The sequence below is a fragment of the Mycolicibacterium sediminis genome (assembly GCF_010731735.1).
Classification (GTDB): Bacteria; Actinomycetota; Actinomycetes; order Mycobacteriales; family Mycobacteriaceae; genus Mycobacterium; species Mycobacterium sediminis.
This window is the reverse complement of record NZ_AP022588.1, coordinates 3,760,623-3,816,223: the sequence shown is the minus strand read 5'-3', so window position 1 is coordinate 3,816,223 and position 55,601 is coordinate 3,760,623. Positions and strand designations below refer to the sequence as shown.

The 55,601-nt window shown below is 70.7% G+C and carries 57 protein-coding genes and 1 pseudogene (2 of these 58 cut by a window edge); 19 read left to right on the top strand and 39 right to left on the bottom strand.

The features are described 5' to 3' along the window. A protein-coding gene (locus G6N64_RS18310; RefSeq protein WP_163798490.1) for a helix-turn-helix domain-containing protein crosses the window boundary here: on the top strand, window positions 1–196 show its end. The gene continues 647 nt to the left of window position 1, outside the view; 196 of the gene's 843 nt are visible here — the last part of the coding sequence; its start codon lies beyond the left edge, outside the window; it ends in the stop codon at window positions 194–196. Here G6N64_RS18310 and G6N64_RS18305 read toward each other — a convergent pair. Together G6N64_RS18305 and G6N64_RS18300 are read right to left on the bottom strand one after the other, a co-directional pair. Further along, the gene (locus G6N64_RS18305) at window positions 176–1,198 is read right to left on the bottom strand and encodes an Rv2578c family radical SAM protein (RefSeq protein ID WP_163798488.1); all 1,023 of its coding nucleotides are present in this window, start codon (window positions 1,196–1,198) and stop codon (window positions 176–178) included. The two genes, G6N64_RS18310 and G6N64_RS18305, sit on opposite strands and share 21 nt — an antisense overlap. 31 nt (window positions 1,199–1,229) lie before the next feature. After that, complete coding sequence (locus G6N64_RS18300; RefSeq protein ID WP_163798486.1) at window positions 1,230–1,805, bottom strand: TetR/AcrR family transcriptional regulator; 576 nt, start codon at window positions 1,803–1,805, stop codon at window positions 1,230–1,232. A 69-nt stretch (window positions 1,806–1,874) separates the two neighbouring features. Between G6N64_RS18300 and G6N64_RS18295 the strand changes: the two genes are divergently transcribed. Further along, on the top strand, window positions 1,875–3,002 hold the full coding sequence (locus tag G6N64_RS18295; RefSeq protein WP_246230702.1) for an MFS transporter: 1,128 nt from the start codon (window positions 1,875–1,877) through the stop codon (window positions 3,000–3,002). A gap of 4 nt (window positions 3,003–3,006) precedes the next feature. On the opposite strand, the gene G6N64_RS18290 is transcribed toward G6N64_RS18295, so the two are convergent. Both G6N64_RS18290 and dtd read right to left on the bottom strand, forming a co-directional pair. Next, complete coding sequence (locus tag G6N64_RS18290) at window positions 3,007–3,438, bottom strand: Rv2576c family protein (RefSeq protein ID WP_174266841.1); 432 nt, start codon at window positions 3,436–3,438, stop codon at window positions 3,007–3,009. Window positions 3,439–3,507: 69 nt separating this feature from the next. Beyond that, complete coding sequence (gene dtd, locus G6N64_RS18285; RefSeq protein WP_163798482.1) at window positions 3,508–3,939, bottom strand: D-aminoacyl-tRNA deacylase; 432 nt, start codon at window positions 3,937–3,939, stop codon at window positions 3,508–3,510. A gap of 86 nt (window positions 3,940–4,025) precedes the next feature. Here dtd and G6N64_RS18280 point away from each other — a divergent pair, with 86 nt between their 5' ends. Genes G6N64_RS18280 through G6N64_RS30280 form a run of 3 tightly spaced genes read left to right on the top strand, consistent with a single transcriptional unit; the run spans window position 4,026 to window position 6,201 of the window. Next, a complete protein-coding gene (locus G6N64_RS18280; protein ID WP_163801924.1) occupies window positions 4,026–5,093 on the top strand; it encodes a catalase family peroxidase in 1,068 nt (355 codons plus the stop codon). After that, window positions 5,090–5,626 carry a cytochrome b gene (locus G6N64_RS18275; protein WP_163798480.1) on the top strand — a complete coding sequence of 179 codons (537 nt, stop codon included), beginning with the start codon at window positions 5,090–5,092 and terminating at the stop codon, window positions 5,624–5,626. The genes G6N64_RS18280 and G6N64_RS18275 overlap by 4 nt, the downstream gene beginning before the upstream one ends. A 23-nt stretch (window positions 5,627–5,649) precedes the next feature. Further along, on the top strand, window positions 5,650–6,201 hold the full coding sequence (locus tag G6N64_RS30280; RefSeq protein ID WP_246230701.1) for a hypothetical protein: 552 nt from the start codon (window positions 5,650–5,652) through the stop codon (window positions 6,199–6,201). On the opposite strand, the gene hisS is transcribed toward G6N64_RS30280, so the two are convergent. After that, window positions 6,198–7,472: a histidine--tRNA ligase gene (gene hisS, locus G6N64_RS18265; RefSeq protein WP_163798478.1), complete on the bottom strand. Its 1,275-nt coding sequence runs from the start codon at window positions 7,470–7,472 to the stop codon at window positions 6,198–6,200. The two genes, G6N64_RS30280 and hisS, sit on opposite strands and share 4 nt — an antisense overlap. After that, window positions 7,473–8,132: an MBL fold metallo-hydrolase gene (locus G6N64_RS18260; protein WP_163798475.1), complete on the bottom strand. Its 660-nt coding sequence runs from the start codon at window positions 8,130–8,132 to the stop codon at window positions 7,473–7,475. Window positions 8,133–8,276: 144 nt separating this feature from the next. Between G6N64_RS18260 and G6N64_RS18255 the strand changes: the two genes are divergently transcribed. Beyond that, the gene (locus G6N64_RS18255) at window positions 8,277–9,158 is read left to right on the top strand and encodes a peptidylprolyl isomerase (RefSeq protein WP_163798473.1); all 882 of its coding nucleotides are present in this window, start codon (window positions 8,277–8,279) and stop codon (window positions 9,156–9,158) included. A gap of 12 nt (window positions 9,159–9,170) precedes the next feature. Beyond that, the gene (locus G6N64_RS18250) at window positions 9,171–10,145 is read left to right on the top strand and encodes a peptidylprolyl isomerase (RefSeq protein WP_246230700.1); all 975 of its coding nucleotides are present in this window, start codon (window positions 9,171–9,173) and stop codon (window positions 10,143–10,145) included. On the opposite strand, the gene G6N64_RS18245 is transcribed toward G6N64_RS18250, so the two are convergent. Continuing rightward, entirely contained in the window at window positions 10,142–10,483 is a 342-nt protein-coding gene (locus G6N64_RS18245; RefSeq protein WP_163798471.1) for an ArsR/SmtB family transcription factor, read from the bottom strand. The two genes, G6N64_RS18250 and G6N64_RS18245, sit on opposite strands and share 4 nt — an antisense overlap. Window positions 10,484–10,507: 24 nt before the next feature. Here G6N64_RS18245 and G6N64_RS18240 point away from each other — a divergent pair, with 24 nt between their 5' ends. Beyond that, complete coding sequence (locus G6N64_RS18240; RefSeq protein ID WP_246230699.1) at window positions 10,508–11,719, top strand: MFS transporter; 1,212 nt, start codon at window positions 10,508–10,510, stop codon at window positions 11,717–11,719. 4 nt (window positions 11,720–11,723) lie between these two features. Here the strand turns inward: G6N64_RS18240 and G6N64_RS18235 are convergent, their stop codons facing one another. The 6 genes from G6N64_RS18235 to yajC all read right to left on the bottom strand — a co-directional run bounded on the left by G6N64_RS18235 (window position 11,724) and on the right by yajC (window position 19,859). Further along, window positions 11,724–14,030 carry a RelA/SpoT family protein gene (locus G6N64_RS18235; RefSeq protein WP_246231279.1) on the bottom strand — a complete coding sequence of 769 codons (2,307 nt, stop codon included), beginning with the start codon at window positions 14,028–14,030 and terminating at the stop codon, window positions 11,724–11,726. 82 nt (window positions 14,031–14,112) lie between these two features. Continuing rightward, window positions 14,113–14,655, bottom strand: coding sequence for an adenine phosphoribosyltransferase (locus tag G6N64_RS18230; protein ID WP_163798469.1), 543 nt, complete (start codon window positions 14,653–14,655; stop codon window positions 14,113–14,115). Further along, the gene (locus tag G6N64_RS18225) at window positions 14,652–16,304 is read right to left on the bottom strand and encodes an ABC transporter substrate-binding protein (protein WP_163798467.1); all 1,653 of its coding nucleotides are present in this window, start codon (window positions 16,302–16,304) and stop codon (window positions 14,652–14,654) included. The genes G6N64_RS18230 and G6N64_RS18225 overlap by 4 nt, the downstream gene beginning before the upstream one ends. Before the next feature lie 6 nt (window positions 16,305–16,310). Further along, window positions 16,311–17,564 (bottom strand): protein translocase subunit SecF, encoded by a 1,254-nt coding sequence (gene secF, locus G6N64_RS18220; RefSeq protein ID WP_163798465.1) that lies wholly within the window; start codon window positions 17,562–17,564, stop codon window positions 16,311–16,313. A gap of 4 nt (window positions 17,565–17,568) precedes the next feature. Continuing rightward, entirely contained in the window at window positions 17,569–19,386 is a 1,818-nt protein-coding gene (gene secD, locus G6N64_RS18215) for a protein translocase subunit SecD (protein WP_163798463.1), read from the bottom strand. Window positions 19,387–19,469: 83 nt separating this feature from the next. Then, window positions 19,470–19,859: a preprotein translocase subunit YajC gene (gene yajC, locus G6N64_RS18210; RefSeq protein ID WP_163798461.1), complete on the bottom strand. Its 390-nt coding sequence runs from the start codon at window positions 19,857–19,859 to the stop codon at window positions 19,470–19,472. Window positions 19,860–20,144: 285 nt separating this feature from the next. Between yajC and gabT the strand changes: the two genes are divergently transcribed. Beyond that, a complete protein-coding gene (gene gabT, locus G6N64_RS18205) occupies window positions 20,145–21,488 on the top strand; it encodes a 4-aminobutyrate--2-oxoglutarate transaminase (protein WP_163798459.1) in 1,344 nt (447 codons plus the stop codon). 4 nt (window positions 21,489–21,492) lie between these two features. Here gabT and G6N64_RS18200 read toward each other — a convergent pair whose 3' ends face one another. Both G6N64_RS18200 and G6N64_RS18195 read right to left on the bottom strand, forming a co-directional pair. After that, window positions 21,493–21,879 carry a cytochrome P450 family protein gene (locus G6N64_RS18200; RefSeq protein WP_246230698.1) on the bottom strand — a complete coding sequence of 129 codons (387 nt, stop codon included), beginning with the start codon at window positions 21,877–21,879 and terminating at the stop codon, window positions 21,493–21,495. Window positions 21,880–21,986: 107 nt separating this feature from the next. After that, window positions 21,987–22,604: a hypothetical protein gene (locus tag G6N64_RS18195; RefSeq protein WP_163801918.1), complete on the bottom strand. Its 618-nt coding sequence runs from the start codon at window positions 22,602–22,604 to the stop codon at window positions 21,987–21,989. Between the two features lie 371 nt (window positions 22,605–22,975). Here G6N64_RS18195 and G6N64_RS30510 point away from each other — a divergent pair. Then, window positions 22,976–23,932 (top strand): annotated as a pseudogene (locus G6N64_RS30510) (GGDEF domain-containing protein); the annotation flags it as partial. Window positions 23,933–23,997: 65 nt separating this feature from the next. On the opposite strand, the gene G6N64_RS18185 reads toward G6N64_RS30510, so the two are convergent. From G6N64_RS18185 to ruvC, 4 genes are read right to left on the bottom strand one after another with little or no spacing between them, the layout of a single operon-like run. After that, window positions 23,998–24,396 carry a DUF1304 domain-containing protein gene (locus G6N64_RS18185; protein ID WP_163798457.1) on the bottom strand — a complete coding sequence of 133 codons (399 nt, stop codon included), beginning with the start codon at window positions 24,394–24,396 and terminating at the stop codon, window positions 23,998–24,000. A gap of 9 nt (window positions 24,397–24,405) precedes the next feature. Then, window positions 24,406–25,482, bottom strand: coding sequence for a Holliday junction branch migration DNA helicase RuvB (ruvB, locus tag G6N64_RS18180; protein ID WP_163798456.1), 1,077 nt, complete (start codon window positions 25,480–25,482; stop codon window positions 24,406–24,408). Continuing rightward, window positions 25,482–26,069: a Holliday junction branch migration protein RuvA gene (ruvA, locus tag G6N64_RS18175; RefSeq protein ID WP_163798454.1), complete on the bottom strand. Its 588-nt coding sequence runs from the start codon at window positions 26,067–26,069 to the stop codon at window positions 25,482–25,484. Before ruvA ends, ruvB begins: the two co-directional genes overlap by 1 nt. Further along, window positions 26,066–26,620: a crossover junction endodeoxyribonuclease RuvC gene (ruvC, locus tag G6N64_RS18170; RefSeq protein WP_174266839.1), complete on the bottom strand. Its 555-nt coding sequence runs from the start codon at window positions 26,618–26,620 to the stop codon at window positions 26,066–26,068. The genes ruvA and ruvC overlap by 4 nt, the downstream gene beginning before the upstream one ends. A gap of 207 nt (window positions 26,621–26,827) precedes the next feature. Between ruvC and G6N64_RS18165 the strand changes: the two genes are divergently transcribed. Next, window positions 26,828–28,066: a mechanosensitive ion channel family protein gene (locus G6N64_RS18165; RefSeq protein ID WP_163798452.1), complete on the top strand. Its 1,239-nt coding sequence runs from the start codon at window positions 26,828–26,830 to the stop codon at window positions 28,064–28,066. 3 nt (window positions 28,067–28,069) lie between these two features. Here G6N64_RS18165 and G6N64_RS18160 read toward each other — a convergent pair whose 3' ends face one another. Continuing rightward, on the bottom strand, window positions 28,070–28,666 hold the full coding sequence (locus G6N64_RS18160) for a TetR/AcrR family transcriptional regulator (protein WP_163798450.1): 597 nt from the start codon (window positions 28,664–28,666) through the stop codon (window positions 28,070–28,072). A 62-nt stretch (window positions 28,667–28,728) separates the two neighbouring features. Between G6N64_RS18160 and G6N64_RS18155 the strand changes: the two genes are divergently transcribed. After that, entirely contained in the window at window positions 28,729–29,580 is an 852-nt protein-coding gene (locus G6N64_RS18155) for an alpha/beta fold hydrolase (protein WP_163798448.1), read from the top strand. Here G6N64_RS18155 and G6N64_RS18150 read toward each other — a convergent pair. The 12 genes from G6N64_RS18150 to G6N64_RS18095 form a co-directional block, all read right to left on the bottom strand. Next, a complete protein-coding gene (locus tag G6N64_RS18150) occupies window positions 29,562–30,317 on the bottom strand; it encodes a YebC/PmpR family DNA-binding transcriptional regulator (RefSeq protein WP_163798446.1) in 756 nt (251 codons plus the stop codon). The genes G6N64_RS18155 and G6N64_RS18150 overlap by 19 nt on opposite strands. 106 nt (window positions 30,318–30,423) lie before the next feature. Then, window positions 30,424–31,014 carry a pyridoxal 5'-phosphate synthase glutaminase subunit PdxT gene (gene pdxT, locus G6N64_RS18145; protein WP_163798443.1) on the bottom strand — a complete coding sequence of 197 codons (591 nt, stop codon included), beginning with the start codon at window positions 31,012–31,014 and terminating at the stop codon, window positions 30,424–30,426. Next, window positions 31,011–31,859 (bottom strand): acyl-CoA thioesterase II, encoded by an 849-nt coding sequence (tesB, locus tag G6N64_RS18140; RefSeq protein WP_163798441.1) that lies wholly within the window; start codon window positions 31,857–31,859, stop codon window positions 31,011–31,013. The genes pdxT and tesB overlap by 4 nt, the downstream gene beginning before the upstream one ends. Before the next feature lie 6 nt (window positions 31,860–31,865). Further along, complete coding sequence (gene pdxS / locus G6N64_RS18135; protein WP_246231277.1) at window positions 31,866–32,714, bottom strand: pyridoxal 5'-phosphate synthase lyase subunit PdxS; 849 nt, start codon at window positions 32,712–32,714, stop codon at window positions 31,866–31,868. Between the two features lie 160 nt (window positions 32,715–32,874). Beyond that, a complete protein-coding gene (locus tag G6N64_RS18130; protein WP_163798439.1) occupies window positions 32,875–33,909 on the bottom strand; it encodes an NUDIX hydrolase in 1,035 nt (344 codons plus the stop codon). Then, complete coding sequence (locus G6N64_RS18125; RefSeq protein WP_163798437.1) at window positions 33,906–35,066, bottom strand: glycosyltransferase family 4 protein; 1,161 nt, start codon at window positions 35,064–35,066, stop codon at window positions 33,906–33,908. The genes G6N64_RS18130 and G6N64_RS18125 overlap by 4 nt, the downstream gene beginning before the upstream one ends. Beyond that, window positions 35,066–35,980 (bottom strand): phosphatidylinositol mannoside acyltransferase, encoded by a 915-nt coding sequence (locus tag G6N64_RS18120; RefSeq protein ID WP_163798435.1) that lies wholly within the window; start codon window positions 35,978–35,980, stop codon window positions 35,066–35,068. Before G6N64_RS18120 ends, G6N64_RS18125 begins: the two co-directional genes overlap by 1 nt. After that, on the bottom strand, window positions 35,977–36,648 hold the full coding sequence (gene pgsA, locus G6N64_RS18115; RefSeq protein WP_163798433.1) for a phosphatidylinositol phosphate synthase: 672 nt from the start codon (window positions 36,646–36,648) through the stop codon (window positions 35,977–35,979). The genes G6N64_RS18120 and pgsA overlap by 4 nt, the downstream gene beginning before the upstream one ends. After that, on the bottom strand, window positions 36,645–37,211 hold the full coding sequence (locus G6N64_RS18110) for an ATP adenylyltransferase (protein WP_174266837.1): 567 nt from the start codon (window positions 37,209–37,211) through the stop codon (window positions 36,645–36,647). Before G6N64_RS18110 ends, pgsA begins: the two co-directional genes overlap by 4 nt. Beyond that, entirely contained in the window at window positions 37,208–39,262 is a 2,055-nt protein-coding gene (gene thrS, locus G6N64_RS18105; RefSeq protein ID WP_163798430.1) for a threonine--tRNA ligase, read from the bottom strand. Before thrS ends, G6N64_RS18110 begins: the two co-directional genes overlap by 4 nt. Window positions 39,263–39,356: 94 nt before the next feature. Then, entirely contained in the window at window positions 39,357–39,824 is a 468-nt protein-coding gene (locus tag G6N64_RS18100) for a TIGR02611 family protein (protein ID WP_163798428.1), read from the bottom strand. Continuing rightward, window positions 39,821–40,465, bottom strand: coding sequence for a PaaI family thioesterase (locus tag G6N64_RS18095; RefSeq protein WP_163798426.1), 645 nt, complete (start codon window positions 40,463–40,465; stop codon window positions 39,821–39,823). The genes G6N64_RS18100 and G6N64_RS18095 overlap by 4 nt, the downstream gene beginning before the upstream one ends. Window positions 40,466–40,515: 50 nt before the next feature. Between G6N64_RS18095 and G6N64_RS18090 the strand changes: the two genes are divergently transcribed. Then, window positions 40,516–41,013, top strand: a complete 498-nt coding sequence (locus G6N64_RS18090; RefSeq protein ID WP_163798424.1) for a DUF1990 domain-containing protein — start codon at window positions 40,516–40,518, stop codon at window positions 41,011–41,013. Here the strand turns inward: G6N64_RS18090 and G6N64_RS18085 are convergent. Continuing rightward, window positions 40,970–42,037, bottom strand: coding sequence for a hypothetical protein (locus G6N64_RS18085; protein WP_163801914.1), 1,068 nt, complete (start codon window positions 42,035–42,037; stop codon window positions 40,970–40,972). The two genes, G6N64_RS18090 and G6N64_RS18085, sit on opposite strands and share 44 nt — an antisense overlap. A 155-nt stretch (window positions 42,038–42,192) precedes the next feature. On the opposite strand from G6N64_RS18085, the gene G6N64_RS18080 reads away from it, so the two are divergent. After that, window positions 42,193–42,975 carry an MBL fold metallo-hydrolase gene (locus tag G6N64_RS18080; protein ID WP_163798422.1) on the top strand — a complete coding sequence of 261 codons (783 nt, stop codon included), beginning with the start codon at window positions 42,193–42,195 and terminating at the stop codon, window positions 42,973–42,975. Here G6N64_RS18080 and G6N64_RS18075 read toward each other — a convergent pair. The 4 genes from G6N64_RS18075 to G6N64_RS18060 form a co-directional block, all read right to left on the bottom strand. Further along, entirely contained in the window at window positions 42,958–43,848 is an 891-nt protein-coding gene (locus G6N64_RS18075; RefSeq protein WP_163798420.1) for an SDR family NAD(P)-dependent oxidoreductase, read from the bottom strand. The genes G6N64_RS18080 and G6N64_RS18075 overlap by 18 nt on opposite strands. 30 nt (window positions 43,849–43,878) lie before the next feature. Beyond that, window positions 43,879–45,093, bottom strand: a complete 1,215-nt coding sequence (locus G6N64_RS18070) for a CaiB/BaiF CoA transferase family protein (protein WP_163801913.1) — start codon at window positions 45,091–45,093, stop codon at window positions 43,879–43,881. Between the two features lie 66 nt (window positions 45,094–45,159). Further along, complete coding sequence (locus G6N64_RS18065) at window positions 45,160–45,633, bottom strand: GAF domain-containing protein (protein ID WP_163798417.1); 474 nt, start codon at window positions 45,631–45,633, stop codon at window positions 45,160–45,162. A gap of 4 nt (window positions 45,634–45,637) precedes the next feature. Then, window positions 45,638–47,251: a PucR family transcriptional regulator gene (locus G6N64_RS18060; protein ID WP_163798415.1), complete on the bottom strand. Its 1,614-nt coding sequence runs from the start codon at window positions 47,249–47,251 to the stop codon at window positions 45,638–45,640. Between the two features lie 136 nt (window positions 47,252–47,387). Here G6N64_RS18060 and G6N64_RS18055 point away from each other — a divergent pair, with 136 nt between their 5' ends. Together G6N64_RS18055 and G6N64_RS18050 are read left to right on the top strand one after the other, a co-directional pair. Continuing rightward, window positions 47,388–48,878: a CoA-acylating methylmalonate-semialdehyde dehydrogenase gene (locus G6N64_RS18055; protein WP_163798413.1), complete on the top strand. Its 1,491-nt coding sequence runs from the start codon at window positions 47,388–47,390 to the stop codon at window positions 48,876–48,878. Between the two features lie 135 nt (window positions 48,879–49,013). Beyond that, a complete protein-coding gene (locus G6N64_RS18050; RefSeq protein WP_163798411.1) occupies window positions 49,014–50,399 on the top strand; it encodes an aspartate aminotransferase family protein in 1,386 nt (461 codons plus the stop codon). 21 nt (window positions 50,400–50,420) lie between these two features. On the opposite strand, the gene G6N64_RS18045 is transcribed toward G6N64_RS18050, so the two are convergent. Further along, window positions 50,421–52,016 carry an HNH endonuclease signature motif containing protein gene (locus tag G6N64_RS18045; protein ID WP_163798409.1) on the bottom strand — a complete coding sequence of 532 codons (1,596 nt, stop codon included), beginning with the start codon at window positions 52,014–52,016 and terminating at the stop codon, window positions 50,421–50,423. A 93-nt stretch (window positions 52,017–52,109) separates the two neighbouring features. Beyond that, window positions 52,110–52,397 (bottom strand): WhiB family transcriptional regulator, encoded by a 288-nt coding sequence (locus G6N64_RS18040; RefSeq protein ID WP_163798408.1) that lies wholly within the window; start codon window positions 52,395–52,397, stop codon window positions 52,110–52,112. Between the two features lie 295 nt (window positions 52,398–52,692). Between G6N64_RS18040 and G6N64_RS18035 the strand changes: the two genes are divergently transcribed. The 3 genes in view from G6N64_RS18035 to G6N64_RS18025 are tightly spaced (at most 16 nt apart) and all read left to right on the top strand, a layout consistent with a single transcriptional unit that may run on beyond the window. Further along, window positions 52,693–53,868 (top strand): LLM class flavin-dependent oxidoreductase, encoded by a 1,176-nt coding sequence (locus tag G6N64_RS18035; RefSeq protein WP_163798406.1) that lies wholly within the window; start codon window positions 52,693–52,695, stop codon window positions 53,866–53,868. Window positions 53,869–53,884: 16 nt separating this feature from the next. Next, a complete protein-coding gene (locus G6N64_RS18030; protein ID WP_163798404.1) occupies window positions 53,885–55,249 on the top strand; it encodes an NtaA/DmoA family FMN-dependent monooxygenase in 1,365 nt (454 codons plus the stop codon). Further along, window positions 55,246–55,601: the 5' portion of a VOC family protein gene (locus tag G6N64_RS18025; RefSeq protein ID WP_163798402.1), read on the top strand. Its footprint extends 25 nt past the window's final position; 356 of the gene's 381 nt are visible here — the first part of the coding sequence; the start codon lies at window positions 55,246–55,248; the stop codon falls past the right edge of the window. Before G6N64_RS18030 ends, G6N64_RS18025 begins: the two co-directional genes overlap by 4 nt.

Here is a 55,601-nt window from a genome sequence, read left to right as displayed (position 1 = left end):
GTTGCAGCGAAAGCACTTCCTGCATCCCGACGTCGGACCGATCGAGCTGACCATGCAGGCGTTCGAGGTGCGGGCCAGCCCGGGCCGCGAACTGGTCGTCTACCACGCCGCGGCGGGGTCGGCCAGCGCCGAGGCACTCGCGCTGCTGGGCTCCCTGGCCGCCTCCGCGGACGCCTCAGAACAGCGTCGGCTGTAGCTCCGCCGCGGCCACCGGCGGGGGTGGCGGCGCGCTGACGTAGCGGAACGGCCGGTCGCCGCCGGTGAGCCCGTGTCGCCTCAGCAGTGGCGCGGCCTTCTCCCTCAGCCCGTCGCGATACTCCTGCGGGAGGTACGCGCTGCGCCGGTAGAGGTCGCGATAGCTCGGGACGAGGTCCGGTCGGGTCCGCTCCAGCCACGACATGAACCACCCCCGCGTCGACCCCCGCAGGTGCAGCCCAAACACCGTCGCCCCCGTGGCACCCGCCGCGGCGATGTCGGTCAGCAGCGCATCGAGCTGCTCCACGCCGTCGGTCAGGTGCGGCAGCACGGGGGCCACCATCACGTGACAGGGCAGGCCCGCGTCCCGGATGGCGCGGATCATGGCGAGCCGGGCCCGCGGCGTGGGCGTCCCCGGCTCGAGTGCGAGATGGAGTTCGGGTTCTGCGACGGCGAGCGAGACGGCGATGCCGACCTCGACGGACCGTGCGGCGTCGGCGATGAGCGGCAGATCGCGCTGCAGCAGCGTGCCCTTGGTGAGGATCGACATCGGCGTGCCGGATTCGGCGAGTGCGGTCAGGATGCCCGGCATGAGCTCGTAGCGCCCCTCGGCGCGCTGATACGGGTCGGTGTTGGTGCCGAGAGCGACGGTCTCCCGCAGCCACGACGGTCGGCGCAACTCGCGCCGCAGCACCTCGGCGACGTTGGTCTTGACCACCAGCTGGGTGTCGAAGTCCTCGCCCGGGTCGAAGTCGAGGTACTCGTGGGTGGGCCGGGCGAAGCAGTACCGGCACGCGTGACTACACCCGCGATAGCCGTTGACGGTGAACCGGAACGGGAGATTCGTGGAGTCCGGCACCTTGTTTAGCGCCGATTTGCAGAGCACCTCGTGGAAGGTGATGCCCTCGAACTGCGGCGTCCGCACCGAGCGGACCAGCCCCAGCCGGGCGAGCCCGGGCAGCGCGCCGTCGTCGACCTCGATCCCCTGCCCGTCCCATCGCACGACCCCATTCGAACGCACGTTCGACGGGTTGTCAATGCCCGGCCACCGCCGCGTCGACGAGGGTGCCCGCGATCCGCCGTCCGGTCGTCGACCGTCGAGGGCGTGCATCCCGCAGCCGCATCGCGAGTTCGCCGGAGAACACCAGCAGCACCGCCTCGGCGAGGTCGTCGGGGTCGTCGCACGGCAGTCGCGCCGCGAGGTCCCGCAGCGTCCGGCGCATGTGCTCGGTGTCGCGCACCAGGGCATCGGCGATCTCGGCGGGCGGGTCGGCGAGTTCGGCGGCGGCACCGAGGAACGCGCACCACCGCGCGCCGTCGGGGCGGCCCGCGAAGTCGTCGAGGGCGTCGAACACCGCCAGCAGGCGCAGGCGGTCGTCGGCGGCCCTGTCGACGGCGTCGTCCCACACCTGCCGCCACCGCCCGTGGCGGCGCTCGAGGGCCGCGCCGATCAAGGCCTCCTTGCTGCGGAAGCCCCGGTACAGCGTCGCTGCGGACACCCCTGCGCGCGCGAGCACCGCGTCCACCGGCGTCGTCTCGATGCCGCGCGTGAAGACGAGCTCGTCGACGGCGTCGAGCAGCTTGTCCTCCGAACTCTTGCGCAACGGCATGGCGGACACCCTAGACTCGGCGAAGTGAAACGATCGTTTTCGTTCGAGAGTTTACGTCCGTCCTCCGTCGTGGTGGCCGGAACGGCGTTCATCGCCGCCATGTACGGCCTGGTGCGGCTTACGTACGGGCTGTTCCTGCCGGACATCCAGCGCGATCTCGGTCTCGACTCGACGGTCGCCGGCGCCATCTCGTCGGGGTCGTCGCTGATGTACTGCCTTGCAGCGGGCACCGGATTCGTCCTCGGTCGCCGGTTGCCACGCACCCTCGTCCTGGCCGCCACGGCCGCGGCATGCCTCGGCGTGTGGGGAATGGCGGCCGCCGGGGACGTCGCCGTGTTCGGCATCTGCGCGGTGGTCGGCTCGGCCGGGGCCGGGTTCGCCTCGCCCGCGCTGGTGACGATCGTCGCGCGCAACGTCGAGGCGCGCCGGGTCGACAGCGCCCAGGCGATGGTCAACGGGGGCACCGGACCGGGACTGGTCGTCGCCGGACTGCTCGCACTCCTGCTGCTCCCCGAGTGGCGGACGGCGTGGATCCTGGTCGGGGTGCTGACGATCGCCCTGGCCGCAGCCGTACTGGCCGTGGACCGCGGACCGACGGCGGAACGCGACGAGCGGTCCGCGGCGGCGTCGGCGGCGTGGGTCCGCGCGCACGCGCGGCCACTCGCGGCCGCCCTGGTCATGGGCGCCGGGTCGAGTGCCGTCTGGATCTACGGACGCAGCCTGCTCGTCGAGGTCGGCACCGGCTCCGAGCGCTCCACCGTCGTCACGTGGATCGTGCTCGGCATCGGGGCCACCGCGGTGATCGCCACCGCCCGGCCCGTGTCGACGCTGACCCCACCCCGGGCCTGGGCGCTCACCTGCTCGCTGATGACCGGTGGCACGGCGCTTCTCGCGATCGCACCGCAGATCCCGGGCGTCACCCTCGTCGCCTGCCTGGTCTTCGGCTGGGGATTCACGGCGGGCACGTCGGCGCTGATCGCCTGGACGTCCGCGATCGACCCGGCTCGGTCGCCGGCCGGTACCGCGATGCTGTTCGTCGCGCTGACCTTCGGGCAGGCAGTCGGTGCGGGACTGCTCGGATTCCTCATCGGCGCAGCGGGTTTCGCCGCCGCGTTCGGCGTGGCCGCGGTGCTCTCCGCGGCGGCGGTCGCGATCGGTGCGACGCGGGTGTCTAGCGACCCCGTGCGGGCCTGCTAGCGGATCAGTTCCAGGACCGCAGCTGGCACTGCGTGGTGAACGGCCCGGTCTGGTCCGCGACCACCTGACCGTCGACGGCGATCTCGCAGCGCACGTTCGGGTCGGCCTGCCCCGCATGGGCGGCGCCGCTCGCGGAGAGGAACGCCCACTGGGAATCGGCCAGTGTGGTCTGGAACACCCATGGCGTCCCGGGCGACAGATCGACCTTCTCGCTCTTCACGAACGCGTCCGGATCCGCGTGGTACGCCTCGAGACTGGGCGGGGCCGCGAACGCGTAGTAGAGGTTGAAGTCACCGGGGCCCTGCGAGGTGAGCGTGTACGTGATCTGGTGTGCGGGTTCGGCATTGGCAGTCCCCTGACCGGCGGCCAGCGCGCCGCCCGCCAGCATCGCGATCGAACCGCAGGCCGCCAGGATCTTGGTAGTCGCTGTACGCATGTTCGTCACATCGGCGGACGTTAGCCGATCGTTACAGCCCGCACCACCGCTAGGTCCCCGGTGATTCCGTCACAGTTCCAACAGCACCGTGACCGGACCGTCGTTGACGAGTTCCACCTGCATGTCCGCGCCGAACCGACCGGTCGCCACCTCGGCGCCGAGCGCGCGCAGCGCCGTGGCGAACGCGTCGACCAGCGGTTCTGCCGTCGCACCGGGGGCTGCGGCGTTCCAGGATGGCCTGCGCCCCTTGGCCGTGTCGGCATACAGCGTGAACTGGCTCACCACGAGGATCGGTGCGTTCTCGTCGGCGGCGCTGCGCTCGCCGTCGAGAATGCGCAACCGCCAGAGCTTCTCGGCCATCCGCGCCGCGAGCGCCGCATCGTCGGTGTGTGTGACCCCGACCAGCGCCACCAGACCCTGCCCCGTGGGGGTGATCTCGCCCACCACCGCGCCGTCCACCCGCACGCGCGCCGACGTCACCCGCTGCACCAATACCCGCACGCCGCCGATGCTGCCACGAGCGCTCACAGGCAACCGGGAGGCAGGCGTGTTACAAAACGAACGTGGACCAGCCCCCACCCGCCGGCATGCACTGGCGCGGTACACCCGTCTCTCGACGCTCCCTGCTGGTCGGCCTCGGCGCGGTCGGCGCGTTCCTCGCCGTCGACCTCGGGGCCGTCGCCTACGCGAACGACTGGATCGGCGGAGCGACCACGCTGACCCGGCAGTCGTTCATCGACCGGTTCCAGTCGGTCTTCGGCGTCCACCCCGGCTTCCGCCGCAACCACGCCAAGGGCGTCGCCGTCCGCGGACGCTTCGACAGCACCGGCGACGCGAGCGCACTGTCCAGCGCGGAGGTGTTGCGCGCCGGCACGTCCCCCGTCGTCGGGCGCTTCTCGCTGGGCGGCGGCAACCCCGCCGCCGTCGACGCCGCCGGTACGGTCCGCGGCCTCGGGTTGGCCATCGGGTTCCCGGGCCGCCACCAGTGGCGCACCGCGATGCTGAATCTGCCCGTTTTCACCGTGAACTCGCCCCAGGGCTTCTTCGACCAGTTGCTCGCGTCGAAGGCCGATCCCGCGACCGGCAAGCCCGATCCCGCCACGATGGCGGCGTTCCTCGACGCACACCCCGAGACCGCTGCGGCGACGGCGATCGTCAAGGCCCACCCGCCGACACCCGGCTTCGCCGACAGCACGTTCTCGAGCCTCAACACGTTCTGGGCGGTCGACGGGTCGGGCACGCGCACCCCGGTCCGGTGGGCGCTGGTCCCCCGCCAGGCTGCACTCCCCGCCGGGAAGGGCGGTGACGACGTCCTCTTCGATGCCCTGGTCCGACAGCTGGAGAGCACTGCGCTGCACTGGGATCTGCGGTTCACCGTCGGAACCGGCGATGACCCCGTCGATCCGACGCTGCCCTGGCCGCCGGACCGGCGGGTGGTGCAGGCGGGCACGCTGACCCTCGACACCGTGGAGACCGAGCGCGCCGGCAATGCCCGCGACGTCAACTTCGACCCACTGGTGCTGCCCGACGGTCTCGAGCCGTCGGACGACCCGATCCTCAGTGCCCGCTCGGCGGTGTACGCCGCGTCCTACCGGGCGCGCTCGGGCGAGCCGAAGTCCCCATCCGCCGTCCAGGTCGACCAGGTGGCACCGTGACCACGAGATTCCCCGTCCGGTCGCGAATCCTGCACTGGGCCACCGCCGTCTTGGTCTTCGCCGGCCTGCTGATCGGCTTCACCATGGTGAACTCGATCGGCTCGTACGCGGCGCTCGTCGCTGTGCACATGACGATCGGCATCACCATCCTCGCCATCGTGGTCGTCCGGATCGTGAACCGGTTCACCACGACGCCGCCGAACTGGCCACCGACGGTCGGCAGGGTCGAGGGCAAGGTCATCTCGAACCTCGAGCGCGTGATGTACCTGCTGCTCCTCGCCCAGCCGGTGGTGGGGTGGGCCATGGTGTCGGCAGCTGGTCGACCGGTCGTGGTGTTCGGCGCCCTCGCACTGCCCCGCATCGCCCCGTTCGACGACGGCCTGTTCTTCGTTCTGCGACAGGCGCATTCGGTGCTGGCGTACCTGCTCGTCGTCGTCATCGCCGCGCACGTGAGCATCATCCTGCTGCACACGGTGACGTTGCGGGACCGCATGCTGTCGCGAATGACGTTCGGACGTCGCACCCGATCCTGACCCCGGGGTGACACACTTCGGGGATGACCGCACCGGGCGATCCGCGCGTCCTCGCCGACGTCGGCGGCCTCGTGGTGGCCGAGCGCGGCCCGCTGGTGGTGGTCGTGGACCGGCGCACCGGATCGTGGGCGACGCTCGCGTTCGTGCTCGGCGTCCTGGCGACGGTGTTCGGCCTGTTCGGCGTCGCGACGCTCGGCTTCGACGCCGCGGGCACTCCTACCGTGCCCTGGCCGGTCTCCGCGGGGGCACTGGTCGTCGGGCTCGTCTTCGGGACGGCGCTCTGGGGTGCGATCACGCGAATCCGACGGGCGAACCGCACCTCGCTCGACGCCTACCGCCCCGTCGCCGTGTTCGACCGGGCCCGCCGGGAGTTCGTCGACGCCGACGGCATGGCGGTCTGCGCGCTGGACGACGTGCGGTTCCACCGGGAGACACAGCTGACCTCGAGTTCGCCGATGCTGGTGGCGAGCACCCCCGCGGGCAGGCGGATCATCAAGCGCGGCAACCCGTTCAACGGCGGCCTCGGCGACCTCGATGCGGTGCTGACGACCGCGGTGTTCGGCCCGCCGAGCTAGAGCAGGCGGACCCGGCCCATCCGGGCGAGCACGTGGCTCACCACCGCGTCGGCGGCGACGTCGACCTGCTCCCCGGTGCCGAGGTCCTTCACCCCGACCGTGCCCGCCTCGACGTCACGGTCACCGGCGACGAGGGCGATGGCCGCACCCGAGCGGTCGGCCGCCTTCATCGCGCTCTTCATGCTGCGGTCACCGTAGGCGAGGTCGGTGCGCACCCCCGCCCCGCGCAGGGCGGCGGCGAGCTTTGCCAGCTCCAACTTCGCCTCGTCGCCGAGCGGCACGGCGAAGACGTCGACGGCACTGGTATGGCCGACGGTCCGGCCCTCGGCCTGCAGCGCGAGCAGGGTGCGGTCGACGCCGAGCCCGAACCCGATGCCCGACAGGTCGCGTCCGCCGAGCTGTCGCATCAGCCCGTCGTAGCGACCGCCGCCGCCGATGCCGGACTGGGCGCCGAGCCCGTCGTGGACGAATTCGAACGTCGTCTTCGTGTAGTAGTCGAGGCCGCGCACCATCCGCGGGTTGATCACGTACGGCACACCCAGGGCGTCGAGATGTGCGAGCACCGTGTCGAAGTGAGCCTTGGCGACCTCGGACAGGTGGTCGAGCATCAGCGGCGCGTCCGCGGTCATCTCCCGGACGTGCGGCCGCTTGTCGTCGAGGACGCGCAGCGGGTTGATCTCCGCCCGCCGCCTGGTGTCCTCGTCCAGATCGAGCCCGAACAGGAACTCCTGCAGCAGTTCCCGGTACTGCGGCCGGCAGCTGTCGTCGCCCAGTGAGGTGATCTCCAGACGGAACCCGTCCAGCCCGAGCGATCGGAACCCGCCGTCGGCGACCGCGATCACCTCGGCGTCGAGGGCCGGATCATCGACCCCGATGGCCTCGACGCCCACCTGCTGGAGCTGACGGTAGCGTCCCGCCTGCGGCCGCTCGTAGCGGAAGAACGGTCCCGAGTAGCAGAGCTTGGCGGGCAGCGCGCCGCGGTCGACGCCGTGCTCGATCACCGCCCGCATCACCCCAGCGGTGCCCTCGGGTCGCAGGGTCACCGACCGCTCGCCGCGATCGGCGAACGTGTACATCTCCTTGGAGACCACGTCGGTGGACTCGCCGACGCCCCGCGCGAACAGCGAGGTGTCCTCGAACACCGGCAGCTCGACGTAGCCGTAGCCGGCGAGGCGGGCGGACTGCAGCAGCCCGTCGCGCACGGCGACGAACCGGGCGGACTCGGGCGGCAGGTAATCCGGGACGCCCTTGGGCGCCTGAAACTCAGTCATCTACAGACCTTCGAGGAACGGGTTGGTTCGGCGCTCGGCGCCGATGGTGGTCTTCGGGCCGTGTCCCGGCAGGACCACGGTGGCGTCGTCGAGCACCAGGAGCTTGTCGACGATGGAGCGGTACAGGTCGCGTCCGCTGCCACCCTCGAGGTCGGTGCGGCCGATCGACTTCTTGAACAGCGTGTCGCCGGTGAGGGCGACGTCCACGGGGCCGTTCGGGATGCGGAAGGTCACCGACCCCCTGGTGTGCCCCGGCGTGTGGTCGACCGTCACGGTCATGCCCCCCAACTCGATCTTGTCCCCGTCCCGGTCCAGCTCGACCACCTGGCGCGGCTCGCCGAACAGCACGCCGACGGCGAGCTGCGCCAGCCGCGGGCCCATGCCCTTGATCGGGTCGGTGAGCATGCCGCGATCCTCGGGATGGACGTAAACGGGGCAGCCGTAGGTGTCCGCGACCTTCTGCGCCGACCACATGTGGTCGATGTGGCCGTGGGTCAGCAGCACCGCCGCCGGGGTCAGCCGGTTCTCGTCGAGGATCTTGCGCAACCGCGGCATGGCCTTCTGGCCCGGATCGACGACGATCGCGTCGGCGCCCTGCTTGGACGCGAGCACGTAGCAGTTGCACTGCAACCACCCCGCGGGGAACGCCTCGATCAACACACCGACCAGTTTCCCATCCCCGTCGCCGACGCGAGATCCGCGGGTCGAACAGCCCGTGCTCAGCAACTGCTGGCACACTCGGACACGACTTCGAGCGCGGTCGCCGACCCGGCGGCCCAGTCGATCAGCAGGAGGACAGCGGCGGTGCCGACCAACGAACAGCGGCGAGCGACGGCCAAGCGGAAGCTCGAACGGCAGATGGAACGCAGGGAAGCGCAGGCCAAGAGGCGGCGTCTCCTGACGATCGGCGGGTCCGCCCTCGGCGCGGTCCTCGTGATCGGGGCCGTGGTCGCCACCGTGGTCGTCACCAACCGCGACTCCGGCAGCACCACGGCGTCGGCGTCGACCGAGACGACCGAACCGACGTCGGCGCCGCCCGCGCCCGACGCCACCGGCGGCGGCCTTCCCCCGTTCGCCGCACCGGCCAACCTCGGCGGCGACTGCCAGTACCCGGCCGCCGGACCCGCCAGCAAGAAGGTCAACCCGCCGCGCGCCGGCAAGGTCCCGACCGATCCGGCGCAGGTCAGCGCCAGCATGAGCACCACCGAGGGCAACGTCGGCCTGCAGCTCGACAACGCCAAGGCGCCGTGCACGGTCAACAGCTTCGCCAGCCTGGCGCAGCAGGGCTACTTCAACGACACCCCGTGCCACCGCCTGACGACCGGCGGCCTGGCCGTCCTGCAGTGCGGCGATCCGACCGGCAAGGGCACCGGTGGCCCCGGCTACGAGTTCGCCAACGAGTACCCCACCAACCAGTACCGCCCGGACGACCCGGCGCTGCAGTCGCCGGTGATCTACCCGCGCGGCACGCTGGCCATGGCCAATGCCGGGCCTGGTACCAACGGCAGCCAGTTCTTCCTGGTCTACAAGGACTCGCAGTTGCCGCCGAACTACACGGCGTTCGGCACCATCGACCCCACCGGTCTGGCGACCCTCGACAAGATCGCCGCCGCCGGTGTCGCGGGCGGTGCCGGTGACGGCGCGCCCGCCAAGCCGGTCCAGATCAAGACGATCGCTCTGGACTGACACACGGCACACGTGACCTACAACGGGTACGAGCACGGATACGGGTACGGCCCGCCTCCACCACGCGGCACCAACGGGCTGGCGGTCGCCTCGCTGATCTGTGCCTTCCTGTTCGCTCCGCTGGGCATCCTGTTCGGTCACATGTCGCTGTCCCAGATCAAGCGCACGGGTGAGGACGGCCACGGGCTGGCCGTCGCCGGGCTGATCATCGGGTACGTGGTGACGGTCCTCGGTGCGCTGGTCCTCGTCGCGACGATCCTCCTGGCGAGCTTCGCCATCCGGTCGGTGGACGACTGGAATCCGAACCGGCGCGGTCAGCCCGGCCAACCCGGTGGGCAGGCGATCGCGTCGGCACTGCCGCCGTTCGATCCGCCGGCGACACTCGGATCGAACTGCCAGTACCCGGCGACCACCGAACCGGCCGCCAAGCCGGCCACGCCGCCGCGCACGGGCCAGGTGCCCACCGTCCCGTCGACCGTGGCCGCCACCATCGACACCAGCGACGGTCCCATCGGCCTGCTGCTCGACAACGCCCAGGCGCCCTGCACGGTGAACAACTTCGTGAGCCTCGCCCAGCAGGGTTTCTACGACGGCACGACGTGCCACCGGCTGGCGACCTCGGCCCAGCAGGGCCTGCTGCAGTGCGGCGACCCGACCGGCACCGGACGCGGCGGACCGGGCTACCGGTTCCCCAACGAATATCCGACGAATCAGTACCGGATCACCGACCCCGCGCTCAACCAGCCGGTCGTCTACCCGCGCGGGACGCTCGCGATGGCCAACGTGGGACCGGGCACCAACGGCAGCCAGTTCTACCTGGTGTACGAGGACTCGACCTTGCCGCCGGCGTTCACCGTGTTCGGCGCGATCGACGACATCGGCCTGCAGAAGCTGGACGACATCGCCGCCGCGGGAGTCGCGGACGGCTCCGACGACGGCGCCCCGCGCCAACCGGTGACCATCGAGTCCGTCCGGATGGACCCCTAGCTCGGCGGGTCCGCCGCCTCGCGGTTGGCCGCGGTGACCACCGCGTCCAGCAGGCCGGGCACCGCCGCCTCGACCTCGTCACGTCGCAGCCGCTGGTGGATCTGGCCGTCGAGCACGAGCCGCTCGATCACGCCCGCCTCGCGCAGCGCCTTGAAGTGGTGGGTCGCCGTCGACTTGTTGATGCCGTCGTAGAGCCGGGCACACGGGCTGGGGCCGCCGCCCGCGTTCATCAACCTGCGGACCATCTCGAGCCGCACCGGGTCGGACAGTGCCGCGAGGACGTGCTGAACGGTGCCGACCGGCGCAGTGCCGTCGGTCACAACCGGTTTGATGATCATCAAACCCCAGCGTACCGTCGAACGGTGACCGCAGCTCCCGTGGACCGGGCATCCGCCGACACGCAGCGCTGGGCGTACTCCCTGCTGCTGGTGCTGTCGGGCGTCGCGCTCGGTGTCTCCGGCCTGCCCGCGCCGCTCTACCGGATGTACGAGGAGGTCTGGCACCTCTCCCCGCTGGCCACCACCGTCGTGTTCGCCGTCTACGCCGTCGCCGCACTCGGAGCGGTGCTGGTGTCGGGCCGCATCTCCGACGTCGTCGGCCGCAAGCCGGTCCTCCTCGGCGCACTCGCCGCGATGATCGTCGGCCTGGGCGTCTTCCTGGTGGCGGACAACATGGCGCTGCTGATCGTGGCCCGGGCGATCCACGGTGCCGCCGTCGGCTCCATCGTGGTCGCGGGCGCGGCGGCCCTGCTCGACCTGCGGCCCGACCACGGCGTCCGGTCGGGTCAGCTCAGCGGGGTGAGCTTCAACATCGGGATGACGGTCGCGATCCTCGGCTCGTCGCTACTGGCCCAGTACGTCCCCCATCCGATGCGCACCCCGTACGCGGTCGTGGCCGTGGTCTGCGCCGTCGTCGGCATCGGCATCGTCGCGCTGCGCGAGCCGCACCTGACCCGCGCCGCGGGGCCCATCCGGATCGCCCGGCCCGCCGTGCCGCGGGAGATCCGCGGCGACTTCTGGTTCTCCGCGCTCGGCGTCATCGCGTCCTGGTCGGTGCTCGGCGTCCTGCTCTCGCTCTACCCGGCGCTCGCCTCGCAGCAGACCGGCGTGCACAACCTGGTGTTCGGCGGCGCGGTGGTCGGTACGACGGCCTTCTCCGCGGCCATGGCGCAGCTGCTCGCCACCCGGGTCCCCGCCCACCGCTCCGCCATCATCGGCGACGTCGGAATGGCCGTCGCCCTGCTGCTCACGATCCCCGCGCTCGCGACCCACCACTGGCAGCTGGTCCTCGCCGCCGCGGCGCTGCTGGGGGCGACGTTCGGCCTCGGCTTCGGCGGATCGCTGCGGCACCTGTCCCACGTGGTGCCCGCGGACCGGCGCGGCGAGACGATGTCGGCGTACTACCTGCTGGCCTACACCGCGATGGCGGTGCCAACCATCGTGGCCGGCTGGGCGGCGACGCGCTGGCCGCTGTCGGAGGTGTTCCCGTGGTTCGCCGGCGCGGTGGCACTGGCGTGCCTCGCGGCCGCGGGGATCGGCACCGTCAGCACGCGGCGCGCGGCGCGCGTCGCCTGAGCCGTCAGGCGGCCGACGTCACCCGGTACACGTCGTAGACGCCCTCGACGTTGCGGACCACGTTCAGCACGTGACCGAGGTGCTTCGGGTCGCCCATCTCGAAGGTGAACCGGCTGATCGCCACGCGGTCGTTGGACGTCGTCACCGACGCCGACAGGATGTTGACCTTCTCGTCGGCCAGGACGCGGGTCACGTCCGACAGCAGCCGGTGCCGGTCGAGCGCCTCCACCTGAATGGCGACGAGGAACACCGACGACGGCGACGGCGCCCACTTGACCTCGATGATGCGTTCCGACTGCTGTTGCAGCGACTCGGCATTGGTGCAGTCGGTGCGGTGCACGCTGACTCCGCCGCCGCGGGTCACGAAGCCCATGATGACGTCGCCCGGTACCGGCGTGCAGCACTTGGCGAGCTTGCACAGCACCCCTGGCGCGCCGGGCACGGACACGCCCACGTCGTCGCTGGTGCGCTGCCGCACCGGCATAGTGGCGGGCGTCGACCGTTCGGCGATCTCGTTCTCGGCCTCGTCGTCACCGCCGAGTTGGGCCAGTAGCCGCTGCACGACGTGGCGCGCGGAGACGTGCCCCTCGCCCACGGCCGTGTAGAGCGCCGACACGTCGAGGTAGCGCAATTCGCGGGCGAGCGCGCCCATCGACTCCGCGTTCATCAGGCGCTGCAGCGGAAGTCCGCCGCGGCGCACCTCCCGGGCGATGGAGTCCTTGCCGGATTCCAGTGCCTCTTCGCGCCGCTCCTTGGCGAACCACTGCCGGATCTTGGCCTTCGCGCGCGGCGACACCACGAACGTCTGCCAGTCCCGCGAGGGTCCCGCGGTGGGCGCCTTCGAGGTGAACACCTCGACCGCCTCGCCGTTCTCGAGCTTGCGCTCGAGCGCGACCAACCGGCCGTTCACGCGGGCGCCGATGCAGCGGTGGCCCACCTCGGTGTGCACCGCGTAGGCGAAGTCGACCGGCGTGGACCCGGTGGGCAGCGTGACCACGTCGCCCTTCGGGGTGAACACGAAGATCTCCTGCACCGCGAGGTCGTACCGCAGCGACTCGAGGAACTCGCCGGGGTCGGCGGCCTCCCGCTGCCAGTCGAGGAGTTGGCGCATCCACGCCATGTCGTCGAGTTCGGCGGCGGCGTGGCTCGCGGGCACTCCGTTGCGGCCCTTGGACTCCTTGTACCGCCAGTGCGCGGCGATGCCGAACTCGGCGGTCTTGTGCATGTCCTCGGTGCGGATCTGCACCTCGAGCGGCTTGCCCTCCGGACCCACGACGGTCGTGTGCAGCGACTGGTAGACGCCGTACCGCGGCTGAGCGATGTAGTCCTTGAAGCGGCCGCCCATCGGCTGCCACAGCGAGTGCACGACGCCGACGGCGGCGTAGCAGTCCCGGATCTCGTCGCACAGGATTCGCATGCCCACCAGGTCGTGGATGTCGTCGAAGTCGCGGCCCTTCACGATCATCTTCTGGTAGATCGACCAGTAGTGCTTGGGCCGTCCCTCGACGACCGCGCTGATCTTCGACGCGTTCAGCGACGCGGTGATCTCTGCCCGCACCTTCGCCAGGTAGGTGTCGCGCGAGGGCGCACGGTCGGCCACCAACCGCACGATCTCCTCGTACTTCTTGGGATGCAGGATCGCGAACGACAGATCCTCGAGTTCCCACTTCACCGTCGCCATGCCGAGCCGGTGGGCAAGCGGGGCAATCACTTCCAGCGTCTCGCGAGCCTTACGGGCCTGCTTCTCGGGCGGCAGGAACCGCATGGTCCGCATGTTGTGCAACCGGTCGGCGACCTTGATCACCAGCACGCGCGGATCCCGCGCCATCGCGATGATCATCTTGCGGATCGTCTCGCCCTCGGCCGCCGACCCGAGCGCCACCTTGTCCAGCTTCGTGACGCCGTCGACGAGGTGCCCCACCTCGGTGCCGAACTCCGCCGTCAGCGCCTCCAGCGTGTAGCCGGTGTCCTCGACGGTGTCGTGCAGGAGCGCCGCGATCAGAGTGGTGGTGTCCATGCCGAGTTCGGCCAGGATGTTCGCCACGGCCAGCGGATGGGTGATGTACGGGTCACCGGACCGGCGGAGCTGGTCGGCGTGCCGCTGCTCGGCGACGTCGTAGGCCCGCTGCAGCAGCACGAGGTCGGCCTTGGGATAGAACTCCTTGTGCACCGCCACCAGCGGTTCGAGCACCGGGTTCACCGTGCTGCGCTGCGCGGTCATGCGTCGCGCCAGCCGCGCGCGCACGCGCCGCGACGCGCTCGTCGTCGACTTGGGCGGCTCGGCCGCGGCGTCGGCCGGGATGACCGGCATCGGCTGGGTCTGGGTCAGCGCGGAATCCTCAGCCACCGCCACCACCTCCTGACCTCGTCGCGCGCATGGTCGAGGATATCCCTCAGACCAAGAACAGGCTGGTGACCGGCACCGATCCGACGCGGTCACGTCCGCCCAGCGCCGCCAACTCCAGCACGACGGCAGCCCCCGTCACGATGGCACCCGCACGCTGCAGCAGGCGGACCGCCGCGTCGACGGTGCCGCCCGTGGCGAGGACGTCGTCGATGATGAGAACGCGTTTACCGGTGAGATCGATTCCGTCGGCCGGGATCTCCAGCACCGCGGTGCCGTATTCGAGGGTGTAGGACTCGCTGAACACCGGCGGTGGCAGTTTTCCGCCCTTGCGGACCGCCAGCACCCCGGTCTTGAGTCTCGTCGCGACGGCGGCGCCGAGCAGGAACCCGCGGGCGTCGATCCCCGCCACCAGGTCCGAGCCGTCGGCCACCGCGGCCAGCGCCTCGGTGATCGTCGCCAGGCCGTGCGCATCTGCCAGCACCGGGGTCAGGTCCTTGAACTGGATGCCGGGCTCGGGGAAGTCGGGTACCTCCCGGATCAGGTCGGCGATGACGCGGGCGACCTCCGACCCGTCGCGTGGCGGGGTCACGTCGTGCGCACCCAGCGGTCCATGTTCCAGCCTGCACCCCACCGGGTCGGATTACTGCTCACGGCGTCCATCTTGGTCGATACCAGCAGCATCCGCTGCTGGCGGTACAGCGGAAGGGTCGGCATGCCGTCCCACAGCACCTGGCTGCCGTCGCCGAGCAACCGCGCCGACTCCTTCGGATCGGCGGTCACGGCCAGCGCGCCGATGATGCCGTCGATCTGTTCGTTGGAGTAGCCGGACAGGTTGTTGCCGTTGCCGCTGTGCAGGTCGTAGGCGTCCATCGCCGACGATCCCGTACTCCCGCTGCCCACGGACCCGCCCGTGCTGGCGACCAGCGCGTCGATCTGGCCGTCCCGCAGCGTCTGCGGTCCCACGGCGTCACCGGCGGCGTCCTGCACCACGATGCCCGCCGGTGCGCAGGACTTCGCGATGGTGCCGACGATGGCGGCCAGGCGAGCGTTCGGGCTCTGGTAGCCCATGCGCACGGTCAGCGGGCGGTTGCCGAGCGCCGTACGGGCGGCGACGGCGTCGGCGACCACGAACTGCTCCGCGCCTCCCCCGCTCTCCGCGGCCGTGATGGAGTCCTCGGCGGCCGGGTTCAGCCGGCTGTTGGCGATCGGCACCTCGGCGTTGCGCGCGATCACGTCGCGCGGGGTGCAGAGGGCCAGCGCCCGCCGGGCGGCGGGATCGAGGAGCGGACCCTGGGCTCCGAAGATGATCTGCTCGATGCCCGCCGACGCGGAGTCGGTGCGCTCCCAGTCGTCGGACAGCGTCAGCGTGCCCGACGACCCCGCTGCGACGTCGACGACGTCGTAGAAACCCTCGTTGACCCGGTCCTGGATGTCGGCGCCGCGAGGCCAGACGGTGATCCTGTCGGTGACGGGCTTCGCGCCCCACCACTTGTCGTTGGCGACCAGGACGACCGCGCCGTCGTCGGTGACCGACTCCAGCCGGTAGGGACCCGAGGACGGGAACTTCGCGAGATCGACGTCGGGTCCGAGGGTCCACGTCTCGTTCCACGCGGCGGCGATGCGATCGGTGGTCGGGATGTCGCCGTCGCGGACCGCGGTGACGATGCCGCCGTCACCGAGTCCGAGTTCGTCGGCCAGCACATGCGCTGGCATGAGCGACGTCGCGGCGAACAGCTGTCCGAAGTCGACGAACGCGCGATCCTGGGCGAAGGTGACGCGCGCCTTCTTCTGGCCCGGTGCGCAGTCGATGCTCGCGATGTCGGCGTAGCCGGCGCGGTTGGCCGCGTCGAACGCCGGGAACCGTCCCGACTGCGCCGCCCACGCCAGCACCATGTCGTCGCACGTGATGGGCTTGCCGTCCGAGTACACCGCGGCGTCGTTGATCTGGTAGTCCAGGACCTGCGGGTTGCGGCCCACCACGGCGATCGACCCGAAGTCCCGGTCGCCGACCACCTGCCCGTCGGGGCCGTGGTAGTTGAAGCCGGTGAGCACGCGCGAGAACGCTTGCGGCCCACCGGACGCCGCGCCCACCACTGTGTTGGTGTTGTAGGTGACGAGCGCACCGTCCACCGCGTAGTCGATGGAGTCCGCGGTGCCGCCCGAACAGGACGCCGTCGCCGTCGCGACCAGGGACAGCGTGGCCGCCAGGATCGCCGCTCGCCGGAACCGGGCAGGCATGAAGACCTACCGCCTGGTGGTCCGCTTACCGGAGGGCCGGCCCGTCGGGCGGGACGGCTTGGCTCCCGGCGCGGGCTTGTCCGGTGCGATCGTGACGGGTGCGGCCGCCACCGACGTGGTGTCGGCGTCGCCGTCGGGCGAGTCGTCGGCCGAGTCGTCGACGACACCGGACTTCGCGGCCGCCCCCGCACGCCGGTTCATCACGCGCCGGGTGTGATTGCGCACCAGCTCGGTCCGCTCGCGCAGCGTCACCAGCAGTGGCGTCGCGAAGTAGATCGAGGAGTAGGTGCCGATGATGACGCCCACCAGCTGCACCAGCGCGAGATCCTGCAGCGTCCCGACACCCAGCAACCACACCGCGACGACGATCAGCGCCAGGATCGGCAGCACCGAGATGAGGCTGGTGTTGATCGATCGCATGAAGGTCTGGTTGATCGCGAGGTTGGCCTGCTCGGCGAACGTCCGGCGGGTGGTGTGTTCGAACCCGTGGGTGTTCTCCTCCACCTTGTCGAACACGATGACGGTGTCGTAGAGGGAGAAGCCGAGGATCGTCAGCAGGCCGATCACCGTGGCCGGTGTCACCTCGAACCCGACGATCGAGTACACGCCGGCGGTCACGATGAGGTCGAAGACCAGCGCGGCCAGCGCCGAGAGCGCCATGTACCGCTCGTAGCGCAGCGTGATGTAGATGGTGACGAGCACGAGGAACACCACCAGCGCGATGAGCGCCTTCTGGGTGATCTGGCCGCCCCAGGTCTCCGACACCGCGGAGTCGCTGATCGACTGCCTGCTGGGCTGGCCGTCGCCGCCCTTGGGCTGGAACTCGTCGAACAGCGCGCTGCGCAGCGTCTCGGTCTGGTCGTTGTCGAGAGCCTCGGAGCGGATCTGGACGGTCGCCGACGCGCCGCTGCCCACGATGACCACCGAGTCCGGGGCCTGCCCGAGCGCCTCGCCGTAGACGTCCTCCACCTGCTGGGTGGTCACCTGTCCGTTGACGCCCTGAGCGGGCATGGACACCTTGGTGCCGCCCTCGAAGTCGATGCCGAAGGTGAAGCCGCGGATCAGGATGCTGGCGAGGCAGACCAGGACGATGCCGCCGCTGATGGCGAACCACAGCTTGCGCTTCCCGACCACGTCGAACGCGCCGGTGCCCGTGTACAGGCGGATGAAGAAGCCGTGCTGCGGAGCGGTGGTCGCCGTGCCGAGTTCGGATCCGGTCGACGTCGCGTCGACGCCGGTGCTCTTGTCGTTGCGTGCCATGTCCCTACCTCGTTCCCGCCGACGCCGCCGCAGCCCGTCGCTCCTTGGCGATCTGCTGCACGGCACCGAGACCGTTCAGTCCTGGCTTCGTCAGTCGCGCGGACTTCGACGACAGGTAGACGAGCGGCCACGTCACGAGGAACACGACGACGACGTCGAGGATGGTGGTCAACCCCAGCGTGAAGGCGAAGCCCTTCACCTGGCCGACGGCCAGGACGTAGAGCACCGCCGCGGCGATGAAGCTGACCGCGTTGCCCGACAGGATGGTCTTGCGGGCGCGCGCCCAGCCGCGTGGCACCGCGGACCGGAAGGACCGGCCCTCGCGGATCTCGTCCTTGATGCGCTCGAAGAACACGACGAACGAGTCGGCGGTGGTACCGATGCCGATGATCAGACCGGCGATGCCGGCGAGGTCGAGCGTGTAGTTGATGTAGCGGCCGAGCAGCACCAGGATCGCGAACACCATGGCGCCGGAGGCGATCAGCGAGAGCGCGGTCAGCAGGCCCAGCACGCGGTAGTAGAGCAGCGCGTAGAGCAGCACCAGTCCCAGACCGATGGCGCCGGCGATCAACCCGGCCCGCAGCGACGTCAAGCCCAGTGTGGCCGAGACGGTTTCGGCCTCGGACGACTCGAACGACAGTGGCAGCGAGCCGTACTTGAGCACGTTGGCCAGTTCGCGGGCCGAGTCCTGGGTGAAGTTTCCGGTGATCTGTGTGCGGCCACCGGGGATGGGCTCGTTGATCTGCGGGGCGCTGACCACCTGCGAGTCGAGCGTGAAGGCGGTCTGGGTGCCCACGTTGGCGGCGGTGAAGTCGCCCCAGATGGTGGTGGCGTCACCCTTGAACTGCAGGTCGACCACGTACTCGCTGCGCTGCGTATCGAGGCCGGACGACGCCGTCTCGATCTGTTCGCCGCTGATGATCGACTTGTCGAGCAGGTACACCGTCTTCTTGTCCTGCGAGCAGGTCACCAGCGGCAGGTTGGGATCGTCGTTGCCGGCCAGCACGTCGGTGTCGTTGCAGCGGGTCGCCTGGAACTGCAGGGCGAGCAGCTGGATCTGCTGATCGGCGCTCTGCCGCAGCGCCTTCTCGTCGGTGATGCGCTGCGCGAGCTGCTGACGGGGGTCGGCGTTGGCCGACGGACCGGGAGTGGGCGTGGGCGACGGGGCCGGTCCGCCCGGAGCCGGTGTGGGCGTCGGCGCGGGAGTGGGCGTGGGGGCCGGCTCCTCCGGGTAGGGACGCGGCTGGGGTGCGGGCCCGGGGGCCGGAGCGGGCTCGCCCTGAGCCGGTTCGCCCTGCGCGGGCGCACCCGGAGCGGGCGCGCCGGCCGGCGGCTCGGGGTCCGCGATCTCGGGGGCCTGGCCGGGAGCGCCGCCGGGCAGGCCGGGGATTCCGGGTGCACCCCCGGGCGCCTGTCCGGGAGGTGCGCCCTGCTGGGCACCCGCGGGAACCGCGTGGATCACGGGACGGATGTAGAGCCGGGCGGTCTGACCGAGGTTGCGTGCCTCGCTGCTGTCGTTGCCGGGGACGGTGATGACCAGGTTGTCACCGTCGATCACCACCTCCGACCCGGAGACGCCCAGGCCGTTGACCCGGTCGCCGATGATCTCCTGCGCCTGGATCAGCGCGTCCCGCGTGGGGGGCGAGCCGTCGGGCGTGCGGGCGGTCAGGGTCACGCGGGTCCCGCCCTGCAGGTCGATGCCGAGCTTGGGCTCGGCCTGCTTGTTCCCGGTCAGGAACACCAGCAGATAGGCACCGATCAGCAGGACCAGGAAGAGCGTCAGGTAGCGGTACGGGTGCACCGGCGCGGAAGACGATGCCACGTTCCTCGAATCTCCTCAGGTCTGTACGTACGTCGAGCAACCGCAAAGGGTACGGGGTCCAACTGAGTGCCCCGCTGTCAGTCCTACTTGACCTGGTCGGGGTTGTTCTTCTCGATGGGCAGGGACTCGGAGGCGGACGATGCGCCTGCGCTGTTGAAGCCGACCTCGTAGTCCTCGACCTCGGTGTCGTCCTCGTAGTCCTCGTCGTCCTCGTCGACGGCCTCGATGCGGTCGCGCACGGCGAGCTTCATCCAGGTGGTCACCACGCCGGGAGCGATCTCCAGGTCGACGCTGTCGTCGTTCACGCCGGTGATGGTGGCCTCGAGGCCGGAGGTGGTGTGCACGCGGTCGCCCACGGTGAGCGACTCGTGCAGGTCGATCGTGGCCTGCATGGCCTTCTTCTGCCGACGGGAGGCGAAGAACATGAACGCGCCGAGGATGATGAGGAGGGGAAGGAAGACGACCAGATCCATTGCAGCAAGATTCTTTCGTGTCGGTTGTCGGCGTCCGGACGTGCCTGTCACGGGGGTCACGGAGGCGCCTCGTCAGCCCCTAGTGTGCCATCACGGCACGTCCCGGCGGACCGCCCGCCACGTCCGGGGTCCCCCCGCCGACGAAAACCGCGCCGGAATCCGCCGGGCGCGGTCCATCTCGGCAGCGACCACGTCGTCGCCCGACGATTCCGGTCGAGTGCGTAGTCTCGGCGACTAGTCTGGGTCACGACGATCCCCCACCTGCGCTGCGAACTGGAGTCAGACGTGAGCACCCTCGAACAGAGCCGCTACCTGGCCACCGCCATCCCCGGCCCGAAGTCCTCCGCCCTCATCGAGCGCAAGACCACCGCCGTGGCCCGCGGCATCGGCAACACGATGGCCGTCTACGCCGCCCGGGCAGGTGGCGGCATCGTCGAGGACGTCGACGGCAACCGCCTGATCGACCTCGGCTCGGGCATCGCCGTCACCACCGTCGGCAACGCCTCGCCGCGGGTCGTCGAGGCCGTCGCGGCGCAGGCCGCCGAGTTCACCCACACCTGCTTCATGGTGACGCCCTATGAGGGCTACGTCGCGGTGTGCGAGCACCTCAACCGCCTGACGCCGGTCGCGGGCGACACGCGTTCCGCCCTGTTCAACTCGGGCTCCGAGGCCGTCGAGAACGCGGTCAAGATCGCCCGGGCCTACACCCGCAAGCAGGCCGTCGTGTCCTTCGACCACGCCTATCACGGCCGGACCAACCTGACGATGGCCCTGACCGCGAAGTCGATGCCCTACAAGCACGGCTTCGGACCGTTCGCCCCGGAGATCTACCGGGCGCCGCTGTCGTACCCCTTCCGCGACGCGGAGTTCGGCGGCAAGGAGCTGGCGACCGACGGTGAACTCGCCGCCCGTCGCGCGATCAGCGTCATCGACAAGCAGGTCGGTGCCGACAACCTGGCCGCCATCATCATCGAACCCATCCAGGGCGAGGGCGGCTTCATCGTGCCTGCCGAGGGGTTCCTGCCCGCGCTGCTCGAGTGGTGCCGCGGCAACGGCGTCGTGTTCATCGCCGACGAGGTCCAGACCGGGTTCGCCCGCACCGGCGCGATGTTCGCCTGCGAGCACGAGGGCGTCGACCCGGACCTGATCGTCACTGCCAAGGGGATCGCCGACGGACTGCCGCTGTCGGCGGTGACCGGCAGGGCCGAGATCATGGACTCCCCGCACGTCGGCGGGCTCGGCGGCACCTACGGCGGCAACCCGATCGCGTGCGCGGCGGCCCTGGCCACCATCGAGACGATCGAGGCCGACGGCATGGTCGAACGCGCGCAGGCGATCGAGCGGCTGATGAAGGCCCGGCTCGGCCGGATGCAGGCCGACGACGAGCGGATCGGCGAGGTCCGCGGGCGCGGCGCGATGATCGCCGTCGAGCTGGTCAAGCCGGGCACCCTCGAACCCGATGCGGAGCTGACCAAGAAGCTGTGTGCGGGCGCTCACGCGGCGGGCGTGATCGTCCTCTCCTGTGGCACGTACGGCAACGTCCTGCGATTCCTCCCGCCGCTGGCGATCAGCGACGAACTCCTCGAGGAGGGCCTCGACGTCCTGGCCCTGGTGCTCGCCGACCTCTGAGTCGTCAGGACGTCAGCAGCGCGACGGCGATCGACCGGATCTCGTCCGCGGTCAAGCCGTCACCGCGGACGTCCGCCATGACGAGGTCCGCCAGGAGGTCGTCGGCCGGCTGCCAGCACCGGTCGGCGATCATCACGTCGACGTAGGCACTCAGCGCGTCGGTCGACGGCGCGTCGGCCTGCCACGCCAGTCGGGACAGCCGGGCCCAATCCCGGCGCGGCACACCGAGCGTCGCGCAGACGAGGCGCATGGGTGAGCGCGCTCCGATGTCCGTCATCGCGGCGTTCGGCCGCCTGAGCGCGCCGAGGACGTCGGCGCGCAGAGCCGTCACGCAGCGACGGCTGTACTCGTCGGCGAGCGGCTCGGAACGGATGAGCGTGGCCGTGCTCACGGGAGGCTCCTCGTCGGTGGTCGCGAATGCGGATCACCTCGATGTCTACCCAACCCACGACCACGGCGGCGACCCACGGGGCCGCCGTGTGACCGAACGAACAGCGGTCAGCGGTCGACGAGCGTGCGGTCGCCGCGGCGTCCGCGGAGGCGACCGAGCAGCCCTCCCCGGCGGCGCGGCCGACCGGCGAGGGTGGTGTCGCGAGTGCCGTCGGCCACCACCGCGCCGTCGGTGGTGCGCACGTCGGTGGTGCGCACGTCGGTGGTGTCGAGGGGGCGACTCGCGAACTCCACGTCGCGCACCGAGCGGACCGACAGGCGTCCGAGGGCCAGTGCGCCGAGGAAGACGAGCACGGCCCCGAGTCCGTAGAAGTAGGTCAGCTCGAGCCACACGCGCTTGGTGTCGGTGTCGGCGACGGGGGTGCCGACGTCGCCGAGCCCGAGCGGGCCGGCGAAGGCACGGCCCACGACGAACCACGCGCCCGCGGCCACCGCCAGCCAGCCGCCCAGCATCCCGGAGACGCGGTTGCGCGACGTCAGCAGCAGGAAGCCGCCGACCACGGCGACGACGCCGGGCAGCACCTCGAGCCATCCGCGGCCGATGGTCCAGTCGGCACCGAGGCTGTAGGCGAAGTCGAAGTTGGGTCCGAGGAAGGGGACGAGCGCCCCCCACAGACCGAGCAGGATGACGAGCAGGCCGCTCAGCGCGCCGCGACTGCGCGGCATGGTGAGGCGTCCGCCACGGACGCGGGTGTCGTGGGCGCGGGTAACGGGATCTGACACGGGGACCTCCTTGGTCGCGTCGGGGGTACCCTCGAGCGGGCCGACCCAACCGCGTGTCGCCGGGTTGACGCGCGGAAGATCCCAACTTCCCCAGCAAACTGCTTTCAGATTTTGTAGTATCCCGTCGTGGGCTCCCGGTGGAGTCGGAGGCCACGCTGATCCGTCCCGTCCCGCGTACCGCGGTGTGGGCCGACTACCACGAATGTGAGCCCATCGCAGTGGAGCGGATTTGCCATTGGTGGCGACAGCCGGATCATTTCGACTGGCTCTCCTCCTATCTCGCCGCTCGCAACCTGCAGCGCTTCACGCGTTTCATGATGGCCACCATCGTGCTGCTGCTCGCAGCGGCGCCGTTGCTGATGTTGAACAGCCCGGTAGGACCGCAAGGCACTGTGACCCGCGTACTTTCGATCGTCGTGGCCGCCGTCTTCGCGATCATGGCCGTGTCCTGGGCTACTGCCTGGCCCAGCCGGACCCAGTCGCTGGCCTTCGTGCTCCTGGCCAACGCCGGCGTGGCGGCGATGTGCCTGGCGCAATCCACCCCCACCGCCGGCCTGCACGCCACCATGGCGTTCGCCGCGGTCGCGGGGTACGTGGCGTTCTTCCACACCAGCCGCGCGTTGTTGCTCACCTTGTCGGTGGCGTCGGTGACCGCGTCGATCTGCGCAGCCCAGCTCATCGCCGACGGGGATCCCTGGGGTGCCCTCAGCAAATTGCTGGTTCTGTCAGTCGGCGTGCTCGCGGTGCCGTTCTCGGCGCAGGTGCTCACGCACTTCCTGGGCGTCGACGCGCTCCGGTCGGACACCGACCCCCTCACCGAGCTGCCGAACCGCCGCGGCTTCTACCGCTCGATGCGGACGTTGGCCATCGAGGCCGTCGACAGCCGTTCGCTGGCGCTGTCGACGCTGATGATCGACCTCGACGCGTTCAAGCGCGTGAACGACACCGCCGGGCACGCCGCGGGAGACCAGACCCTGATCGAGGTGGCCGACATCCTGCGCCGCACCCGCCGGGGTGATTCGGTGATCGCGCGGATCGGCGGCGAGGAGTTCGTCGTGGGCGTCGTCGGCGACAGGGAGAGCGCGATCGGGCTCGCCGAACGGCTGTGCCGCGAGATCTCGGAGACGCCGTGGCGCGTCACCGCCAGCGTGGGCGTCGCGTCCGTCACCCTCAGCAGGATCCCGGCCGAAGGGCTCCGCGCCTTCCTGCAGGGGCTCGTGGAGGCCTCCGACCGCGCGATGTACACCGCGAAGCGGGCGGGCGGCAACCAGGTCTACGTCGCCGGCACCCCGCACCCCACCGAACCGCCACCCCCGATGGTCGCGCCGACGTTCGACTACGCCGCTGCGCCGAGCGTCGACCCGATGCCCAGGAGGACCACGGCCACGAACGGCAGCGTGCCCTGGATGGCCGCCGACCGGAACTTGTCGCGCGCCGACAGGACCAGGACGACGGCCGCCGCCGACATGGACCCGGCGCCCGCGAAGACCAGGGCCGCTCCCGCGGCGGTCCCGCCCGAGATCATCAGCCCGACGCCGACGGCGGTGACGACCGCCAAGAAGAGGTTGTAGAACCCCTGGTTGTAGGCCATCAGCTTGGTGGTCTCCGCCTCCTCGGCGGTGGTGCCGAACGTCGCGCGGGTGCGCGGCGCCGTCCACCGGAACGATTCGAGCACGAAGATGTACACGTGCAGCGCCGCGGCGAGTGCCGCGAACACCAGAGCGGCAGTCACCATGGGGGCAACTTACTCGAAGAGGTCGGGCTGGCCCAGCGCGTTGACCCCGGTCGGCGGCACGAGGCCGAGGTGGCGCCACGCCGTCGTCGTGGCGACCCGCCCGCGTGGGGTCCGGGCGATCATCCCCGCCCGCACCAGGAACGGTTCACACACCTCTTCGACGGTGGTCGCCTCCTCCCCGACGGCAACCGCCAGCGTGGACACGCCCACCGGTCCCCCACCGAAGCTGCGCGTGAGCGCCGACAGCACCGCGCGGTCGAGGCGGTCCAGCCCGAGTTCGTCGACGTCGTAGACCGCGAGCGCGAGCTTCGCGATGTCGCGCGTGATGATGCCGTCCGCCCGTACCTCGGCGTAGTCCCGGACGCGCCGCAGCAGCCGGTTGGCGATGCGTGGGGTGCCGCGCGACCGACGGGCGATCTCCGAGCCCGCGTCGCCACCCAGCTCGATCCCCAGGATCCCGGCCGACCGGGACAGCACCCGCTCCAGCTCGGAGGGTTCGTAGAAGTCCATGTGCGCGGTGAAGCCGAACCGGTCCCGCAGTGGGCCCGTCAGCGCTCCGGACCGCGTGGTGGCCCCGACGAGCGTGAACGGCGCGACCTCGAGCGGGATCGACGTGGCGCCCGGCCCCTTGCCGACGACGACGTCGACGCGGAAGTCCTCCATCGCGAGGTACAGCATCTCCTCGGCGGGACGCGCGATGCGGTGGATCTCGTCGATGAACAGCACGTCGCCCTCGACGAGGTTCGACAGCATGGCGGCCAGGTCCCCGGCGCGTTCCAGGGCGGGCCCCGAGGTGACGCGCAGCGACGACCCGAGTTCGCCGGCGATGATCATCGCGAGCGAGGTCTTGCCCAGCCCGGGCGGCCCGGACAGCAGGATGTGGTCGGGCGTTCCGCCGCGATTCTTGGCGCCCTCCAGGACCAGTTGCAGCTGCTCGCGCACCCGCGGCTGTCCGATGAACTCCCGGAGCGACTTCGGCCGCAGGCTGGCGTCGACGTCACCCTCGCCGACGGTCAACGCCGCCGAGACGTCCCGGTCGTCGTCGGGGCCGCCGTCCCCGTCGACGTCCTCGGAGAACCGGCCCATCACTTCCTGCCCAGCATCGACAGCGCCTCCCGCAGCACGGTCTGCGTGGTGGCGTCGGGGTCGGTCGCGAGGACCTTGTCCGTCGCCTCCTCGGCCTGCTTGGCCGCGAAGCCGAGACCGACGAGCGCCTCGACCACGGGGCCGCGGACCGCGTGTCCGCCGACGACGGCGGCACCGCTCGCCGCCGACTGGCCGATCTTGTCGCGGAGTTCGAGGACCAGGCGCTCGGCGCCGCGCTTGCCGATGCCCGGCACCCGGGTGAGCGCCGTGACGTCGCCGTCGCCGAGTGCCTGCCGCAGCGTCGGGGCGTCGTAGACGGCCAGCGTCGCCAGGGCGATCTTCGGTCCGACGCCGGAGACGCCGAGCAGGGTGGTGAACAGGTTCCGCGACTCGGTGTCGGCGAAGCCAAACAGCGTCATCGAGTCCTCGCGCACGATCATCGCCGTGATCAGCCGCGCCTCGGTGCCGCGCCGCAGCGTCGACAGTGTCGCCGGGGTGGTCATCACCCGGTACCCGACGCCCGCGGCCTCGATGACGGCGTGGTCCAGCGCGATGTCGAGCACCTCACCGCGGATCGAGGCGATCACCTGACCGCCCGGAGCTTGGCCTGGTACCTGCGCTTCTGTTCGGCGGCCATCGCCTCCGCCTCGGCCATCTTGGCGATCATCGGGGCGCGCCAGCAGTGACAGATCGCCAACGCCAGCGCGTCGGCGGCGTCGGCCGGCGTCGGCTTGGCCTGCAACGCAAGGATCTTCGTGATCATCGTGGTCACCTGCGCCTTGTCCGCCCGGCCGTTGCCGGTGACGGCGGCCTTCACCTCGCTGGGCGTGTGGAAGTGCACGTCGATGCCCCGCTTCGCCGCGGCCAGGGCGATGACGCCGCCCGCCTGGGCCGTGCCCATCGCGGTGTTGGCGTTGTTGTTCGCGAAGACCCGTTCGATCGCGACCACGTCGGGCAGGTGGGTGTCCATCCAGTGCTCGACGGTATCGCTGATCGCCAGCAGTCGTTGCGCCAGTGGGTGGTCGGCCGGCGTGCGCACGACGTCGACGTCGAGGGCCGTCACCTTGCGCCCGCCGCCACTCTCGATCACCGACAGACCGCAGCGCGTCAGGCCCGGGTCCACGCCCATCACGCGCACCACGCCTCCTCGGGTTCTAGAACAGCTGTTCGATACCCTAACGGCCCGCCCGGACGGCGCGGAGTACGACACGCACGTGAATCGTGCGATCCGCCACAGCACGCGTGAACCCCCGCGATCACGGTAAGCCGTGTGACGGCAGTGGCGATCGCCGCTACCGTCGAAGGCTCACCCACATCACCGAGCAGCAGGGAGTCAGAACACTCGATGCCAGACGACACCGAACTGGAGTCCGCCACCAACCTCGCCGTCACACTCGCCTGGGTCGCAGGCGCGATCGTGATCGCGTATCTGCTGGGGGTGGTCCTCACCTGGGTGTTGAGGCGCATCGGACGGCGTGCCGACGTCATCGACGACGTCGCCACCTTCAGCCGGCTCCCAGTGCGGGCCACGCTGACCGTGTTCGCGGCGTCCATCGCGGTGCAACGCACCTCGAGCGACGCCGACCCCTGGCGCGGCTGGGTCGACCACACCCTGTTGATCGTGAACATCGCCACGCTGACCTGGCTGATGGTGAGCTTCGTGCAGGTCGCCGAACGCCGCGCGATCGCCCGCTTCGCCGGCGGTGACGACGAGATCACCGATGCCGACCGGCGGTGGCGCCGGGTCCGCACGCAGGTGACGGTGCTGCGGCGCCTCGCGATCGCCGTCGTGGTCGTCCTCGGCGTCGCCGCGATCCTGATGACGTTCCCGTCGTTCTCCGACATCGGCACGACCCTGTTCGCCTCGGCCGGCGTGCTGTCCGTCGTCGCCGGCCTCGCGGCCCAGACGTCGCTCGGCGCCGTCTTCGCCGGCATGCAGATCGCCTTCTCTGGCGCTGTCCGCGTCGGCGACGTCGTCGAACTCGAGGAGGCCCGCTGGTGGGGCCGCATCGAGGAGATCACCCTGACCTACGTGGTGGTCCGGCTGTGGGACGAGCGTCGCCTCGTCCTGCCGTCGACGTACTTCACGACGACGCCGTTCGAGAACTGGACGCGCAACGCGACCGAGATCATGGGCACCGTCGAGTTCGACGTCGACTTCCGCGTGCCGCTGCACGAGATGCGCGCCGAGGTGGACCGCCTGCTGGCGCAGAGCGACCAGTGGGACGGCCGCCGCGGCGTGCTCCAGGTGACGAACGCGATCGGCGGGGTCGTGCGCGTGCGCATCGTGGTCAGCGCACCCAACGCGGGCGCACTGTTCGACCTGCGCTGCCTGGTGCGCGAGGGCCTCGTCGACTGGCTGCACCGCACCGGCGGAGCACTGCCCATGCAGCGCCTGGTCCAGTACGACCCCGACTCGGAAACCGTGCACCGTCGCCATGGCGACGGCGAGACCCCGCGCGTGGGGGCGAGCCTGTTCTCCGGCAGCCCGCACGCCGACGAGCGCGCCAGCCTGTTCGACGAGCGGCAGTTCGAGGAGCCCGCCGACGACTACGCGGCATCCAACGGACGCGGTCGCGGCTGACGCCTACCCGGGCACCGCGGCGTGCGCCCCGAGCGCGACGCCGCGGTAGCCCGGCGCGAGTACTCGTCCCGCGACGAGCAGCGGCTCCCGGCTGCGCAGGGTGCGGGCGAGGATGAACGCGCCCTCGAGCGCGCCGACGAGCGCCACGGTCACGTCGCGGGCCTGCGCCGGCGGTAGACCGCGCTTCGTGAAGTAGGCGGCGCCTCCGTCCAGCCAGCCGTCGAAGATCTCGGCCGTCGCCTGCCGCAGTTCGTCGACCGTGTCGGCGATCTCGGCGGCGACGCTGGCCACCGGGCACATGTTGGCGTAGCCGGTGGCCGCCATGTCGTCGGCGGCCTGGGCGAACAGCGCCTCGACGGCCTCCCCCAGGTCGTCGTGCGGGTCGACGAGGGTCGGGATGAGCATGCCGTAGGCGGCGCCCGCATTGACCAGGGCTTCGCGCGCGATCTGCACCTTGCCGCCCGGGAAGTGGTGGTACAGCGATCCGATCGGCGCACCGGACGCCGCGGCCAGGTCCTTCATCGCCACTGCCGCATACCCGCGGTGCCGCATCAGTTCGGCCGCCGCCGTCAGGATCGATTCCCTGGTGGACCTTGCCATCTCTGCCTCCCAGCCTCACACTAGAGCATACGTTCTAGAATCACCGTTCTAATGGAGGTCGGATGAAGTCGGTAGACGTCGCCGCGGGCACCGTCGAGTACCGGGAGGCGGGCGACCCGTCCGGCCCCCCGGTCGTCCTGCTGCACGGGTTGCTCATGAACGACGCCCAGTGGGATCTCGCACTCCCCCTGCTGCCCAACGGGTTCCGGTACCTGCTGCCGGTGCTACCGCTCGGTGGGCATCGCCGTGCGATGCGTCCCGACGCCGATCTGACCATGCCCGGCATGGTGGGCGTCGTCGCCGACTTCCTCGAGGCGATGAACCTGGTCGACGTCACCCTGGTCGTCACCGACTGGGGCGGACCGCTGTTCCTCACCCACTACGGCCGCGACCGACGGGTGGCCCGGATGGTGCTCTGCCCGACGGAGGCCTTCGCCAACTTCCCACCCGGCTTTCCCGGGAAGATGACGTGGGTGGCCAGCCGCACCACCGGAACCCTCGCGCTGGCCATGAAGCAGATGCGCATCGGCTGGCTACGCGACCGGTTCTTCATGTTCGGCATGATGTCGCGCCGCAGGATCCCGCAGACCGTCATGAACGCGTGGACCGACCCCGGCCTGGCCGACGAGCGGATACGCCGCGATCTGCTGAACTACTGCCGCACCTCGTTTGACGAGGATGAACTCGTCCGTGCGACCAACCGGCTCGCCGAGTTCGACGGTGACGTCCTGGTGCTGTGGAGCCGCAACCGGGTGATGCCCCTGGCACACGGGGAGCGGCTCGCCCGGCTGACCGGCGGCACCCTGCGCATCGTCGACGACGCGAAGGTGCTGATCATGCTGGATCAACCGGAACGGACCGCGGAGGCGATCGGCGCCTTCCTGACCAGCCCGGTTCAGTCCTCGTCGAGCTGAGCGGCGACGTCGTCGGAGAGGTCGACGTTGGTCCACACGTCCTGCACGTCGTCGCTGTCCTCGAGCGCGTCGACCAGCTTGAAGACCTTGCGCGCACCCTCGACGTCGACGGGCACCGACACCGACGGCTGGAAGCTGGCGTCGGCCGAGTCGTAGTCGATCCCGGCGTCCTGCAGCGCGGTGCGCACGGCCACCAGATCGGTCGGCTCGGAGATGACCTCGAACATCTCGCCGAGGTCGTTGACGTCCTCCGCGCCGGCGTCGAGGACCGCGGTCAGCACATCGTCCTCTGTGAGGCCGTTCTTCTCCAGCGTCACGACGCCCTTGCGCGAGAACAGGTACGACACCGAGCCCGGGTCGGCCATGTTGCCGCCGTTGCGCGTCATCGCGACCCGCACCTCACCGGCCGCGCGGTTCTTGTTGTCGGTCAGGCACTCGATGAGGACGGCGACGCCGTTCGGGCCGTAACCCTCGTACATGATCGTCTGCCAGTCCGCACCACCGGCTTCCTCGCCGGCGCCACGCTTGCGGGCGCGCTCGATGTTGTCGTTGGGAACCGACGTCTTCTTGGCCTTCTGGATGGCGTCGAACAGCGTCGGGTTGCCCGACGGATCCCCACCGCCGGTTCGCGCCGCCACCTCGATGTTCTTGATCAGCCGGGCGAATTCCTTGCCGCGGCGCGCGTCCTTGACGGCCTTCTGATGCTTGGTGGTGGCCCACTTGGAATGGCCGCTCATGCAGCTAGTACCTCTTCTTGTGTTCGGCGTGTCTACTGCGAAGTCTGATCGACCAGTCTATCCGGACGTCACGCCCACGCGGGCTCGACCTCGACGCAGCGCTGCGCTAGCGCCGGAGCGAGTCGACGAACAGGTGGTGCACCCGCCGGTCGCCGGTGATCTCGGGATGGAACGCGGTGGCGAACACCGGACCCTGCCGGACCGCGACGGGATGGCCCGCGGCCCGCGCCAGCACCTCGACGTCGTCGCCGACCCGCTCCACCCATGGCGCCCGGATGAACACCGCGTGCACGGTGCCGTCGAGACCGGAGAACGGGATGTCCTCCTCGAACGAGTCCACCTGCCTGCCGAACGCATTGCGCCGCACGGTGATGTCGAGCCCGCCCAGCGGCAGTGCCTCGCGGCCGGGCACACCGGCGTCGACGATCTCGCTGGCCAGCAGGATCATCCCCGCGCACGAGCCGTAGGCGGGCAGGCCATCGCGTAGCCGTTCGCGCAGCGGTTCGAGCAGGTCGAGTTCGCGCAGCAGGTGGCTCATCGTGGTCGACTCCCCGCCGGGGATCACCAGCGCGTCGACGGCGTCGAGTTCGGCGGCACGCCGCACGGTGACGGCGTCCGCCCCGGCCTCGGTCAGCGCGGCCAGGTGCTCTCGGGTGTCCCCCTGCAGCGCGAGGACGCCGACGCGCGGGGCGCTCACGTGGCCGACGGCGTGAAGCTGCGCTGGTAGCGGGTCAGACCTTCCTGCATGACCGCGGCCACCATCTCGCCGTACCGGTTGAACAGCTTGCCCTGGGTGAGGGCGCGACCCCCGCACGCCGACGGCGAGGACTGGTCGTAGAGCAGCCACTCGTCGGCGCGGAACGGACGCATGAACCACATGGCGTGGTCGAGCGAGGCCACCATCAGGTGCTTGCGCTCCTCGGGATGGTTGACCTGCGCCGAGCCGAGCAGCGTCAGGTCGCTGAGGTACGCCAGCGCGCAGATGTGCAGCACCGGGTCGTCGGGCAGCGGGTCGCGGTGGCGGAACCACACCTGCTGCTGGGACGCCTTGCCGGGCAGGAAGCTCATCTGCTCGCGCGGCACGATGCGGACGTCCCACTCGTCGAACTGCCGGAAGCTGGCGTCGTCGAAGACCTTGCTCGCCGACTTGAAGTCCGGGATGTCGTCCGGCGGTGGCGCCGTCGGCATCGCGTCCTGGTGTTCGATGCCGCTCTGGTCGGCCTGGAACGACGCGGACATCGAGAAGATGGTCTCGCCGTGCTGGATGGCACTGACCCGGCGGGTGCAGAACGACCCGCCGTCGCGGATGCGCTCGACGCTGTACACCGTCGGCGACCGCGCGTCCCCGCCCTTGAGGAAGTACCCGTGCAGCGAGTGCACCTGGAACTTCGGGTCGACCGTGCGGACGGCCGACACCAGCGACTGCCCGGCGACGTGGCCGCCGAACGTGCGCTGCAGGAATCCGGACTCCGGGCTGAACACGCCGCCGCGATAGATGTTGATCTCGATCTGTTCCAGATCGAGGATCTCTTCGATCGCCATGGGTGGCTACCAGCCGCGTTCGGCCAGCCGGTGCGGCACCGGGATGTCGTCCACGTTGATGCCTACCATCGCCTCGCCCAGCCCGCGGGACACCTTGGCGAGCATGTCCGGATCGTCGTAGAAGGTGGTGGCCTTGACGATCGCGGCGGCGCGTTCCGCGGGGTTGCCGGACTTGAAGATGCCGGAGCCGACGAACACGCCCTCGGCGCCGAGCTGCATCATCATGGCCGCGTCCGCGGGGGTGGCGATGCCACCCGCCGTGAACAGCGTCACGGGCAGCTTGCCCGACCGCGCGACCTCGGCGACCAGGTCGTAGGGAGCCTGCAGTTCCTTTGCGGCGACGAACAATTCGTCCTCGGACAGCGAGCCGAGCCTGCGGATCTCGCCGCCGATCTTGCGCATGTGGGTGGTCGCGTTCGACACGTCGCCGGTGCCCGCCTCGCCCTTGGAGCGGATCATCGCCGCACCCTCGGTCAGGCGACGCAGCGCCTCGCCGAGGTTGGTCGCGCCGCACACGAACGGCACGGTGAACTTCCACTTGTCGATGTGGTTGGCGTAGTCGGCCGGCGTCAGCACCTCGGACTCGTCGATGTAGTCGACGCCGAGGCTCTGCAGGATCTGCGCCTCGACGAAGTGGCCGATGCGCACCTTGGCCATGACGGGGATCGTGACGGCGGCGACGATGCCCTCGATCATGTCGGGGTCGCTCATCCGGGACACCCCGCCCTGGGCGCGGATGTCGGCCGGGACGCGCTCGAGCGCCATGACGGCGACGGCACCCGCGGCCTCGGCGATGCGCGCCTGCTCGGCGGTGACGACGTCCATGATGACGCCGCCCTTGAGCATCTCCGCCATGCCGCGCTTGACGCGGGCGGTTCCGGTCTGGCCGCCGGCCGACCCGTTGGCGGACCCGTTCACGTGATCGCTGCCGATTTCCACTGCAATCTCCTCCATATGTCTTCTGATTCAGTCTAGGGGCCGGGCCAAATCGCACCGATCCGCAGCGGGATCGCGCTCAGTGGATCGACTCGAGTTCGCGACCGGCCGGGCTCGACGTCGCCGCGGCCAGCCGGTCGGCCTCGGCCAGCCGGTCGGCCAGCTGCACCGGGTACACGGTCTCACCACCGGCCGCCAGGGAGCGAATGGTGGCCTCGTCGCACCACCGGTGCGCCTGGATGTAGCGCCGCTCCAGGGCCGTGTGACCGGAGGTGACGGGTTCGAAACGCGTGGTGCGGAGGATGAAGAACAGCTCCTCGCTGCGGACCACCGCGCCGTTGAAGTCGAAGACCGCGTCACGCCGCCACACCGGTCCGACCAGGTCGTCGCGCGATGCGACCAGGCCGGTCTCCTCGGCCAGTTCGCGCACGGCCGCGTCGGGCAGCGCCTCGCCGGGCTGCACGGCGCCACCCACGGTGAACCACCAGCGCGGGGCCGTCCCGGAGGAGTTGGCCGGATCGGACCCGCGGAACAGCAGGACTTCCCCGTCCTCGTCGAGCAGGATCACCCGCGCCGACGTGCGCTTGCCGACCTGGCCGACGACGCTCCGGTTGGCGCGTTCGGAGATCTCGAAGTACGTGGGCATCGCCGCGGTGCCACCGAGGTGCAGCGCCCGCACCAGCGGCCGTTCACGCAGTGCGAGGGTGTCGCGTACGGCGTCGTTGTGGAAGCGGCGGGCCAGCAGCACCCGCGCCTCCGCGTCGGCCAGTTCGGCGACCAGCGGCAGCGGCAGCGACGCCGGGTCGACCTGCGCGAGTTCGTTGGACAGTTCGTTCTCCGCGTCCTCACGCGCCGACCGAGGTGCGCGTTCGGCGGCGGCGGCGAGGGTGGTGAGCCGGTGACCCGGCGGACTGCCCGCGTAGGCGTCGGTGGCGACGGCCCGTGCGACGACCGCCCGACGGGCCAGTGCGCCGTCGAGGGCCTGCCACGACAGGTCGTAGCGGACGTGGAGGCGGTCCAGCCGGTTGGCGGTCTGGAACGCCCAGGTCCCGCCGATGATCAGCACCACCGCGAGCAGGACGAGGACGGCGACGAGCAGCCAGCCGAGGGTCACCGGCGCGCTCCGCGGGCGCTCTCCCGGGTGGTCGCACCCGCGACGCGCACCTTCGTGCCCGATCCCGCGACCGTCTCGTAGACCTGCTGGATCTGGCGGGCGACCACCGACCAGTCGTAGCGCCGCACGGCGTCGCTCGCGGCGGCCACGTAGCGGGCGCGTGCGGCGTCGTCGCGCAGCATCTCGACCAGTGCCGTGGCCAGCGCCTCGGAGTCGTCGACCGGGACCAGCCGGCCCGCGGCGCCTTCCTCGAGCACCCTGCGGAACGCGTCGAGGTCGCTGGCCACGACGGGCGTCCCCGCGGCCATCGCCTCGACCAGGACGATGCCGAAGCTCTCACCGCCGGTGTTGGGGGCGCAGTACACGTCGACGCTCCGCATGGCCGAGGCCTTCTCCGCGTCGTCGACGAGGCCGAGGAACCGGAGGTGACCCGCGAGCGGCCCGGCCTCCTCGGCCAGTTCGGACTCGTCACCCCGCCCGACGACCAGCACCTCGACGTCGGGTAACGACGCGACCAGTCCCGGCAGCGCGCCCAGCAGCACGCTCATGCCCTTGCGCGGTTCGTCGAACCGGCCGAGGAACAGCACGGAGCGTCCCGGACGCGGATAGCCGTCGAGTAGCGGCGCGGACGCGAACGACGCGACGTCGACGCCGTTGGGGATCTGGACGGCGTCGGATCCCAGCGCCTCCATCTGCCAGCGCCGGGCCAGGTCGGACACCGCGATGCGGCCGACGATCTTCTCGTGCCAGGGCCGCAGGATGCCCTGGAACACCGACAGCGTCAGCGACTTGGTGGTCGACGTGTGGAACGTCGCGACGATCGGTCCCTCGGCGATCATCAGCGCGAGCATCGACAGGCTCGGTGCGTTCGGTTCGTGGACGTGCAGGACGTCGAACTCGCCGTCGACGATCCACTTCTTGACCCGGCGGTGGGTGGCGGGGCCGAATCGCAGCCGCGCGACCGAGCCGTTGTAGGGGATGGGAACGGCCTTGCCGCCCGAGACGACGTAGTCGGGCAGGGTGGCGTCCGGCGACGACGGCGCGAGCACGCTGACCTCGTGGCCGTAGCCGCGCATGACCTCGGCCAGCTGCAGCACGTGTGCCTGCACGCCGCCCGGCACGTCGAACGAGTACGGGCACACCATGCCGATCCGCATCAGGACCCGCCGTGCTCACCCGCGAGCCGGGACCGGCGCTCCTGGGACAGGTCCGCGATCCACTGCGGCTGCATCATGTGCCAGTCCGCGGGGTGGGCGGCGATGTTGGTCGCGAACCGGTCGGCCAGGGCCTGGGTGATCGCGTGGACGTCGCCCGACGAGGTGTCCAGCGCGGGGTCGAATCCGACGACGGTGACGTCGGCCTCGTACCAGGTGTGCACCGGCAGCAGGGCCGCGCCGGTCTCCACCGCGAGGCGGGCCGGCCCGGCGGGCAGCCGGGTCTTCTCGCCGAAGAAGTCGACCTCGACGCCGGAGCGGGTCAGGTCGCGGTCGGACATCAGGCACACCAGGCCGTTGTCGCGCAGCCGTTCCGCGAGCACCTCGAAGGGCGGCCTGCTCCCCCCGGTCAGCGGCAGCACCTCGAAGCCGAGGCTCTCGCGGTACTCGACGAACCGGTTGTACAGCGATTCGGGCTTGAGCCGCTCGGCGACGGTCGCGAACCGGCCGTGTGCGTGCACCAGCCACACCCCGGCCATGTCCCAGTTCCCGCTGTGCGGCAGCGCCATGACGGCGCCCCTGCCCGCCTCGAGCGCGGCGGTGAGGTGGTCCGCGCCGCGGACCGCCTGGTCGAGGCGCGTGGCGAGGACGTCGAGATCCATCGACGGCAGCCGGAAGGCCTCCCGCCAGTAGCGGGCGTAGGAGGCGACCGACGCGCGGACGAGGCTGTCCGGCACCTCGGCGGGCGGAACGCCCACCACCCTGGCCAGGTTCTTGCGCAGCTGGTCGGGCCCGCCACCGCGCGCGGCGTACAGCGCACCGGCGTCGAACGCGTTGCGCGCGGCGAACTCCGGCAGCGCCCGCACCAGTCGCCAACCGGCGGCGTATCCGAGGTCGGTCAGCTGGTCGGCGATCACGACTCGCTCGTCTCCCCCGCGGACGGCGGCGCGGCAGACCGCAGCGGTTCGACGGCACCGGGTGACGTGCGCACCGAGTGCACCCGCTGCCCGAGCGTGATCAGGCTTGCGACGGCCAGGCCCCACATCGCGACGTGGATCAGCCAGGGCACTTGCAGGAACGACACCCCGGACAGCCCGGCGCCGATGAGCACGATGAGCAGCCGCTCGGGACGCTCGATGGTGCCGCCGTCACCGCTCAGGCCGTTCGCCTCGGCACGCGCCTTGACGTAGGAGATGACCTGCGAGGTGACCAGGCAGATCATGGTGGCCACCACCAGCGGCGTGTCGTGGATGGTGAAGGCCGCCCACCACAGCAGCCCGCAGAAGATGGCGCCGTCGGCGACCCGGTCGCACGTGGCGTCGAGGACGCCGCCGAACCTGGTGCCATAGCCGCGTTCTCGGGCCATCGCGCCGTCGAGCATGTCGGCGAGGACGAACACGGCGACCGTGAACGCGCCCCACCAGAGCTGGCCGTGCGGGAACAGCGTGAGCGCGGCGATGACGGTGCCCGCGGTGCCGATGATCGTGATGCCGTCCGGCGTGAGGCCCACGCGCAGTGCGGCCCGCGCGACGGGACCGCTCAGCTTCGCGTAGGCGGCCCGGGTCAGGAGGTAGAAGTCGCTCACGACTGCGCGGCCCATTCCGTCGCCAGCAGCTCACGGGTGTCGCGCAGCAGCTGCGGGATCACCTTGGCTCCGCCGATCACCGTGATGAAGTTCGCGTCGCCACCCCAGCGCGGTACGACGTGCATGTGCAGGTGCTCGGCGAGCGAGCCGCCGGCCGAGGTGCCAAGGTTCAGTCCGACGTTGAAGCCGTGCGGCCGCGAGACGCGCTTCATCACGCGGATCGCCTTCTGGGTGAACGACATCAGCTCGGCGCTCTCGGCGTCGGTGAGGTTCTCCAGTTCGGCGACCCTGCGGTACGGCACCACCATGAGGTGTCCCGGGTTGTACGGGTAGAGGTTGAGCACCGCGTAGACGTGCTCGCCGCGCGCCACCACGAGCCCGTCCTCGTCGGTCATGGTCGGGATGTCGGTGAACGGCTCCGACGACTTCGCCGATCCGGTCTTGATGGCGTCGGCGATGTAGTTCATCCGGTGCGGCGTCCACAGCCGCTGCAGGTGGTCGCCGTCGCCGACGCCGCGGTCGATCACGGTCCGCTCGTCCGAGCCCTCGTCGGCAATGCTCACGTGGGACTGCCCACCTCGAGCAGATCGGCGGTGGGCGCGGCGTTCTCGCGGCGCGCGACCCACCCGGCGATGGCGTCGACGGCCTCGTCCCGGCCGATCCCGTTGATCTGCGTGCGGTCGCCGAACCGGAAGCTGACCGCACCCGCCTCGACGTCGCGGTCCCCCGCCAGCAGCATGAACGGCACCTTCTGGTTGGTCTGGTTGACGATCTTCTTCGCCATCCGGTCGTCGCTCGAGTCCACCTCGGCGCGGATGCCGCGCGCCTTGAGCTGGGCCACCACGTCGTAGAGGTAGTCGACGTGGGCGTCGGACACCGGGATGCCGACGACCTGGACCGGCGCCAGCCACGCCGGGAAGGCACCGGCGTAGTGCTCGGTGAGCACCCCGAAGAACCGCTCGATCGACCCGAAGAGCGCGCGGTGGATCAGCACCGGCCGCTGGCGGGTGCCGTCGGCCGCGGTGTACTCCAGCTCGAAGCGCTCGGGCATGTTGAAGTCCAGCTGGATGGTCGACATCTGCCAGGTCCGCCCCAGCGCGTCCTTCACCTGGACCGAGATCTTCGGCCCGTAGAAGGCGGCGCCGCCCGGGTCGGGCACCAGATCCAGTCCGGACGCCTCGGCGACCTCGCGCAGCGTGTCGGTCGCCTCGTCCCACACGTCGTCGTCGCCGACGTACTTGACGGGGTCCTTGGTCGACAGCTCGAGGTAGTACTCGTTCAGGCCGTAGTCGGCGAGCAGGTCCAGCACGAAGCGCAGCAGCGAGGTCAGTTCGTCGCGCATCTGCTCGCGGGTGCAGTAGATGTGCGCGTCGTCCTGGGTCATGCCCCGTACGCGGGTCAGCCCGTGGATGACACCGGACTTCTCGTAGCGGTACACCGACCCGAACTCGAACAGCCGCAGCGGTAGTTCGCGGTAGGAACGGCCGCGCGCCCGGTAGATGAGGTGGTGCATCGGGCAGTTCATCGGCTTGAGGTAGTAGTTCTGGCCCGGCTTGCGGACCGTGCCGTCGGCGTTCAGTTCCTCGTCGATGTGCATCGGGGGGAACATGCCGTCGGCGTACCACTCGAGGTGGCCCGAGGTGACGTAGAGGTGCTCCTTGGTGATGTGCGGGGTGTTGACGAACTCGTAGCCCGCCCGTTCGTGCGCGCGGCGCGAGTAGTCCTCGAGTTCGCGGCGGATGATGCCGCCCTTGGGGTGGAACACCGGCAGGCCTGAGCCGAGTTCGTCGGGGAAGCTGAACAGGTCCAGTTCGACGCCGAGCTTGCGGTGGTCGCGGCGCTGCGCCTCCTCGATCAGCTCGAGGTGGTGGTCGAGCGCCTCCTGCGACTCCCACGCTGTGCCGTAGACGCGCTGCAGGCTGGCGTTGGCCTGGTTGCCGCGCCAGTAGGCGGCCGAGCTGCGGGTCAGCTTGAAGGCCGGGATGAAACGGGTGGTGGGGATGTGCGGCCCGCGGCACAGGTCGCCCCAGATGCGTTCGCGGGTACGGGGATTGAGGTTGTCGTAGGCGGTCAGCTCGTCGCCGCCCACCTCCATCACGTCCGGGTCCCCCGACTTGTCGTCGACGAGTTCCAGCTTGAACGGCTCGTCGGCCAGTTCCTCGCGGGCGGCGTCCTTGGACGCGTACACCCGGCGGTCGAACAGCTGGCCGTCCTTGACGATCTGGCGCATCTTCTTCTCGAGCGCCGCGAGGTCCTCCGGGGTGAACGCCCGAGGCACCTCGAAGTCGTAGTAGAAGCCGTCGGTGATCGGCGGGCCGATGCCGAGCTTCGCCTCCGGGAAGAGGTTCTGCACCGCCTGGGCCAGGACGTGGGCCGCGGAGTGCCGGATGACGCTGCGGCCGTCCTCGGTGTCCGCGGCGACGGGCTCGACGTCGATGTCGACGTCGGGGGTCCAGGACAGGTCGCGCAACCGGCCCTCGGCGTCGCGGACGACGACGATCGCGTCGGAGGCGCCGCGGCTGGGCAACCCCGCCTCGCGCACGGCCGACGCCGCGGTCGTCCCGGCAGGCACCCGGATCGGGGCTGCGGGGGCGGTGCTGGCGGCGGCACTCATCGGCGGATCTCCATCGGGTCGTGGGGGGTGGTGACCGCGACCATGCTATCGGGGTGGGGGCTGGGCCTTTTACCCCGTCGCTTCGCTCGCCCGGCTAGTCACCGAAGCCGATGGGACTGTTGAACCAGTTGGGGTCGAGGCCCACGAGTTCGGCGCCCCAGTCCAGCGCGCCGAGCAACCACAGCGTCGCGGCCACGAACAGCGCGGTGAGCAACCCGCCGAGCACCTGCACCCACGCCGGCTGACTCTGGAACCAGTCCATGAACCGGTCGTAGCGCTCCTTGGCGTAGGCCAGCAGTTTGCGCGCCCAGTCGAACTCGGTGGCCAGGATGCCGAGGCCGACGAAGACGATCGCCCAGCCGGGTCCGGGGTACGGGATCGCGAGGATGCCCAACCCGAGGACGATCAGGCCGACGACGCCGACGGCGATGCGGTAGAAGAAGTCGACGCGCGGCCGGTCCCGCAGGCGGTCGCGCCATCGCCCCCACCGCCGCTTCAGCTGGGAGAGGCGGTGCTTCTTGCCGTCCTCGGACTCGTCCTCGGCCTTTGGGTCCTCGGTCATGGCTGACCCGGTTTGAGCATCACGAACAGTGCCTCCGCGTCACACAGGACGTCGTCGCCGTCGAGCAGTCGCCCTGCCACGAAGATCTTGCGGCCCTCGATCCGGTCGATCCTGGACTCCACCCGAAGCTCCTCGTCGATCGGCGCGATCTTGCGGTAGTTGACGTGCAGGTAGGCGGTGCGTTGCTTCGTGCTGTCGCTGAGCTTGAAGGCCGTGAAGCCCAGCAGCGAGTCGAACAGGTGCGCCAGCGAGCCGCCATGCACCGCGCCGTTGCGGCCGAGGTGGAAGCGGCGGAACCTCGCGGTGCCGCTGATCCGGCCGTCCTCGGTGACGCGGAGGTCGACCGGGACGGACAGGATGCTGCCGCGGTTGGGCAGGTCCATGCGGCGTCCCGACGGTGCGTGCCACTCGTCGGCCTCGAAGGGCGCCAGCAACCGGTTGACGCGCTCGATGGCGTCGGCGGCCGCGGTGACGACGTCGTCGGGCGCGTCCGCTCCGCGGGTCAGGTCCTGCAGGGTGCGGACGGCCTCGACGAACCGGCCGTAGTCGGGTCCGCCGCGGTGGGTCGGTACCGGCGAGTTGAAGCCGCCCCCGGCCACGGCGACCGGGGTCCGGCCGTCCCCGTCCTGATCGGCGTCCATGCGGTAACCGTATTCGGTGCGTCGGCGGTCGACGATGGCAAGGTGGTCGGGTGCGACTCAGCGACCTCGCGGACCTGCCCTTCACCTACTCCGAGATCGGGGCGACGAAGGGCCCGCTGCCCGGCGGCTACCACCACGTGCGCGAGTCGGCGTTGATCGGCCGCGGCCGGGAACGGTTCGAGGCGGCCGGCGACGCGGTGCTGCGGTGGGGCATGTTGCGGGGCGCGGGAGCGCGGGTGCGGGCCACGTCGGAGGTCGCCCACGTGGGCGCCGAGGTGATCGTCGGACTCGGCCCGGTGAGCGCGCCGTGCCGGGTGGTCTACGTCCTCGACGAGCCCGACCGGCGTGGCTACGCCTACGGCACGCTGCGCGGCCACGCGGAGACCGGCGAGGAACTGTTCGCGGTGCGGTACGACGCCGCCGACGACGCGGTCTATGCGGAGGTGACGGCGTTCTCCCGGCACGGGACGTGGTGGAGCAGGCTGGCGGGGCCGGTCACGTCGCTCATCCAGGGCTGGATGAGCCGACGCTACGTGCGGGCGGTGTGACCGCCGGATCCACACCGTCGAGATCGACGCCCGCACGCACCGCCACGTCGAGCCGGTAGGACAGGATCGCCAGCGCGAACAGCCCGATCGACAGGGTGATCAGCGCTCCGAAGCCCTCCGTGGCGAAGTCGACGAGGGCGTTGAGCAGCGTGAAGATCAGCGCTGCGTTGCGCAGCCAGCGCAGCGGCCACACGCCGTCGGTGCGCCGGCGGCCGATCATCGCGGGCAACGCCAGGCAGAGGGTGAGGACCGCGCTGACGAGCAGGATCGCCGAGGGGACGTTGAATCCGTCGAGGCTGACGGTCAGGTGGTCGTCGGAGTAGAAGTAGCCGCCGATCGCGACGCCGAGCGTGCCGAGCGAGACGCTCAGGAACGAGCCGAGCACCAGCAGCCACCCGACCACCGGCACCCAGCGCGGACTGCGGAAGAAGCCGGGGATCAACGCCAGCGCGCGGCGCTGCGCGGCGTACACCCTGTCGGACGCCGGATCGGCCGACAGCAGGAGGTCGTGCACGCGCGCGACGTCGTCGGCATCGGCGCCGAGGTCGCGCGCGCGTTCGACGAGGACCACGCCGATCTCGCGACGGCGGTGCGCCAGTCCCCTGGCGATGCCGTCGGCCGCGATGAGGGCCGCCGACGCGAGGCACTCGACGGCGTTCAGCGGCCGCACGTCCCGGACCATGCGCGCGCCGACGAGGATGACGACCACGAGCACGTACATGATCTCGGCCGACGGCCCGTAGAAGTAGTCGTTGTCCTTGGTGACGAACTTGCCGACCTCGTCGAGGAACAGCCCGAACCCGATGCCGCCCAACACGACACAGAGCATCCGCGCACCCAGCCCGAGCGTCATCCAGCCGATGACGAGCGCCAGCATCATCAGCGCACCGCCCCACAGCGCATGGGCGATGTGCAGGTTGCCGCCGCCGATCTGCGGATAGCCGGTCAACCGAAGGTAGCCGCGGGTCAGCAGGATCGTGGCGATCGCGATGATGATGAACGCCTCGGTGGCGCTGGGTCCCATCGCGCTGCGGGTGAGGACTCCATGGTGTCTCCGGCGCGTGTCCACGGTGTACACCTCAGCACCGGTGGCTCACGGCGTCCAGCGAACGCCTCCGACCCGACCGGTATGTTGCGGGACGTCGCGCGTCCGCCCGGCGGAAGGGACCACCACACGCCATGCGGGTGCACCACCTGAACTGCGGCACCATGAACGCACCCGGTGCCGACGTCGTCTGCCACGTCCTGCTCGTCGAGACCGATGGCGGACTCGTCCTGGTGGACACGGGGTTCGGCCTGCGGGACTGCGCCGATCCCCGGCGGATCGGGCCGGTTCGCCACCTGCTGCGGCCGCGGTTCGACGCCGCCGAGACCGCGGCACGGCAGGTCGAGGGCCTCGGGTTCCGCATCGACGACGTGCGTCACGTCGTGACGACCCACTTCGACGTCGACCACATCGGCGGCCTCGCCGACTTCCCCGACGCCCGGATCCACGTGACCGCCGCCGAGGTGCGGGGTGCGCAGCACCCGATCCGTCGGGAGAGGTTCCGGTTCCGCCCCGAGCAGTGGGCGCACGGGCCCCACCTCGTCACCCACGAGCCCGACGGCGAGGCGTGGCGCGGCTTCGCCGCCGCCAAGGAACTCGACGAGATCGCGCCGGGCATCGTGCTGGTGTCGCTGCCCGGGCACAGCGCGGGTCATGCGTGCGTGGCGGTCGACGCGGGCGACCGGTGGATCCTGCACGCCGGGGACGCGTTCTACTACCGCGGCACCATCGACGGCGTCGGCACGATCCCGCGCGGCATGCGGGTGTCGGAGTCGCTGATCGCGTGGGACGCCCGGCGGGTGCGGGACAACCATGCCCGGCTCGCCGAGCTGTACGCCCGCCGCGACCCGGACCTGCTCATCGTGTCGGCGCACGACCCCACGCTGCTCGCCGAGGCGCTACACGGGAAGCGTTGAGCCGGTTTCCTTCTCGGCGACGTCGACCAGGCGCGCCGCGAGTTCGTAGTCGCACGCCACGGCGGACCGTCCGATCAGCACCGGGCCGCCGCGCAGCCCGAACCGACCGTCCACGCCGACGTAGCTGCCCGGCGGGATCGGCTCGCTGAGGCAGTACAGCGTGGGTGCGGCACCCTGGTCGATGTCGTTGGCCAACACGCCGCCCACCGCCTGGACGCCGCGGTGCACGAGCGACATGAGGGGCTTGTCCGAGACGTGCGAGAGGTTCGATGCCACCCAGCCGGGATGCACGAGCTGGGCGACGACCGGTGAGCCGGCGGCGCGCAGCCGACGGTCCAGTTCGAGCCCCCACAGCATGACGGCCAGCTTCGAGCGCGCGTAGGCGCCCATGACGTTCCACGAGGTGTTCCGCAGGTGCAGGTCGTCGATGCGCAGCGTGGCCGATCGGTGCGCGTCGGAGCCGACGTTGACGATCGTCGAGCGGATCCGCCCGAACAGGAGGTTGGTCAGCACGAACGGCCCGAGCAGGTTCGTGCCGATGGTCGTCTCGAACCCGTCGACGGTCTCGGTCCGGTACTGCGACAGCGCTCCCGCGTTGTTGATCAGGACGTCGACGTCGTCGTCGATCTTCTCGGCGAACGAGCGGACCGACGCGAGGTTCGCGAGGTCGAGTTCGACCACCGACGTCGATCCGCCCATCTCGGCGGCGCGCTGCTCGCCGAGGGCGGTGTTGCGGACGGCCAGGATGACGTGCGCGCCGGCTTGGGTCAGCGCGCGGGCCGTCCCGAGTCCGACGCCGTTGGTCGCGCCCGTCACGATGATCCGTTGGCCGGTGAGGTCGCCGAGTCGGCTCGGAGTCCAGTTCGTCGTCACGTCCGCGACCCTACCCAGCGGGGCCCTGCGTCACGCGATCGCGCCGGAGTCCTTGAGGGCCTCGATCCGGTCCCAGTCGAAGCCCAGCTCCATCAGCACAAGTTCGGTGTGCTCGGACGCCTGTGGCGCCCTGGTGGTCTCCAGTGGCTCGTGGTTGAACTGCACGGGACCGCGGACCACCCTGAACGGCGCGCCGCCGTCGCCGGCCTCCACCTCGACGACCATGTCGTTGGCCAGTGCCTGCTCGTCGGTGGCGAGGTCGATCAGGCTCTGGAACGGCGCCCACTGCCCGCGCATCGTCTTCAGGTGCCGTCGCCAGTAGTCGAACGGCCTGCTCCGGATCGAGTCGGCAATCAATGATGCTGCCGCCGAGGCATTCTCGATCAGGGGCATGACATCGCTGAACCGCGGGTCGTCGGCGAGTTCGGGCAGCCCCAAGTGCTCGAAGGCGTCCCGGATGTACCCGGTGGGGCTGACGATGCAGAGGTTGATGGTGCCGCCGTCGGAGGTGAGGTAGTTGCCGAGGAACGGGTTGACCGTTGGACCGACCTCGGTGGGCAGGGTCGAGCGCATCGTCTCGCCGGTCTCCATCCCCTGGGTGACGCTGGCCCCGGCCGCCCACCACGCGGTGCTGAGCAGCGACACGTCGACCTCGGAGGTCTCGCCGGTGCGCTCGCGATGGAACAGCGCGGCGGAGATGCCGCCGGCGATGTTCATGCCGCCGATCGAGTCGCCGAAGGCCGGAATGCCCTGCGGGAGCGCGCCTCCGATGCCCTCTGGCGTGAGGGCGTGACCGACGCCGCTGCGCGTCCAGAACGCCGTGCCGTCGAATCCGCCGACGAGACGCTCGGGCCCCTTGTCCCCGTAGGCACTCCCGCGGGCGTAGACGATGTCGGGGTTGACGGCGCGGATGTGCTCGACGTCGAACTTGTTCTTCTGCCGCGCCTGCGGCATGTAGTTGGTGAGGAACACGTCGGCCGTCCTCGCGATCTCGTACAGCACCTCCTGCCCCTCGGGCGTGGACACGTCGATGCCGACGCTGCGCTTGCCGCGGTTGGGGTGCTCCATGAGCGGGTGCCGGTCGGGGTCGAGCTGGATGCCGCCCATGTAGAGGAAGCCACGCTGGGTGTCGCCGCGGACGGGGTGCTCGACCTTGATGACGTCGGCACCCCAGTCGGCCAGGATGGCGCCGGCCGCGGGGACGAAGGTGAACTGTGCGACCTCGAGGACCCGTACGCCCTGCATCACCTTGATCACGTCGGCACTCCCCGTCGTCGGTCGTTACAGTCGAAGCCTCGACTGTAACCGTTGTCAGTGCCAGGCGCGGCGGGTCTGGGCCTCGACGTCGCCGTCGTGGATGCGCTGGAAGTTGCGTCCCCCGCGCGCGAACGTGGCGTGCACGGCCGGCGGCACCACCGGGTCGGGCACCGGCGCGGCACGCCAGTCGCAGCGGCGGACGTGGACGAGGTCGACGTCGGCCGCCGCCGGACTCGCGTCGTAGTGCCACGGGCCGGTGAGCCGGCCGAGCCAGATGGCGCCGTCGTCGTCGCGGGTCCAGGCGTAGGCGCCGGTGGGCACTGCGGCGAACCGCTCGATCCGGCGCGCGAGCCGCTCGTCGTACTGGATGCGAGCGAGGGTCACGGCGTCGTCGAGGTCGTCGGGCGGTGGTACGAGGACGCCGCCGAATCCGCAGATCGCCCGCCGCCGCGCCCACGCCACGGACTCGCCGAGCGGGACGTCGTCGCGCCGCGAGCGCAGGGGTGCGCGGTAGACGCCCGCAGACATCCCGCTACCCGTCCGCTCGCGGTCTCGCGCCGCGGCGTGCGTCGTGCACCAGCATCGCCACGTGCAGGGAGGTCAGGGACTCCGCGTCGTCGAGGTCGACGCCGAGGATGCGTTCGATGGTCGCGAGGCGCTTGTAGAGGGCGGGCCTGCTGACGTGCAGGCGGCCCGCGAGCGCGGCCTTGTTGCCCGCCGAGGCGAGGTATTCGCGCAGCACCGTCAGGTTGCTCGGCTCGGCAGTGTCCGAACTGCGAAGCAGCGCACCGAGTTCGGTCTCCGCGAACCCCTGCACCCGCGGGTCGTCGCGCAGCAGCGCGAGCAGGCCGCGCAACCGTACGTCGGACGCCCGGTAGTAGGCCCGCGCGTCGGCGCCCATGCCGAGAGCCACCTCCGCGACGTGGGAGGCCTCGGCGAGACCCTCGACCGCGTCGACGACGTCGCCGGCCGCTGGACCCACGGCGGTGACCGCGGCCACGGCGTGCACGCGCCGGATCTCGGTGCGCAGGTCGGTGCCCAGCACCGTCAGCGCGTGCTCGTCGCCACCGGCCCGCGTCGCGGCCAGCGTGACGACCGCTCCCACCTCCCCGTCGCGGCGGATGGTGAACAGCCCGGTGTGCCCGGCGGCGTTGACCACGTGGGCCACGGTGTCCAGAAGATCGACGTTGCGACGTTGCGCCGCAACGGGATCCGCTCCATCCGACGGCCGGTCGACCCGGACCGTCACCGGCAGGTACCTGGTCGACTTGCGCAGGCCTAGCGCGTGCGCGCGCGCCGCCGCTTCGCGCCCGTCGGTGATGCGGCCGCGCAGGACGTCGTCGATCAGCCCGCTCTGCGCCTGCTGATGCAGGCCGGACCGGTCGCGTTCGATCATGCGGTTCAGGGCGAGTGCGGCGGCCGCGCGTTCCAGCACCCGTCTCGCGCGCTCCGCGTCGCCCGGCGGGCGGGGGACGATCAGGCGGCCCCACTCCTCGGCCCGCGGTCCCACCGACGTGACCAGCCAGTCCTCGTCGCCACCGGTCGTCGCACGCCGGGACCGGACCTCCCAGTCGTCGAGGAGTGCCGCCGCCGCGCGACCGGTGACCGACGTGGCCAGCGCCTGGTGCGCGAGGTCCTCGAGGACCACGGGTTCGTCGAGCATCCGTGCTGCGGCGTCGACGATGCCGGTGACCGACGCGCGCTTCATGCTGAGTTCGGTGAACACCTCGTGGACGCGGCGGTCGAAGGTCACCTCCTCGTACTGCGCGGCGACGATGCGGCGGTGGACGGCCTCGGTGACCTCGACGAACTTGATCTCGCGGTGCAGGGCGATCAGTGCCAGGTCGAGGTCCTTCGCCATGGCCGCAACGGTCGCCGAGACGGCGGGCAGCGACGGACCAAGTTCGACCACGACGCCGAGGGCCCCCGCGTCCGCGAGGCTCTGGAGGTAGACCCGCGGCGTACGGCGAAGCGCGGCCCCGGTGCTGAGGAGCAGCTCGCCGCCCTGCAGCAGCGCGGACAGGTCGGCGACGTCACCGACGTGCACCCACCTGATCTCGTCACCCCAGTGGCTGTCGCTCAGCACCTCGGGGTCGCCGCGCCGGACGACCGGCAGCGCGACGACGTCCGCCACGGTCAGAGCCATTGACACAGTGTAAACGGAATCGGCGAATCGGTGACGGTGTGCACCGGTCCATTCAGCGGCCCGGCTGCGAGAATCGACGGTGTCACCACCAGCAACGCGGCTGGGCCGGTCCACCACCCGCACGAAGGACGCCTCCATGCCCACGATCTCCCACTGGCTGAACAACGAGACCTTCGCCGGCGACAGCAGCGCGACGGCTCCCGTGACCAACCCCGCGACGGGTGAGGTCACCGGCGACGTGTCGCTGGCTAGCGTCGCCGATGCTCAGGCCGTCATCGACGCCGCCGCCGCCGCCTTCCCGGCGTGGCGCGACACCAGCCTGGCCAAGCGCACCCAGATCCTGTTCAACTTCCGCGAGCTGCTGAACTCCCGCAAGGGCGAGCTGGCCGCGCTCATCACCGCCGAGCACGGCAAGGTGCTCTCCGACGCCCTCGGCGAGGTGAGCCGTGGCCAGGAGGTCGTCGAGTTCGCCTGCGGCATCCCGCATCTGCTCAAGGGTGGCTTCACCGAGAACGCCTCGACCAACGTCGACGTCTACTCGATCCGCCAGCCGCTGGGCGTCGTCGGCGTCATCTCGCCGTTCAACTTCCCCGCGATGGTCCCGATGTGGTTCTTCCCCATCGCGATCGCCACGGGCAACACCGTGGTGCTGAAGCCGTCGGAGAAGGATCCGTCGGCGTCGCTGTGGATCGCCGCGCTGTGGGCCGAGGCCGGATTGCCCGCGGGCGTCTTCAACGTGCTGCAGGGCGACAAGACCGCCGTCGACGAGCTGCTAACCAACCCGAAGGTCAAGTCGGTCAGCTTCGTCGGTTCGACCCCGATCGCGCAGTACGTCTACGCCACCGGCACGTCGGCGGGCAAGCGCGTCCAGGCCCTCGGCGGCGCGAAGAACCACGCCGTGGTGCTGCCGGACGCCGACCTCGACCTGGCCGCCGACGCGATGGTCAACGCCGGCTTCGGCTCGGCCGGTGAGCGCTGCATGGCGATCTCGGCCTGCGTCGCCGTCGGCCCGATCGCCGACGACCTCGTCGCCAAGATCGCCGAGCGCACCACGCCGCTCAAGATCGGCGACGGCACGAAGGACTCCGACATGGGCCCGCTGGTGACGAAGGCGCACCGAGACAAGGTGGCGTCCTACATCGACGCCGGCGAGAACGACGGTGCCAAGATCGTCGTCGACGGCCGGACGGTCAGCGCCGACGGTGGGCAGGACGGCTTCTGGCTGGGCCCCACCCTGATCGACCAGGTGACGCCGCAGATGAGCGTCTACACCGACGAGATCTTCGGACCGGTCCTGTCGGTCGTGCGCGTCGAGACCTACGACGAGGCGATGGAGCTGATCAACGCCAACCCCTACGGCAACGGCACGGCGATCTTCACCAACGACGGCGGCGCGGCACGTCGCTTCCAGAACGAGGTCCAGGTCGGCATGGTCGGCATCAACGTGCCGATCCCCGTCCCGATGGCGTACTACAGCTTCGGCGGCTGGAAGAACTCGCTGTTCGGCGACAGCCACGCCCACGGCATGGACGGCGTGCAGTTCTTCACCCGCCAGAAGGCGATCACGCAGCGCTGGCTCGACCCGAGCCACGGCGGCATCAACCTCGGGTTCCCCGAGAACGCCTGACCCCCTCCTCGGCTGAGCCCCTCCTCGGCGAGCGTGCGTGTCTGCGGGCGACACGCCGCACTCGTACCTGAGTTCGCGCACGCTCGCCGCGGAACTAGTTGCCCGACGTCGCCGACCACAGTGAAGGATGGACCCATGACCACCACCACCCAGGACACCGCGACCCTGCCCAACGGCCTGTCGGTCGAGGACGCGCGCGCCGAGGCCGCCCGCACCTACGAACTCGACCGGACCCACGTCTTCCATTCGTGGTCGGCGCAGGGGCAGATCAAGCCGATGACGATCGTGGCGTCGGACGGCTCCTACGTGTGGGACGGCGACGGCAACAAGCTGCTCGACTTCTCCGGCCAGCTGGTCTTCACCAACATCGGTCACCAGCACCCCAAGGTGGTCGCGGCGATCCAGGCGCAGGCCGCCAAGCTGTGCACGGTGGCGCCGCAGCACGCCAACGACGCTCGCTCGGAGGCCGCCCGCCTGATCGCCGAGCGCACGCCGGGCGACCTGAACCGGGTGTTCTTCACCAACGGCGGCGCCGACGCCGTCGAGCACGCCGTGCGCATGGCCCGGCTGCACACCGGCCGGTACAAGGTCCTGTCGCGCTACCGCTCCTACCACGGCGGCACCGACACCGCGATCAACCTGACCGGCGACCCGCGCCGCTACCCCAACGACTACGCCAGCGCCGGCGTCGTGCACTTCAACGGACCGTTCCTGTACCGCAGCTCGTTCCACGCGGAGAACGAGCAGCAGGAAACCGAGCGGGCGCTGGAGTACCTGGACCGGCTGATCCAGCACGAGGGCGCGTCGTCATTCGCCGCGATCATCCTCGAGTCGGTGCCCGGCACCGCGGGCATCATGGTCCCGCCGCCCGGCTACATGGCCGGCGTGCGGGAGATCTGCGACAGGTACGGCATGGTGATGATCGCCGACGAGGTGATGGCCGGTTTCGGCCGTACCGGTGAGTGGTTCGCGATCCAGAACTTCGACGTGACACCGGACCTCATCACGTTCGCGAAGGGCGTCACGTCGGGCTACGTGCCACTGGGCGGCGTCGCGATCAGCGAAGAGATCGCCGCGACGTTCAACGACCGCGCCTACCCGGGCGGCCTGACCTACTCCGGCCATCCGCTGGCGTGTGCGGCGGCCGTCGCAACGATCAACGCGATGGAGGACGAGGGCATGGTGGCCAATGCCAAGCGCATCGGCACCGACGTCCTCGGCCCCGGTCTGCGCGACCTGGCCGCCAAGCACCGCTGCGTCGGCGAGGTCCGCGGCCTCGGCGTGTTCTGGGCGATCGAACTCGTGGCCGATCAGGAGACGCGGGAACCGTTGGCACCCTATGGCGGCTCGAGCCCCGCGATGAACGCGGTCATCGGCGCCTGCAAGTCGGGTGGTCTGCTGCCGTTCGCGAACTTCAACCGCATCCACGCCGTGCCCGCGTGCAACGTCACCGACGACGAGGTGGCCGAGGGTCTGCGCATCCTCGACGCGGCGTTCGACGTCGCCGACGCGGAGCTGTAGGCCAGACCGGTCGCGGCCGCCTCAGAACGGTGGCTCTTCCGGCGTCTCGTCCGGATCCCGTTCGGGCGGCCGCCAATCGGCGGAGATGCGTTCGTCCTCGCGGGGGTCGTTGACCCAGGTGCACCACGGGCTGACGCTCGGTCGGCCGCCCTTGAGGTTGAGCAGCGTGCGACGCATGTCGTTGCGCCACTTGCGGATGTCGATCTCGGCGTACCGTGCCCGGTTCAGCACGAGCGTCTGCTCGTTGGCTGCCCGCTTGGCGTGCATCCCGTCGCGGGCCGCGGCGATGCGGGCGGCCTTCTCCCGCCGCCGGTTGCGCTTGCGCGGCCTGGGCATGCCGCAGGCGGCGGCGATCCCGTCGAACAGCTCGGCACCGTCGGGCGTACTGCGGTACTGGCGCCCCGTCGGCGACGTCCACACGATGGTGCCGTCGGCGAGTTGGGCGTCACGCCACCCGTCGGGACCGCCGTGAAAGGTCTTGAGCCGGTGGTGCTGACGGCAGTAGCAGCCGAGGTTCCCTGGCACCGTGCGCCCACCCGCTGACGGATCGTCGTGGTCGAAGGGGACGGTGTGGTCGACGTCGGCGCGCCAGGCCGGGCGGTCGCAGCCGGGGAACCGGCACGTCAGATCCCGGCACCGGATCCACCGCTCGACCGCCGCGGACGGCTGGTACCGCAGCGACGCCGCGACCTCCGCGCTCGTCGGCGGCGGACCCACCGGCCGCACGATCGCGCCGGTGGCGATCTGGCGGACCTGCTCGGCGTCGATGACGCCGTACCCCTCCAGGTGCCCGGGCTCCTCGCTGCGGCCGTTGAGCGTCGCCTCGCCGGCGATCACGTTGACGACGAACCGCGCCCTACCCCGGGATTCGGATCCAGCCGGTTCGACGGGGCAGCCCGACCGCCCGCAGGTGCACGCCAGTTCGCGGCCGTCGGTGAGCGCCTCGATGGCGTCTGCGCGGCGCTGCATCGTGGTTCGCGGATCGTTCGCGCACACCGAGGCCGCCATGTCGGTGATCCGCTTGTCGAACATCGCCGCCGCCGGCGCCGGGATCGACGCCCTGATCGCGGCCATGCCATTGGGCTTGGCCGTCACCCTCAGGTAGCGGTCGGTGTCGGCGGCCACCCTCCGCTCCTTCGCCCCACCGGGGTCGAGGCGGGCGATCGCGGCGTCGACGGCGTTGATGACCCGCCGCCGCGACCACGACGGCCACCCGGAGACCTTCGTGGCGAGCCGCTGGTCCAGCTCGACCATCGCGTCGGGGTCGACCAGTTCAGTCCGGCGGATGATCACCTCGCACGTGGGCCAGTCGATGCGGCCGTCCGCGAGCAGGGCGGCAACCTCGGGCAGCCGGGCATCGAGCGCCTCGGCGTGCGAGACGATGGCGCTCGCCGACGACGGCGGCAGGTTGAGTGCGGCGCCGACTTCGGCCGTCGTGCGGGCGAACCCGGTGATCATGGCGTAGCCCGGGTCGTCGTCGACGCCTTCGGCTTCCAGCGTGCGATGCCCGAGTAACTCCGCGACCGCGGCCATGCGCCTGCCGATGATCGCGGCCTCCTCCCGACGGCACTGCTCCACCTCGGTGAGCAGATCGTCGGGCGAGAGTGTTTCGAACACATGTTCGATTCTACCGCAGGCGACCGACACGCGCCGAGAAGCCGCCCGAGCGTGAAAACCACGACGCGACACGCTGATCGGGCGTCGCCACGTTCACACTCGAGGGTCCGACCCACCCGTCAGCACCTTCGCACGGTCACGCGCGGACATCGCACCCCACACCCCGTGCGTCTCCCGGACGGCCAGCGCGTGCTCGCGGCACAGGTTCACGACCGGGCAGGAGCGGCAGATCTGCTTGGCCCGCTCCTCGCGGGCACGCAGACCGACGCGACCCGAGTCCTCCGGGAAGAACACCTCGGGCGGCAGCCGCCGGCACTCCCCCTCGTACTGCCAGTCCCACTCCTCGACCAGCGGCCGTGGCCGAGCGTGCGATGCCGTCATGGGTGTCAGTGTCGCCGCGGGGCGGACACGGGGAGAAGACATCCACTCGCCACGAGTCCAGCGCCCGGACTTACGCGCGACGCGAGCAGAAGTCGGGTGGCCATCATCTGCACGGTGACCGACCACGCCCGACGGGACGTCGACCCAGGTCAGGCCGGGGTCGCCAGCGACTGCGCCGCCGGCCGCCACGGCGCAGACTGGTGAGAGGAGCGAATCGGAGGCAACGAAGCGGAATCACCGACGGCAGCCGACGGTTCGTCAGGAGGACCGCGCACGACGAAAGCGAGCACCCTCAGTGTCCCGAGAAGCGTCCCAACAAGCACAGTCACTGCACCTCGCCGTCGCCCTCGACGGCACCGGGTGGCACCCGGCGTCATGGCGCGAGCCCGGCGCCCGCCCCCGCGAACTGCTCACCGCGAGGTACTGGACCGACCTCGTCACGGCGGCCGAACGCGGCCTGCTGGACTTCGTGACGATCGAGGACGCGCTGGCGCTGCAGTCGGAGGACGGGTCCACTCCCGACGACCGCACAGACCGCACCGATCGCGTCGGGGGCCGGCTCGACGCCGTGCTGATCGCGTCCCGCGTCGCCCCGCTGACGCGGCACGTCGGCTTCCTCCCGGCGGCGGTCGTCACCCACACCGAGCCATTCCACCTGTCCAAGGCCATCGCGACGCTCGACTACGTCAGCTCCGGCCGAGCGGGTCTGCGGGTGCGGGTCGCGCCCAGTCCGGCGACGGCGCGGCACTTCGGCCGTAGGGACGTCCCGTCGGTCGACGAGTTGTTCGCCGAGGCCGCCGACTACGTCGAGGTGGTCCGCAGGCTCTGGGACAGCTGGGAGGACGACGCGGTGATCCGCGACGTCGGCACCGGCAGGTACGTCGACCGAAACCGGTTGCACTACATCGACTTCGAAGGCGACTACTTCTCCGTCCGTGGACCATCGATCACGCCGCGACCGCCGCAGGGTCAGCCGGTCGTCGCCGCACTCACGCACGGCGGCCCGGCGGACGGGCTGGTCGTCACCAGCGCCGACGTCGGCTTCGTCACCCCTCGCGACACGGCCGAGGCGATCACGCGGGTCGGTGACGTCGCGGCGCTGCGGCCCGACGGACTCGACCCGGTGCGCCTGTTCGCCGACGTGGAGGTGGTCCTCGCCGACACTGACGCCGAGGCCGCCGCGCGCCGTGACCGGCTCGACGAGCGTGCCGGCGTCGAGCATCGAAGCGACGCACACACGTTCGTGGGCACCCCCGCCGGACTGGCCGACCTGCTGCAGGAGTGGCACGCCGCCGGCCTCGCCGGGTTCCGACTACGTCCCGCCGTCCTGCCCGACGACCTGACCCGGATCGTCGACGCGCTGGTCCCCGAGCTGCAGCGGCGGGGCGCCTTCCGCACCAGCTACGCCGCCCGCACCTTCCGCGAGGCGCTCGGACTGCCCCGCCCCGTCAACCGCTATGCCACCGCCTGAGCGTCAGGAAGCACCGATGAGCAAACCGATCAAGCAGATTCACCTCGCCGCGCACTTCCCCGGCGTCAACAACACCACCGTGTGGAGTGACCCCGCCTCCGGCAGCCACATCGAATTCGACTCGTTCGTCCGGTTCGCCCAGACCGCCGAGCGCGGCAAGTTCGACTTCATGTTCCTCGCCGAGGGCCTGCGACTGCGCGAGCAGAACGGGCAGATCTACGACCTCGACGTCGTCGGCCGACCCGACACGTTCACGGTGCTCGCCGCGCTGGCCGCGGTGACGGAGCGCCTCGGGCTGACCGGCACCATTAACTCCACGTTCAACGAGCCCTACGAGGTGGCCCGCCAGTTCGCGTCACTCGACCACCTGTCCGATGGCCGGGCCGCGTGGAACGTCGTCACGTCGTGGGATGCGTTCACCGGTGAGAACTTCCGCCGCGGCGGCTACCTCGCCGAAGACCAGCGCTACACGCGCGCCGAGAGCTTCCTCGAGGCCGCACACGTCCTGTTCGACTCCTGGCACGGCGACGAGATCGTGGCCGATAAGGACGCCGGGCGCTTCCTGTCGGACCCGCGTGCCGGCGAGTTCGCCTACGCCGGCGACCACTTCGACATCGGCGGCCGGTTCGACGTACCGCGCAGCCCGCAGGGCAGGCCGGTGATCTTCCAGGCCGGCGACTCCGACCGCGGTCGGGAGTTCGCGGCCTCGGCCGCCGACGCGATCTTCTCGAGGCATGGCACCCTGGCCGAGGGGCAGGCGTTCTTCGCCGACGTCAAGGGCCGGCTGGCCACGTACGGCCGCGCCAACGACGACCTGCTGATCCTGCCCGCGGCGACGTTCGTCCTCGGCGACACCGATGCCGAAGCCGCCGACATCGCCCACGACGTCCGGCTCGCCCAGGTCTCCCCCGCGACGGCGATCAAGTTCCTCGAGCAACTCTGGAACCGCGACCTGTCCGACCACGATCCCGACGGGCCCCTGCCGACCGTCGACCCCGTCGTCGGCGAGAACACCATCGCGAAGGGCCGGGCCAGCGTCCGCATGCACCGCGATCCGATCGCCACCGCCAACGAATGGCGCGCCCGGGCGGAAGCCGAGAACCTGACCACACGTGAACTCATCATCGAGGTCACCGGCAGGCAGAACTTCATCGGTTCGGCCGCCACCATCGCCGACGAGATCAACCACCTCGTGCAGGCCGACGCGAGTGACGGTTTCATCCTGGTGCCGCACGTGACGCCGACCGGACTGGACCCCTTCGTCGATCAGGTGGTGCCGCTCCTGCAGGAGCGCGGCGTGTTTCGCACCGAGTACAGCGGCACGACGCTGCGCGACCACCTGGGCCTGGCGCAGCCGTCACGCCGCGTCCTGCAGCCATGATCGGATCACTGCGTACCGTCGTCCTCGATTGCCCGGCCCCCAGCTCACTCGCCGAGTTCTACGCCGGCCTCCTCGGCGGCGAGATCAACTCCGCCGAGTCCGAGGACGACTGGGTGGTGCTCGACGTGACGTCCGGCACCCGCCTGGCGTTCCAGACGGCGCCCGAGCACCGACCGCCGGAGTTCCCGGACCCCCGAGGCTCGCAGCAGTTCCACCTCGACGTCCGTGTCGATGACCCCGACGCCGCCGAACGAGAGGTGCTGGCACTCGGCGCGACTCGCATCCAGGGCGTCGGGGACGAGGTGGACGAGAAGTTCCGGGTGTTCCGGGACCCGGCCGGCCACACGTTCTG

What these genes read in the sequence shown, in the direction of transcription:
- tesB (WP_163798441.1), bottom strand. Translation starts at nt 31,859, where the DNA reads ATGGCGATCGAAGAGATCCTCGATCTGGAACAGATCGAGATCAACATC.
- G6N64_RS18100 (WP_163798428.1), bottom strand. Translation starts at nt 39,824, where the DNA reads ATGACCGAGGACCCAAAGGCCGAGGACGAGTCCGAGGACGGCAAGAAG.
- G6N64_RS18160 (WP_163798450.1), bottom strand. Translation starts at nt 28,666, where the DNA reads ATGGCAAGGTCCACCAGGGAATCGATCCTGACGGCGGCGGCCGAACTG.
- G6N64_RS18055 (WP_163798413.1), top strand. Translation starts at nt 47,388, where the DNA reads ATGCCCACGATCTCCCACTGGCTGAACAACGAGACCTTCGCCGGCGAC.
- G6N64_RS18030 (WP_163798404.1), top strand. Translation starts at nt 53,885, where the DNA reads ATGAGCAAACCGATCAAGCAGATTCACCTCGCCGCGCACTTCCCCGGC.
- hisS (WP_163798478.1), bottom strand. Translation starts at nt 7,472, where the DNA reads ATGACTGAGTTTCAGGCGCCCAAGGGCGTCCCGGATTACCTGCCGCCC.
- G6N64_RS18225 (WP_163798467.1), bottom strand. Translation starts at nt 16,304, where the DNA reads ATGCCTGCCCGGTTCCGGCGAGCGGCGATCCTGGCGGCCACGCTGTCC.
- ruvB (WP_163798456.1), bottom strand. Translation starts at nt 25,482, where the DNA reads ATGGGCCGGTTCTCCGAGGACGTCGACGGGGACGGCGGCCCCGACGAC.
- yajC (WP_163798461.1), bottom strand. Translation starts at nt 19,859, where the DNA reads ATGGATCTGGTCGTCTTCCTTCCCCTCCTCATCATCCTCGGCGCGTTC.
- G6N64_RS18040 (WP_163798408.1), bottom strand. Translation starts at nt 52,397, where the DNA reads ATGACGGCATCGCACGCTCGGCCACGGCCGCTGGTCGAGGAGTGGGAC.
- G6N64_RS18150 (WP_163798446.1), bottom strand. Translation starts at nt 30,317, where the DNA reads ATGAGCGGCCATTCCAAGTGGGCCACCACCAAGCATCAGAAGGCCGTC.
- G6N64_RS18070 (WP_163801913.1), bottom strand. Translation starts at nt 45,093, where the DNA reads ATGCAGGGCGTACGGGTCCTCGAGGTCGCACAGTTCACCTTCGTCCCC.
- G6N64_RS18290 (WP_174266841.1), bottom strand. Translation starts at nt 3,438, where the DNA reads ATGCGTACAGCGACTACCAAGATCCTGGCGGCCTGCGGTTCGATCGCG.
- G6N64_RS18050 (WP_163798411.1), top strand. Translation starts at nt 49,014, where the DNA reads ATGACCACCACCACCCAGGACACCGCGACCCTGCCCAACGGCCTGTCG.
- G6N64_RS30280 (WP_246230701.1), top strand. Translation starts at nt 5,650, where the DNA reads ATGACCGCACCGGGCGATCCGCGCGTCCTCGCCGACGTCGGCGGCCTC.
- G6N64_RS18280 (WP_163801924.1), top strand. Translation starts at nt 4,026, where the DNA reads ATGCACTGGCGCGGTACACCCGTCTCTCGACGCTCCCTGCTGGTCGGC.
- G6N64_RS18300 (WP_163798486.1), bottom strand. Translation starts at nt 1,805, where the DNA reads ATGCCGTTGCGCAAGAGTTCGGAGGACAAGCTGCTCGACGCCGTCGAC.
- pdxS (WP_246231277.1), bottom strand. Translation starts at nt 32,714, where the DNA reads ATGGCGGAGATGCTCAAGGGCGGCGTCATCATGGACGTCGTCACCGCC.
- G6N64_RS18125 (WP_163798437.1), bottom strand. Translation starts at nt 35,066, where the DNA reads ATGCGGATCGGCATGGTGTGCCCGTACTCGTTCGACGTGCCGGGCGGC.
- G6N64_RS18085 (WP_163801914.1), bottom strand. Translation starts at nt 42,037, where the DNA reads ATGGGACCCAGCGCCACCGAGGCGTTCATCATCATCGCGATCGCCACG.
- G6N64_RS18065 (WP_163798417.1), bottom strand. Translation starts at nt 45,633, where the DNA reads ATGTCTGCGGGCGTCTACCGCGCACCCCTGCGCTCGCGGCGCGACGAC.
- G6N64_RS18235 (WP_246231279.1), bottom strand. Translation starts at nt 14,030, where the DNA reads ATGCCGGTCATCCCGGCCGACGCCGCGGCCGAGCCGCCCAAGTCGACG.
- G6N64_RS18095 (WP_163798426.1), bottom strand. Translation starts at nt 40,465, where the DNA reads ATGGACGCCGATCAGGACGGGGACGGCCGGACCCCGGTCGCCGTGGCC.
- G6N64_RS18245 (WP_163798471.1), bottom strand. Translation starts at nt 10,483, where the DNA reads ATGATCATCAAACCGGTTGTGACCGACGGCACTGCGCCGGTCGGCACC.
- G6N64_RS18195 (WP_163801918.1), bottom strand. Translation starts at nt 22,604, where the DNA reads ATGCCGCGCAGTCGCGGCGCGCTGAGCGGCCTGCTCGTCATCCTGCTC.
- G6N64_RS18185 (WP_163798457.1), bottom strand. Translation starts at nt 24,396, where the DNA reads ATGGTGACTGCCGCTCTGGTGTTCGCGGCACTCGCCGCGGCGCTGCAC.
- G6N64_RS18080 (WP_163798422.1), top strand. Translation starts at nt 42,193, where the DNA reads ATGCGGGTGCACCACCTGAACTGCGGCACCATGAACGCACCCGGTGCC.
- G6N64_RS18165 (WP_163798452.1), top strand. Translation starts at nt 26,828, where the DNA reads ATGCCAGACGACACCGAACTGGAGTCCGCCACCAACCTCGCCGTCACA.
- secF (WP_163798465.1), bottom strand. Translation starts at nt 17,564, where the DNA reads ATGGCACGCAACGACAAGAGCACCGGCGTCGACGCGACGTCGACCGGA.
- thrS (WP_163798430.1), bottom strand. Translation starts at nt 39,262, where the DNA reads ATGAGTGCCGCCGCCAGCACCGCCCCCGCAGCCCCGATCCGGGTGCCT.
- G6N64_RS18155 (WP_163798448.1), top strand. Translation starts at nt 28,729, where the DNA reads ATGAAGTCGGTAGACGTCGCCGCGGGCACCGTCGAGTACCGGGAGGCG.
- G6N64_RS18060 (WP_163798415.1), bottom strand. Translation starts at nt 47,251, where the DNA reads ATGGCTCTGACCGTGGCGGACGTCGTCGCGCTGCCGGTCGTCCGGCGC.